Annotated in this window: 48 protein-coding genes (1 of these 48 running past the window's edge); 24 read left to right on the forward strand and 24 right to left on the reverse strand. The window is 41.5% G+C overall.

Annotated features, from left to right (window positions below; all coding sequences use genetic code 11):
* Positions 1–313: 313 nt before the first annotated feature.
* A complete protein-coding gene (locus DW103_RS10735) occupies positions 314–1,720 on the reverse strand; it encodes an MFS transporter (RefSeq protein WP_122275961.1) in 1,407 nt (468 codons plus the stop codon).
* A gap of 222 nt (positions 1,721–1,942) precedes the next feature.
* Between DW103_RS10735 and DW103_RS10740 the strand changes: the two genes are divergently transcribed.
* Positions 1,943–2,563 carry a DUF4923 family protein gene (locus DW103_RS10740; protein WP_122275963.1) on the forward strand — a complete coding sequence of 207 codons (621 nt, stop codon included), beginning with the start codon at positions 1,943–1,945 and terminating at the stop codon, positions 2,561–2,563.
* Between the two features lie 6 nt (positions 2,564–2,569).
* Here DW103_RS10740 and DW103_RS10745 read toward each other — a convergent pair whose 3' ends face one another.
* Both DW103_RS10745 and DW103_RS10750 read right to left on the reverse strand, forming a co-directional pair.
* Positions 2,570–4,696: an HRDC domain-containing protein gene (locus tag DW103_RS10745; RefSeq protein WP_122275965.1), complete on the reverse strand. Its 2,127-nt coding sequence runs from the start codon at positions 4,694–4,696 to the stop codon at positions 2,570–2,572.
* A gap of 132 nt (positions 4,697–4,828) precedes the next feature.
* A complete protein-coding gene (locus DW103_RS10750; protein WP_122275967.1) occupies positions 4,829–6,427 on the reverse strand; it encodes an aspartate:alanine exchanger family transporter in 1,599 nt (532 codons plus the stop codon).
* Positions 6,428–6,554: 127 nt separating this feature from the next.
* Between DW103_RS10750 and truA the strand changes: the two genes are divergently transcribed.
* The 3 genes from truA (at position 6,555) to DW103_RS10765 (ending at position 8,915) form a co-directional block, all read left to right on the forward strand.
* Positions 6,555–7,307 (forward strand): tRNA pseudouridine(38-40) synthase TruA, encoded by a 753-nt coding sequence (gene truA / locus DW103_RS10755; protein ID WP_122275969.1) that lies wholly within the window; start codon positions 6,555–6,557, stop codon positions 7,305–7,307.
* A 68-nt stretch (positions 7,308–7,375) separates the two neighbouring features.
* A complete protein-coding gene (locus DW103_RS10760) occupies positions 7,376–8,272 on the forward strand; it encodes a DMT family transporter (protein ID WP_122275971.1) in 897 nt (298 codons plus the stop codon).
* Positions 8,273–8,282: 10 nt separating this feature from the next.
* On the forward strand, positions 8,283–8,915 hold the full coding sequence (locus DW103_RS10765; protein ID WP_122275973.1) for a DUF3256 family protein: 633 nt from the start codon (positions 8,283–8,285) through the stop codon (positions 8,913–8,915).
* A 32-nt stretch (positions 8,916–8,947) separates the two neighbouring features.
* On the opposite strand, the gene DW103_RS10770 is transcribed toward DW103_RS10765, so the two are convergent.
* Positions 8,948–9,403 (reverse strand): PepSY-like domain-containing protein, encoded by a 456-nt coding sequence (locus DW103_RS10770; RefSeq protein ID WP_122275975.1) that lies wholly within the window; start codon positions 9,401–9,403, stop codon positions 8,948–8,950.
* A gap of 281 nt (positions 9,404–9,684) precedes the next feature.
* Between DW103_RS10770 and DW103_RS10775 the strand changes: the two genes are divergently transcribed.
* The 4 genes from DW103_RS10775 to DW103_RS10790 all read left to right on the forward strand — a co-directional run bounded on the left by DW103_RS10775 (position 9,685) and on the right by DW103_RS10790 (position 15,131).
* Entirely contained in the window at positions 9,685–11,709 is a 2,025-nt protein-coding gene (locus DW103_RS10775) for a tetratricopeptide repeat protein (protein ID WP_122275977.1), read from the forward strand.
* Positions 11,706–12,467, forward strand: a complete 762-nt coding sequence (locus tag DW103_RS10780) for a LytTR family DNA-binding domain-containing protein (protein WP_122275979.1) — start codon at positions 11,706–11,708, stop codon at positions 12,465–12,467. Before DW103_RS10775 ends, DW103_RS10780 begins: the two co-directional genes overlap by 4 nt.
* Before the next feature lie 246 nt (positions 12,468–12,713).
* Positions 12,714–13,925, forward strand: coding sequence for an OmpA family protein (locus DW103_RS10785; protein ID WP_122275981.1), 1,212 nt, complete (start codon positions 12,714–12,716; stop codon positions 13,923–13,925).
* Between the two features lie 18 nt (positions 13,926–13,943).
* Positions 13,944–15,131 (forward strand): hypothetical protein, encoded by a 1,188-nt coding sequence (locus DW103_RS10790; RefSeq protein WP_122275983.1) that lies wholly within the window; start codon positions 13,944–13,946, stop codon positions 15,129–15,131.
* Positions 15,132–15,228: 97 nt separating this feature from the next.
* Here the strand turns inward: DW103_RS10790 and DW103_RS10795 are convergent, their stop codons facing one another.
* The 3 genes from DW103_RS10795 to DW103_RS10805 all read right to left on the reverse strand — a co-directional run bounded on the left by DW103_RS10795 (position 15,229) and on the right by DW103_RS10805 (position 18,206).
* Complete coding sequence (locus DW103_RS10795; RefSeq protein WP_122275985.1) at positions 15,229–16,152, reverse strand: PepSY-like domain-containing protein; 924 nt, start codon at positions 16,150–16,152, stop codon at positions 15,229–15,231.
* 102 nt (positions 16,153–16,254) lie between these two features.
* A complete protein-coding gene (locus tag DW103_RS10800; RefSeq protein WP_122275987.1) occupies positions 16,255–17,526 on the reverse strand; it encodes a HAMP domain-containing sensor histidine kinase in 1,272 nt (423 codons plus the stop codon).
* Entirely contained in the window at positions 17,523–18,206 is a 684-nt protein-coding gene (locus DW103_RS10805; RefSeq protein WP_122275989.1) for a response regulator transcription factor, read from the reverse strand. Before DW103_RS10805 ends, DW103_RS10800 begins: the two co-directional genes overlap by 4 nt.
* A gap of 86 nt (positions 18,207–18,292) precedes the next feature.
* On the opposite strand from DW103_RS10805, the gene DW103_RS10810 reads away from it, so the two are divergent.
* The 4 genes from DW103_RS10810 to DW103_RS10825 are packed head-to-tail and all read left to right on the forward strand — an operon-like array spanning position 18,293 to position 20,764.
* Positions 18,293–18,802 (forward strand): RNA polymerase sigma factor, encoded by a 510-nt coding sequence (locus tag DW103_RS10810; RefSeq protein ID WP_122275991.1) that lies wholly within the window; start codon positions 18,293–18,295, stop codon positions 18,800–18,802.
* Complete coding sequence (locus DW103_RS10815; protein ID WP_122275994.1) at positions 18,799–19,350, forward strand: hypothetical protein; 552 nt, start codon at positions 18,799–18,801, stop codon at positions 19,348–19,350. The genes DW103_RS10810 and DW103_RS10815 overlap by 4 nt, the downstream gene beginning before the upstream one ends.
* Before the next feature lie 12 nt (positions 19,351–19,362).
* Positions 19,363–19,830, forward strand: coding sequence for a DUF4252 domain-containing protein (locus DW103_RS10820; protein WP_122275996.1), 468 nt, complete (start codon positions 19,363–19,365; stop codon positions 19,828–19,830).
* Positions 19,831–19,852: 22 nt separating this feature from the next.
* Positions 19,853–20,764 (forward strand): outer membrane beta-barrel protein, encoded by a 912-nt coding sequence (locus DW103_RS10825; RefSeq protein WP_122276097.1) that lies wholly within the window; start codon positions 19,853–19,855, stop codon positions 20,762–20,764.
* Positions 20,765–21,011: 247 nt separating this feature from the next.
* On the opposite strand, the gene DW103_RS10830 is transcribed toward DW103_RS10825, so the two are convergent.
* On the reverse strand, positions 21,012–21,923 hold the full coding sequence (locus tag DW103_RS10830; protein ID WP_233545669.1) for an AraC family transcriptional regulator: 912 nt from the start codon (positions 21,921–21,923) through the stop codon (positions 21,012–21,014).
* A gap of 252 nt (positions 21,924–22,175) precedes the next feature.
* Between DW103_RS10830 and DW103_RS10835 the strand changes: the two genes are divergently transcribed.
* The 3 genes from DW103_RS10835 to DW103_RS10845 are packed head-to-tail and all read left to right on the forward strand — an operon-like array spanning position 22,176 to position 27,888.
* A complete protein-coding gene (locus DW103_RS10835) occupies positions 22,176–23,291 on the forward strand; it encodes an efflux RND transporter periplasmic adaptor subunit (protein WP_122275998.1) in 1,116 nt (371 codons plus the stop codon).
* A gap of 12 nt (positions 23,292–23,303) precedes the next feature.
* Positions 23,304–26,516, forward strand: a complete 3,213-nt coding sequence (locus DW103_RS10840; protein ID WP_122276000.1) for an efflux RND transporter permease subunit — start codon at positions 23,304–23,306, stop codon at positions 26,514–26,516.
* Between the two features lie 4 nt (positions 26,517–26,520).
* Complete coding sequence (locus tag DW103_RS10845; protein WP_122276002.1) at positions 26,521–27,888, forward strand: TolC family protein; 1,368 nt, start codon at positions 26,521–26,523, stop codon at positions 27,886–27,888.
* An 18-nt stretch (positions 27,889–27,906) separates the two neighbouring features.
* Here DW103_RS10845 and DW103_RS10850 read toward each other — a convergent pair whose 3' ends face one another.
* From DW103_RS10850 to DW103_RS10860, 3 genes are all read right to left on the reverse strand, one after another.
* Positions 27,907–29,208, reverse strand: a complete 1,302-nt coding sequence (locus tag DW103_RS10850; RefSeq protein WP_122276004.1) for a PAS domain-containing sensor histidine kinase — start codon at positions 29,206–29,208, stop codon at positions 27,907–27,909.
* Positions 29,209–29,219: 11 nt separating this feature from the next.
* The gene (locus DW103_RS10855; protein WP_122276006.1) at positions 29,220–30,587 is read right to left on the reverse strand and encodes a sigma-54 dependent transcriptional regulator; all 1,368 of its coding nucleotides are present in this window, start codon (positions 30,585–30,587) and stop codon (positions 29,220–29,222) included.
* A gap of 91 nt (positions 30,588–30,678) precedes the next feature.
* A complete protein-coding gene (locus DW103_RS10860) occupies positions 30,679–32,160 on the reverse strand; it encodes a TolC family protein (protein ID WP_122276008.1) in 1,482 nt (493 codons plus the stop codon).
* Between the two features lie 179 nt (positions 32,161–32,339).
* On the opposite strand from DW103_RS10860, the gene DW103_RS10865 reads away from it, so the two are divergent.
* From DW103_RS10865 to DW103_RS10875, 3 genes are all read left to right on the forward strand, one after another.
* Positions 32,340–32,729: a diacylglycerol kinase family protein gene (locus DW103_RS10865; RefSeq protein ID WP_122276010.1), complete on the forward strand. Its 390-nt coding sequence runs from the start codon at positions 32,340–32,342 to the stop codon at positions 32,727–32,729.
* 84 nt (positions 32,730–32,813) lie between these two features.
* Positions 32,814–33,029, forward strand: a complete 216-nt coding sequence (locus DW103_RS10870; protein WP_122276012.1) for a hypothetical protein — start codon at positions 32,814–32,816, stop codon at positions 33,027–33,029.
* Between the two features lie 20 nt (positions 33,030–33,049).
* Positions 33,050–33,607 (forward strand): phosphatase PAP2 family protein, encoded by a 558-nt coding sequence (locus DW103_RS10875; RefSeq protein WP_122276014.1) that lies wholly within the window; start codon positions 33,050–33,052, stop codon positions 33,605–33,607.
* Between the two features lie 143 nt (positions 33,608–33,750).
* Here DW103_RS10875 and DW103_RS10880 read toward each other — a convergent pair whose 3' ends face one another.
* From DW103_RS10880 to DW103_RS10895, 4 genes are read right to left on the reverse strand one after another with little or no spacing between them, the layout of a single operon-like run.
* On the reverse strand, positions 33,751–35,046 hold the full coding sequence (locus DW103_RS10880; RefSeq protein ID WP_122276016.1) for an FtsX-like permease family protein: 1,296 nt from the start codon (positions 35,044–35,046) through the stop codon (positions 33,751–33,753).
* An 8-nt stretch (positions 35,047–35,054) separates the two neighbouring features.
* Complete coding sequence (locus tag DW103_RS10885) at positions 35,055–36,356, reverse strand: ABC transporter permease (RefSeq protein ID WP_122276018.1); 1,302 nt, start codon at positions 36,354–36,356, stop codon at positions 35,055–35,057.
* A 32-nt stretch (positions 36,357–36,388) separates the two neighbouring features.
* Complete coding sequence (locus DW103_RS10890) at positions 36,389–37,054, reverse strand: ABC transporter ATP-binding protein (protein ID WP_122276020.1); 666 nt, start codon at positions 37,052–37,054, stop codon at positions 36,389–36,391.
* Between the two features lie 11 nt (positions 37,055–37,065).
* Positions 37,066–38,313 (reverse strand): efflux RND transporter periplasmic adaptor subunit, encoded by a 1,248-nt coding sequence (locus DW103_RS10895; protein WP_122276022.1) that lies wholly within the window; start codon positions 38,311–38,313, stop codon positions 37,066–37,068.
* A gap of 174 nt (positions 38,314–38,487) precedes the next feature.
* On the opposite strand from DW103_RS10895, the gene DW103_RS10905 reads away from it, so the two are divergent.
* On the forward strand, positions 38,488–39,339 hold the full coding sequence (locus DW103_RS10905; protein ID WP_122276026.1) for a PepSY-like domain-containing protein: 852 nt from the start codon (positions 38,488–38,490) through the stop codon (positions 39,337–39,339).
* 70 nt (positions 39,340–39,409) lie between these two features.
* On the opposite strand, the gene galB is transcribed toward DW103_RS10905, so the two are convergent.
* Entirely contained in the window at positions 39,410–41,914 is a 2,505-nt protein-coding gene (gene galB, locus DW103_RS10910; RefSeq protein ID WP_122276028.1) for a beta-galactosidase GalB, read from the reverse strand.
* An 86-nt stretch (positions 41,915–42,000) separates the two neighbouring features.
* Between galB and DW103_RS10915 the strand changes: the two genes are divergently transcribed.
* From DW103_RS10915 to DW103_RS10935, 5 genes are all read left to right on the forward strand, one after another.
* Positions 42,001–43,311: an anaerobic C4-dicarboxylate transporter family protein gene (locus tag DW103_RS10915; protein WP_122276030.1), complete on the forward strand. Its 1,311-nt coding sequence runs from the start codon at positions 42,001–42,003 to the stop codon at positions 43,309–43,311.
* Between the two features lie 331 nt (positions 43,312–43,642).
* Entirely contained in the window at positions 43,643–44,005 is a 363-nt protein-coding gene (locus DW103_RS10920; protein ID WP_122276032.1) for a LytTR family transcriptional regulator DNA-binding domain-containing protein, read from the forward strand.
* Positions 44,002–44,853, forward strand: a complete 852-nt coding sequence (locus DW103_RS10925; protein WP_122276034.1) for a hypothetical protein — start codon at positions 44,002–44,004, stop codon at positions 44,851–44,853. Before DW103_RS10920 ends, DW103_RS10925 begins: the two co-directional genes overlap by 4 nt.
* Before the next feature lie 100 nt (positions 44,854–44,953).
* Positions 44,954–46,039 (forward strand): hypothetical protein, encoded by a 1,086-nt coding sequence (locus tag DW103_RS10930; protein WP_122276036.1) that lies wholly within the window; start codon positions 44,954–44,956, stop codon positions 46,037–46,039.
* Positions 46,008–48,167: a tol-pal system YbgF family protein gene (locus DW103_RS10935; protein ID WP_147381203.1), complete on the forward strand. Its 2,160-nt coding sequence runs from the start codon at positions 46,008–46,010 to the stop codon at positions 48,165–48,167. The genes DW103_RS10930 and DW103_RS10935 overlap by 32 nt, the downstream gene beginning before the upstream one ends.
* Before the next feature lie 88 nt (positions 48,168–48,255).
* On the opposite strand, the gene DW103_RS10940 is transcribed toward DW103_RS10935, so the two are convergent.
* The 8 genes from DW103_RS10940 to DW103_RS10975 all read right to left on the reverse strand — a co-directional run.
* Positions 48,256–49,971 carry an ATP-binding protein gene (locus tag DW103_RS10940; protein WP_199653008.1) on the reverse strand — a complete coding sequence of 572 codons (1,716 nt, stop codon included), beginning with the start codon at positions 49,969–49,971 and terminating at the stop codon, positions 48,256–48,258.
* Positions 49,972–49,986: 15 nt separating this feature from the next.
* Positions 49,987–51,108: a sensor protein KdpD gene (locus tag DW103_RS10945; RefSeq protein ID WP_122276042.1), complete on the reverse strand. Its 1,122-nt coding sequence runs from the start codon at positions 51,106–51,108 to the stop codon at positions 49,987–49,989.
* A gap of 18 nt (positions 51,109–51,126) precedes the next feature.
* Positions 51,127–51,519: a hypothetical protein gene (locus DW103_RS10950; RefSeq protein ID WP_122276099.1), complete on the reverse strand. Its 393-nt coding sequence runs from the start codon at positions 51,517–51,519 to the stop codon at positions 51,127–51,129.
* 2 nt (positions 51,520–51,521) lie between these two features.
* Entirely contained in the window at positions 51,522–52,115 is a 594-nt protein-coding gene (locus tag DW103_RS10955) for a K(+)-transporting ATPase subunit C (protein ID WP_370453478.1), read from the reverse strand.
* 41 nt (positions 52,116–52,156) lie between these two features.
* The gene (gene kdpB / locus DW103_RS10960; protein WP_122276044.1) at positions 52,157–54,199 is read right to left on the reverse strand and encodes a potassium-transporting ATPase subunit KdpB; all 2,043 of its coding nucleotides are present in this window, start codon (positions 54,197–54,199) and stop codon (positions 52,157–52,159) included.
* Positions 54,200–54,224: 25 nt separating this feature from the next.
* Positions 54,225–55,934, reverse strand: a complete 1,710-nt coding sequence (gene kdpA / locus DW103_RS10965; protein WP_122276046.1) for a potassium-transporting ATPase subunit KdpA — start codon at positions 55,932–55,934, stop codon at positions 54,225–54,227.
* Positions 55,935–55,956: 22 nt separating this feature from the next.
* Positions 55,957–56,037 (reverse strand): potassium-transporting ATPase subunit F, encoded by an 81-nt coding sequence (locus DW103_RS18630; RefSeq protein WP_122276048.1) that lies wholly within the window; start codon positions 56,035–56,037, stop codon positions 55,957–55,959.
* A gap of 289 nt (positions 56,038–56,326) precedes the next feature.
* Positions 56,327–57,671: the 3' portion of a sigma-54 dependent transcriptional regulator gene (locus DW103_RS10975; RefSeq protein ID WP_122276050.1), read on the reverse strand. The gene runs 14 nt beyond the window's last position; the window shows 1,345 of its 1,359 coding nt (coding positions 15–1,359); its start codon lies beyond the right edge, outside the window — the gene reads right to left on this strand; its stop codon occupies positions 56,327–56,329.

Raw genomic sequence — 57,671 nt, forward strand, 5'->3', positions numbered from 1 at the left:
AAGTCAGTGGGCAAATATAAGAATATATATTGTAATAGATAGCATAAAATTAAAATACACAGTATATAATTATCAAGGACTATCATATCCCGACCAAGTGACAAAATATTCTTCTTTTTAGTATTTTATAATCGAAACGATATATTAAAAAGAGTTACATGTGCGGGTAATTCATTTTACCCGCCATACTAATCTGATTTAGTTGCCATAGTAGTGACATTTTGATAATCGGGAAAAGGTATCACGCCGGCATTTATAAATCACTTTTCAGGATTGCTTTGACTATTTTGTCAGGAACAGTGGAGTTTTTACCCTATCCTTCTCTTTTTAACGGTTCCGGCTGAGAAATACGGAAACAGCTAACCACACCGGCGATAATAGCAAACATGCCTCCCAGATATAGGCAGGCCTGTGTGCTATGGTTCGGAACCAGATTGAACAACATCGCGACCAGTGTTGCGCCAAGCGTCTGCCCCAACAAGCGGGCAGTTCCCAACATACCGCTGGCCCCTCCACTACGATTGGTGGGAGCGGAAGAAATAATCGTACTGTTATTGGGAGTCTGGAATAGTCCGAACCCTGCCCCGCAGACAAACAAACGCCAAATGATTTCCATATCTGTCGGATTAGACGGAAGCGTCGCAAGCAAGAACAATCCCACAGCAAACAGGCTCATCCCGATACCTCCCAATATACCCGGATGTATCTTCTCTACCAAACGGCCGGCCAGAGGAGCCATAATCATCGTAGCCAACGGCCAGGGAGTAAGCAGCAGACCGGTAGCCACATCGCTGCGTCCTAATGTGTTTTGAAGGAAAAAAGGCAATGATATCATAGCCAGCATCTGCCCGGCAAACGAACAAATGGAAGTTCCTATCGACAAAGAAAAGATTGGAATACGCAACAAATCCACCGGTAGCAGCGGGAAACGTTGCCTCAACTGCCGACGGACAAAGAAAAAGCCGATAATACCCAATGCCAATACACCGGCAACAACAAGAACTGCGCTTTTTTTATGTGCAATTCCTTCCAACGAAAATATCAATAAACCGAATGTCAAAGCATTCATCAGGCAACTGACTTTATCGAAACGTCTGCCATAGACTTTTACCGGATTCTGAGGCAAATGTGCCAGTCCGATGACCAAAGCTGCTATACCGAACGGGACATTGACGGCAAATAGCCAATGCCAGGAGCCCATCGAAAGAATAGCCGATGCTATAGTAGGGCCTGCCGCGATGGAAACAGCTACAACCAGGGCATTTAATCCCATCCCACGTCCGAGAAATTTTTTCGGATAAATAATACGTAATAAAGCGGTATTCACACTGGTAATAGCTGCCGCACCAAATCCTTGCAAGATACGAGCTACCGTCAGCGTCCAGAACGAACCGGACAATGCACATATCAAAGACGTAATACTGAATAGTCCTATACCCGACAGATAAATACGACGGTATCCATATATATCGCCAAGTGAAGAAAAAGAAAGTAACGAAATCGTAATAGCCAACTGATAAGCATTGACAACCCAGATAGTGACAGAAGGTGCTGTTCCCAAATCGCGAGCAATCGTCGGTAAAGCGACATTGGCTATAGTACCGTCTATAACGGACATCCCCACACCCAAAGCTGTTGCTAAGATGGCCCAATAACGCTTGGGCAACGGCAGTCCGTCCGTTTCATTCACTGTCGTCACAGCACGATTTTGTAATACCATTTTTCTATTCCTATTTTAATACCTCACGGACAGTTTCCAATATCAGCCGTATAGTTCACCTTCGTTTTACCACACAAGTTCCGGTTCAAAAACAAAACTATGCCTTAGGAAACAATGGCTGTTCTTTTTTTGTTCAGCATAAATGTGTCATAATTTGTAAGCCAAATGTAGGAATAATATTTGTATCTTTGTGCGTTGTTTAATCGAAGTAAAAAAAGAAAAATGAAGAAAAACCGGATTTTACCGATAGTAATAGTTGCATTGCTATCCTTTTCAAACGCTACGTATTGTCAATCATTAAAAGACATATTGAACTCTTCTGCCGTAAAAGAGGCCGTCACCTCCGTCACGGGCGGTAAAAAACTGACAGTCGAAAACCTGTCCGGAAGCTGGACATATACCAATCCTGCCATACAACTGGAAGGCGATAACGCACTCAAAAATGTAGCCGGCAGTGTTGCTTCTGCCGAAATGGAAAAGAAATTGAAGGAATACTGCGCCAAAGCCGGTATTGTGGAGGGAGCATTCAAGTATACATTTAATAATGACAGCACTTTTACCAATGTTCTGAAAGGACGGACACTGCAAGGGACTTATTCCTTCAATGCCGACGAGAAAACGATAGAACTGCATTATGGAAAAAGCGGAAAATTTAAAATGACTACACTTACGGCACATGTCGTCCTGAGCAACGACGAACTGTCATTATTGTTCAACGCCGATAAGCTATTGGATTTCATAACCAAGGCTTCCGCCGTTTCCCAAAATACGACTTTGCAGGCCATCAACAAACTGGCAAGCCAATATGAAGGCATGTTAATGGGATTTGAACTAAAGAAATAAGACGACCTATTCGGACATTTGTCGATATTCTTCTACAAGTTCCAATAATTTTTTCCCGTGGCTTTCGACAATCTTCTTTCCTATACCGGGAATGGTAAGCAGTTCACGGTTATTGGCAGGTAGTGTATTCACGATTCCTAACAACGCTTTCTGCTGTAAAATGGTATAGGGAGGAAGGTTTCTTTCTGTAGCCAAGTCGTAACGCCACTTCTTAATCGAGGCATACAGTTCCGGATGCTTAATATCCGTCGATATTTCCTGCTTGGCAGGTTGCTGCGATTTCTCGGAACGTTTACGGCTACGAGTGGCAGGTTGTTCAATATTAGCTTTAGCTTTTTCGGAAAGATACTCGGCAATGGAAAAACCGGCTTCACTGCCTTTCAAGACTAATAGTTTGATGCGCAAATCATCATGCAGTTTATCCAAAGCACCGGCAACGGTCTTTCGGCTTTCTTTATTATCGATTTCTATCTCCTGGGCCGTTGGCAGTGAAGAACATAAACGGTCTATTTGTTCAAGGAAATAGGCAGCTCCTTTCCTTACACGTTCCTGGATTTTCTCATCATGCAGGTATTCCGGATTACCCGAAACCATTCGTTTGAGTTGCAGGATAAAACGCTCGCCGACTTCGGTAACGGTAGAACGAAATACATCCCGGGTATTTGAAAACTGAACACTCAATTCCGGATACAATTTCTGAAGATGATTATAGACAATAAATGCAGCATACTGCATACGCTGCTGCAAAGGTTCAAAGTCAAACAGTTCGCAAACCAATTCCGTAAAATAACTCTGTTGAGCAATCTCTATCTGCTCTTTCCCTGGATAAAGCTCACCTACCGACGAAGTAAACGTTTGTATCCGTTCATCCTTAATCATGGCATTACGGGTAATAAGGCTACTCAACACTAAGCCTTCCAATGTTTTGCAACGGCTAAGGGCCACATAAACCTGCCCATGTGAAAAGGCGGCCGAAGCATCGATTATGGCATGTTCGAAAGTCAACCCCTGGCTTTTGTGAATCGTGATGGCCCAAGCTGTCTTGAGCGGATACTGACTGAAGGTTCCGGAAACAGTTTCCGTTATTTCCTTTGTCTCTTCATCTATGGTATATTTTACGTTGTCCCAGGTTTCTTTTTCAACGACAATTTCATTCCCTTCCTCATCTACCACCGTGATTTTATTCGGATTAATAAAAACTATCTTCCCTATTTTCCCGTTATAGTAACGCTTTTCCGGAGAAGAATCGTTTTTTACAAACATGACCTGTGCCCCGCATTTCAACGTCAACTTCTCGTCCGTAGGGTAAGAATATTCCGGGAACTCATTATTGATTTCGGCATCGAAAGTATAAGCCCGGCCGGGCAGTTCCGCCAATTTCCGGCTATTTATCTGTTGCGCCTGATAATTATGTGTGGTAAGCGTGATATAACCTTGCTTATCATCCGGCCGGAAATCCGGGATATAACGTTGGTTCAACAACTGCAAAGTCTGATTGTCGAAACGATTTTCGCGTATATTATTCAGTAAACTAATAAAATTCGTATCACTCTGCCGATAAACCTGCGTCAGTTCGATACAGAAATAATTGCTTTCGGAAAGAGCTTTACTGTCGAAAAAATAGGTGGAAGGATAATGTTCTTTCAGCAAATTCCACTCCTCATCCTTAGCGACAGGAGCCAATTGCTGCAAGTCGCCAATCAATAAAAGCTGGACACCTCCGAATGGCTTGTTGGAATCTTTATAACGGCGTAAAACATCGCTGACTGCATCCAGCAAGTCCGCACGAACCATACTGACCTCGTCTATCACCAACAAGTCCATACTACGGATAATATTTATCTTATCCTTCCTGAATTGATTCTTGAAATCTTTCTTTTGATTCTGAAACTCCGGCCTCGAAGGTAAATAAGGGCCAAACGGAAGTTGAAAGAATGAATGAATCGTAACGCCGCCGGCATTAATGGCTGCAACTCCCGTCGGTGCTACAACTATCATACGTTTAGGCGAAATTTCTTTTAGTTTTTTCAAAAAAGTTGTTTTGCCCGTACCGGCTTTACCCGTCAGAAAAAGATTAGTTCCGGTATTCTGCAATAAATTGAAGGCGAGGTCAAATTGTTGGTTTGTTTGCATGTCCCTTTTTTATATGGTTAAGAGTTACAAATATAAACAACAATCATCTGAAAAACAAACCTCGGGAGCTTGTTTTTAAACACTTACGGTTTTTCCCAAAGGAATAATGAAATATCCGGCAAATCTATCCATTCAGACGCACCATATTGCTATCAGTTGTATAAACAGGATAAGGAATACCATGGCAATCGGATAAACGGTAGCATAAGCCACACTTGGGGCGGAACTGTCGCTCATGGAGTCGGCAGCCGCCAAACCGGGCGTACTGGTCATACCACCGGCAATCGTACCGATTAAATCCAAAATATTTATTTTAAAGATAAAATACCCGAAAACAACAGCTACAATCATTGGAACCAGTGTTATGGCGAAACCGATACCGAATAGTGTCCATCCGCTTTCCTGAAAGGTCGACACCAGATTCACGCCGGCCGAAGTTCCCACTTCTGCCAGAAAAAGCAATAACCCTATCTGGCGAAGCAATTGGTTGGCCGAACCGGACATAGACCAAATGATAGGCCCAGTCTTCCCTATCGCGCTCAATACAAGGGCAACAATCAGGATTCCTCCGGTAAGGCCGGGAGAGAAAGAAAAAGAATCCGAGAAAGAAAGATTCAATTTCCCAACCAATACCCCCAATACAATACCGGCTGCTATAGGGAAGAAATCCGTATCCGAAAGTCGCTTCTCGTCATTACCGAACACCTGGCTCAATTCCTTAAGGTCTTCTTTCTCGCCTGCCACCATGATTTTATCGCCAAACTTCAGCAATAAATCTGGTTCGGGAGGCAAATCAATACCGCTTCGGCGTATTCGGGTGACAGTACAACTAAAAGTACTTTGCAGGTTAAGATAACCCAAACTTTTATTGATTATGTTTTTGTTTGTCACCAACAAGGATTGTAATTCCTGTGTGCGTCCGAAAGGAAGGTCATTATCCACACGTTCGCCGACCAGGATAGCCAATTGCTCCAACGACTTATTATTACCGACGGCTTTTATCATATCGCCCTCGTAAAGTATCGTTTCCGCGGTCGGGATACTCGTTTTATCATCATGTTTGATACGCGAGACAACAGCTCCCGTCATCGAACGTAATTGCAACTGAGCCAGACTTTTCCCACATATATTTACGTTTGAAATGCAAAATGTAGCCGTATGAAGCGGAGGAAATTTGCTTTTCCTCCTGGCTTCCAATGCTTTTGCTTCGGCAACCAAGTCCAGGCGCAACAGTTTAGGCAACAATTTTATAAAAAGAATAACACCGATGACACCGAAAGGATAAGCAATACCATAGGCTATAGAGGCGGCCGACGAATGCGTACTGTCTATTGCCACAGCCAGACCGGGCGTACTGGTTAATCCTCCAGCTATCAATCCTACCAAATCAGGAGTTTCAATACCTACTACATATTTCAGTATCAATCCTGTAAGACTGGCAGAACCGACAATCAACAAGGTCAGCAGAATCAAAGTTTTCCCTTTCGACCGGAAAGAATCAAAAAATCCGGGACCGGCCTGGATACCTATAGTAAAGATAAACAACACCAATCCGAAATTACCAAGTTCTTTCGGAATAATCACTCCAAAATGCCCGAATAATAAAGCCACAAAAATAACAGCGGAGACATCCAGTGAAAGCCCTTTTATCTGTATCCTGCCCAGCATAAACCCTAAAGCTATTATCAGGAACAAAGCAAAATAAGACGATTGAAGCAATGTTTCAAACATGACAAATAGTTTTATTATAAAATATTTTGTGTGCAAAAGTACACTTTTATACCCGTACAGGCAATCCTACGGCAAGAAAACTGTTACCTTTGCATCGTTAAATGAAAAGAATTAGAGAAATCCGAAGGTGAACAGATACTTTATATATTTAGGTTATAACGGAAAAAATTATTGCGGCTGGCAGATACAGCCCAATGGAATCACGATACAGCAATGTATTGAAGAAGCTTTGGCTACCCTCCTTCGCCGGCCAGTTCCCATCACGGGAGCCGGACGTACGGACGCAGGTGTCCATGCCCGGCTGATGGTTGCTCATTTCGATTGGGAAGAAGCGATTGAGGATTTGCCGTTTCTGGCCGAAAAATTAAACCGTTTATTACCGAAAGATATTGCAATCTATCGAATCGTTCCGGTACGCGAAGACGCGCATGCACGGTTTGATGCCACCTCGCGTACCTATAAATATTATGTTACATTGCGGAAAGACCCTTTCAATTACGATTTCGTTTATCGCATGCACGGGAAGATTGATTTTGAAGCCATGAACAAAGCTTGTCCGATATTGTCCGATTACTTGGATTTTACCAGCTTCAGCAAACTACATACAGACGTGAAAACAAATAATTGCCGTATCAGCCGTGCCGGTTGGGAACGTGAAGGGGATGTGTGGGTGTTTACCATACAAGCAGACCGTTTCTTGCGGAATATGGTGCGTGCCATTGTGGGAACTTTGCTGGAAGTAGGACGAGGAAAACTGACTGTCGAAGGTTTCCGAAACGTAATAGAAGCAAAAGACAGGGGCCGGGCCGGGACATCAGCACCCGGACATGCGCTGTATTTAACGGAAGTGACTTATCCGGATGAGCTATTTATCGGATAATCATCTTTTGTATCAGGATAGAGCTTTGCCCTACCCTATACTTTTTAATTTATTTAGATAGTAATTATATGTGGATAGCATTAGCCTTTCTTTCAGCCTTTCTTTTGGGTTGTTATGAAGTGAATAAAAAGATTTCATTAAACGGGAACGCCGTTATACCGGTTTTGTTTTTCAACACGTTAATTAGCAGTCTTATTTTCCTGCCGTTTATCATTCTTTCTTCCTGCACGGAGCTGTTGGACGGTTCGATATTATATGTTCCCCATGTTTCGTTCGAGACACATATAGCAGTATTCATCAAGGCCGTGATTGTACTCTCATCCTGGATATTCGGTTATTTTGCATTGAAGCATTTGCCCCTCACAATTACAGGGCCTATCAAGGCGACACAGCCGGTCCTGACGTTGGTTGGTGCACTGATTATTTTCGGCGAACGACTGAATTTATTCCAATGGATAGGCGTTATTCTATCTATCGCCTCTTTCTACCTGCTCTCTTCATCCGGGAAAAAGGAAGGGATACGGTTTGCCCATAACAAATGGATATTCTTTACCGTAATGTCCATCCTGACAGGGGCTGCAAGCGGACTGTACGACAAGCATCTGATGGGAAGCCTGGATGTTATGACCGTACAAGTCTGGTTCAATATTTACCAATGTGCCATGATGCTTCCGATTCTGCTGTTTCTTTGGTATCCGCGCCGGAAAAATACGACTCCGTTTGTCTGGCATTGGAACATCGTATTTATATCCTTATTCCTCTGTTTAGCAGACTGGATTTATTTTTATGCGCTTACTTATCCTGATTCTATGATATCGATTGTTTCGATGGTACGCCGGAGCAGTGTCCTTGTAACCTTCGCTGCCGGAGCTATTTTCTTCCATGAAAAAAACTTAAAGAGCAAGGCTATCGACCTCTTTTTGGTATTATTAGGAATGATATTCTTATATTTGGGGACAAAATAGAAAACTTTATATGAAACATTTCATCCTTACCATATTACTTTGCATCTGTGCATTCGCAGTAAAAGCACAAGATGCAGATGCTATATTTGTAGCCATGCCCGACCAGTATATCCCTCAATTAGAGAACGCCTGGCGAAAAGATTTGATTGATTTATACAATTCGGGAAAAGAGGCAAAGCTGAAAAACACGATGAATGGTTTTTCAACTTTAAAAAAGTTAACCCCCGATTATTTATTATTGCAAGTAACGGAACGCAGTACAATTGAAATCAAATTGCTCCCGCTGGTAAATAATACCAATGTTGTTTGCATGGTCACAACTGTTTACGGTCCTGTCCCGGACAGCCAAATCGAATTTTTCACAACCGAATGGGAACCGTTGAATGCAGCCGATATGTACACCCCCGTCCCGGCTGAATGGTTTATTAAGGAAACGGCCGACAAGGATAAAGCTTCTTTCATCGAGGCAACATCCCGTTTAGACATCGACCTGCGTAAACTATCTCTCAGTCCGGACAATCTGACATTGACGATGGAATATACGACCCCGCAATATTTATCGGAAGAAGACCGTAGAAAAGTAACTTCTTTCCTAAAGGAAGAACCGAAAGTTTATACTTGGGAAAAATCCCATTTCAAATGAACGAATCCGGAATTATCTGATAAGGCTGGTCTTTATTGAACGGCTATTTGTGCCTTCGAATCAAAAACCAACCGGACCTCATTATCGTCTTGTTTTAATTCAAATTCGTAAAACATGCCATCTGGCTTTTCCACCGCTGTGATGTCTTCTACTTTATACATCGCATAAGCCGAATGTATCAACGCATCCGTAATAGCTACCGGAACATCCTGTTCGCGGACTTTCCATCGGGTCGATACCCATTTCTCGGACTTATCGAACCAGACTTCTTTATGAATATTCTTTTCCTGAATATCTATTTCCGTGCCGTTCTTTTTCCTATCTACTTCTAATATGGTAGCATTCGGATATTGTTTTGATAAAAGTTCTCGAATAGGTTTGGATATCGTCTCCGTCGTTGCTTTCGATTTATTCTGACCACGACTACAACTTGCCAACAAGGCAATGCTACATATGCAAAGTACAAATACGGATAATCTCGTTTTCATAGCTTATCTTTTTTAATATTGTTACTGAATGTCGACTTTTCGCACGACTCTTCCTGAGAACAAGCAATTCAACTGTAAAGTTCTTCTCAAAACAGATAAAAGTGGTTGTAACAGATAACTCCAACAAGCTTTGATTAAATAGCAGGACAGACGTTAAATATAACCGTATATCCACGTAAACTTTAGTTTATTTACTATTTCGTACAAGGGATGTTGCATGTTTTTCAGAAAAACACGTCCTTTAGACTATATTAATACAATAAGAGAACAGACTTATATATATGATGAACAAATTTATTGCGATGTTGTTATCATTATCACTTATCAGTTGCAGCAATCCGGCTGATAAAGATAAAACGATAGCAAACGAACAGGCTTTTGTAGATTCTTTATTGGCATTTTATCAGGATACTATTCCTGTCAACCCTTTGGTAGTCTCAACTGCATTAGAAAAAGCGCGTCAAACATTAAAAGATAACATCAGTTCCAATAAACTCCTCCTTTATATCGCCAAATGCAATTATTACTCTAACCAGTTAGAACAAGCCTTCCTGCAAAACAGACAAGTGCTTGACTTCTGCGAAAAAGAAACATTTTCTCCTCGTCTGCCAGAGTTACAGGGGGATGCTTACAGTAGTCGGGGAGTTTTTTTCAGTGAAACAGGACAGCGCGATTCGGCAATCTGGTGTTTGCATAAAGCAGTTGAAGCTCTATCTACAATTTCGAATCCGGAAATTCCGATTGTTTACATGAATTTGGCGGACTGTTACTCCCAGAACGGGAATTATTCGGAATGCGGATATTATTACCGTAAAGCTCTATGGGAAGCACAGTCTTTGGGTCCGGACAACATTTACATGTTTCCCATTTTTTCAGGATTAGCCAAGTTATACCTGGAACTGGACAATTTTGAGGAAGCAGACTATTACTTTAAAGAAGCGGAAAAGGTGAACGGAAAAGCAACGCTTTATGACCAATATTATTTTGCAATGGCCCGGGGAAATTACTACTACAACACAAAAGAATACGAACAGGCTTTAATATGGTTCCGAAAAGCAGATATAATTACAAGTTCTTTTCCTTATCCGATCTATAAAGCAATCGTGGAAGGGAACTTAGGAGAAATCTTTATTCTTTCCGAACAGGCCGATTCTGCACATTATTATTTGGATCGGTCAAAAGAATTGTTCGGCCAAGCTTACAACCAACCTTCATTCCGGTTTTATATGAATGGGCTATATGCCTCTCTTGCATTATTGGAAGGCAATCTAAAGGAAGCAGAAAAAATTCTATCCGAACCTTATGATACGGCAGAAATAAATCCTCAATATTTATATTATCACAATCGACGAATGCAAGACTTAAGCATGAAAAAACATGACTATAAGGAAGCTTATCTGTATCGTGACAAGGCTGATGCCTACAACGACTCGCTACGAAATGTAAAAATCAAAAATAGCCTGGCTGAAATAGATTTCCGCTACAGACAGGATACAACCCTGCTAAAAAAAGATATCCTGTTAGCTGGTGTTAAAAGCGAAGCCGGACGCTGGCGTATAGTTGCCGTTATGAGCATTTTAATCCTCTTACTGTCATTATCCGTATTGGCTTATATCATACTGTACAGGAGACGGAGAAGAGAAAAATTATATCAAAAGCAGATGTCGGTGATTACCGGCCTACGCATGGAAAATGTGAGAAACAGAATTTCTCCACACTATGTCTTTAATGTATTAAATGTTATATTACCTGCGTTTAAACAGTATAAAGAGTTGGAACAACCCATCTGGCAATTAATAAGGGTATTACGCGGAAACTTATTATCATCAGAAAAAATAGCAGTGCCTTTGGAGAAGGAAATCAGCCTTGTAAAAGATTACCTGCAATTACGTATGATGGGGACACCGGAACAAATTCAAATCAATTGGGATATTTCATCTGAAGTTGTATCTGATTTATTGATACCGGCCATGTGCATCCAAATACCTGTAGAAAATGCAGTCAAACATGCCTTTGAGCCTGATGAGCCTAATGCCTGTCTTACAATCCGAATAAAGAAAAAAGACAACACAGCCGTTATTTCAATAGAAGATAACGGTTCCGGCTTCAATCCTCGTCCCGGCGAGAATAATAGTAAAAGTACGGGAAACGGAATAAAAATCCTATATCAGACAATCGAGCTTTTAAACACAAACAATAAAAACAAAATGGACTTTAACATACAAGACCGTAGAACTCTTTCACCGGACAGTCATGGTACTTTAGTTTCTATTATTGTTCCATTTGAATATAATTTTAACATATGAACGGAGAAATAACAGTTGTAATAGTTGACGACGAGGCTGCTTCCATACGAAACCTCAGTAAAGATTTGGCGGCTTATCCGGAGATAAAAATTCTGGAAACAACAACATCGGCTGAAAAAGCCCGCAATATTATTATCAGACAACAACCGGATTTATTATTTCTGGACATAGAAATGCCTAAAATGTCGGGAATAGAATTGCTGCAAAACATACGAGCCCATATTCATGCCGACACGAGAGTTGTTTTTTATACAGCCTACGATAAATATTTATTAGAAGCATTACGTGCTTCTGCCTTCGATTATTTGTTGAAACCCTATTTACCGGAAGAACTGGATGCTATTATCGAACGTTTCCGGCTTGGTTTTTATCAAGGGAAAATGAATGTAGAGCAGTCTTTGCGCCGTTTGCTGGCCGACAACTGCAAATTTGCCATACAAACGGTCACCGGACTTATGCTCCTTAAACGCGAAGATGTGTTAATGTTTCGTTTCTCGGAAAACCTACGTTGCTGGCAAATGTTGCTTTCCGACCGTACAGAATATAAATTACGCATGAGCCTGACAGGTAAAGATTTGTTGAATATGAGCGTTTCGTTTGTCCAAATCAGTCAAAATTGTATTGTTAACATCGATCATCTCTGCTCGATTGAACATAAAACGCTCGAATGTAAATTATATCCTCCTTTTAACGACATAGAACTTTGTGCATCCCGCCGTTATTATAGCAAAATAAAAGAACTATTGGAAATAATTTAATGTCTGGACAAAAGGTTATTTCCATTCGGAAGAGATATAAGTTTCTTCCGAATGGAATATCCCTTTCTTTCGAATGAATTTTTATTCCATCCGAAACCATCTTTTTACTTTATTCGTTATTTTTCACCGCTTATAAGTGGAATACTTTCTCTATACTGGCTTTCGTTTCCGGGCTGTTGCCTGTTTTTTTAGACAATAGTACTTTTACCGCCAAATAACAGCTTATATGATTAATAAACAAAAATTATGATGAGAAAACAATTCCTGTTATTATTTATCTTACTGCATGGTATGGTTGCCATAGCACAATCTGAAGGAAATTCAGATCGCATCCATATCGGGGTAAAAGGGGGAATACACGGTTCTTTTACAAAGTATTCCGATTTGAAAAACCGAGATCCTAAAACTGTTTTAGGTGGTGTTGGTGGTGTGTTTGCAGAATTCGAGTTAGGAGAAAAACGTATATTCTCCCTCCGCCCGGAAGTGTTGTTCCTTAGGCGTGGAACAAAAATCAGCGATGACGAAATCGACTACAAACTCAAAGCGAAATATGTCGATATCCGTTTACCTTTTATTTGGAATATCGGTGAAGCATCCGGCGTGCGTCCTTATCTCTATGTTGCCCCGATAGCCGGATTTGTCAGAGGCGGAAATATCACTTTAAGCGATATGAACGGAAATTACAAAGTGGATGTTTCAAAAGCCAATATGGCATCGACGTATTTTGCCGGAGCTTTGGGAGCCGGAATAAAAATACCACTCCAAGTAGCTAATGGGAAATTTATTCGTATCGACGTGGATGCCAATTACCAATATGGTTTTACAGATACTTATGGCAGCAAGGAAAAAGATGGTATCGCCATAGCTGTCAATACCCCTGTGTACAATCTGAAAGGAACGCGCAAAATGCACGGTATGGAAATAACGGCTTCCGTATCCGTACCTCTGAGTATTTTCAAAAAAGCGCCTAAGAAAAAAGTAGCCCAGCCTGTTGTGATAGCTCCAGAACCTGTTCCGGAACCGGAACCAGAAGCGGAACCTGTAAAAGAAGAGGTTAAGCCCTGTTATTCGCTGGAAGAAATACTGGATTTGGCCGCTGCCGGAAAAACGATAGTCGGAAAAACAATCTGCGCAATCGATATGATTAATTTCGAATTCGACAAAAGCGTTATTAAAAAAGAATCTTACCCTTATATAGATAAAATAGCTGAATTAATGAAGAATACGGATGTCCATATCAAGATAAAAGGACATACGGATAATGTTGGAAATGCCGACTACAACATGAAACTTTCTAAAAAACGTGCAGAAGCTGTCTATCAATATTTGCTCGATAAAGGGGTAAATAAATCCCGTCTTTCTTATGAATACTTCGGTATGACCAAGCCTATTGCACCCAATGCGACCGAAGAGGGCAGATTGGCCAATCGCCGTGTAGAATTCGAAATTGTACAGTAATATTTAAAAAGGAGAAATATGAAAACATATATAAAAAGCATAAACCATATACAATGGTTACTAATCCTGCTAATGGGACTGATTGTTTCCAGCTGCAACAAGGATGGAGACGAAACGATTGTGATACAGGATGGTACACCCAGCGTATCGACTCTGGTCATAGGCAAATGGAAACCGACCAGAAAGCAAAAAGTAGATAAGAACAATCCGGAAAATGTAAAGGAAGAACCGGTAACCAACGATGATTCGGAATTGGAATTTTTTGAAGATGGAACAGGTTCTTCTTCAAACAATCCGAATGAACGTTACGAATGGAGTGCCGACGACGAAAACGGAACTATTTATTTTAATGGTTATCGTTGGTATATCACGACTTTAAGTAAAGGACTTCTTATCATTTACCGGATAGAAGGCGATTATCTCATTATTTATTACTATCTGCGTGAAGGTGCTTTTGAAGGCGATGACGACGAAGGAGGCAATTCCTCTTCGGGCGATTGCGTATATATTCCTTGGACGGATGGCCCCGTAATAACAAAGATTATCACGACCAATCAAAAAACAGGAAGTGTCGAAACGCGCACATTCGGATACGATGACAAAAAGCGTATCAGCAAATATTCTATCAAAAGGGATAATAGCGAAACTGTCTATACTTACTCATACGATAAGAACAGCGTAAATGTAAACGAAAACGGAAGGGCTCTTTATAAATGTACGTTAGGAGATAATGGTTATATAAAAGAACTTGGACTTTCCACATCAAATGCCTCAGTATGGTTTGACTATACAAAAGATTATCTGAGCAATGTCAAAATGATGAATAATAGCTTCAGTCCGACATTCTCTTATAACAATTTGACAAAGATGACCTCTTATCTGACCTCCGCTACGACTAACCAAATATATGAATACACAACAGAAGTAAATAACACGTCTGTCGATTTAAACGGTATTTATACAAGTTGCAATGTGTATGAAGCTTGGTTACCGGGAATTGGCAATCATCATTCCGTACTTGCTCCATTCGACTTTTGCGGAAAAAGGTCACAAAATCTTTCCGTCACAGAAGTTTACAATAGCCAGCACACTTATGTCTTCGATTTCGGCAAAGACGATTTTGGACGGATAATTAAAATAACAAGCAAAGACCTCGGCTCCATTAATAACCGAGGAACTGTCGTACACGATATTTACTATAAATAACCATCACTGAAACAGTTAGTTAATCTCAAAAGAGATGTTACAGTTCATTTGTAACATCTCTTTTTTTGTGGATTTTATAATTCATTTTTATAACTTTTTAATCGTCTAAATGAATATTACCGTCTTTGTCTATTTCCACTTCCAATTCTTTATCTCCGATTTCTATTTTTACTTCAAAATAACGGCCTTTGGTTGTATGGTCGATAACTTTCACTTCGGTATTTTTCAGGATTTCCGGATTGTTCAGGTCGATACCTGCTTGTTGTGCCAGTGATATCAGTTTGCTTAAGACAATAGGATCGATTAAAGTCATCGCTTCGCTCATATCAGTTTCGTATGATGTGCTAATCCAATTACCTGTATTATCAACTTTTATTTCGTAGTGCTGTTTATTATTCAGGATGTCGACTTCAGTTTCATCATCATCAGTCTCAATTTCGAGGATAATAAGTTCTTTACTATCAGGGAATAACTTTGCTAATAAGGCTTTGATTTCTTCCGGTACGATAACTGGTAAGATATCTTCATCACTGTCTATTACATCTTTCAACAAGTCGCCGGCAGGTGAGAAAGATAATTTTCTTTCTTCTTTTCCTTTTTCGATTTCAATGACATAAATCAGTCCCATGTCCAGACGGGAGACGATTTCTATATCATCAGTTTTCCAGTCGGCATACAATTTGCTTTGAATAAGTTCGAATGCTGTTTTTACAGGTACCGGTAATTGCGAAAATTCGATCTCCTGGTTAACTTGCTTTTCGCTACCTTTTTCATCAAACCAAACTGCAGTGGCATAGTTGGCATCCGATTTGGTCAACAACCCTAATTGGATGTGGGCTACATGATAAGTCTTCTTCTGCTCCCATTGAACTTCTTTAATACTGCCGTATTTGTTCTCAAAAGCTTTTAGTACGGCTTCCGGAACATTGCTGGGAACGTTGTTTTCTTTTTCGTCATCGCTGCAAGAGGCGAACAAGATTGCTAAACATGCCAAAGCATAAATAAAATTCTTTAGTTTCATAATCTCTCCGAATTTAGTGTTTTAAGTTATGGACACGTTTGGATGTCCTTCGATTTATTTGCAAAGAAAGAGGAGCATTTGGGAAAGATTTGGGAATCCGGATTAATTAAATATTAATCTGAACAGATGTAAACCATTAGAAAAGTTGTATTCCACCTTTATCATATAAAGGTTAGAGATGGATTTGACAATAGCCAGTCCCAAGCCTGTCGATTCTTTGTGCTTGCTTTGACGTTCATACCGGTTATACAGGGATACGGTTTGCAGACGTGGCGTATCGCTACTGTTTTGTATGGTTAAAGAATGAGATGCTATATTTATCTGGATGATTCCGTTTTTTATATTATGTATATAGGCATTTTTGATGAGATTGGTCAATAGTGTTGTGGCAAGCGACTCGTTCATGGTTGCAAACAATTGGGCATCTTCTTTATATTCGACTGTCAGGTTTTTATGTTCATACATCTCATTGCAATTATAAACGATGGTGTTTAACAGATTATTGATACAAAGCCTGGATGTCTCCAGAAATTGACGGTTTTCGATACGGGATAACAGCAAAAGAGACTTGTTCATTTTGATGATGCCTCTTAATGTCTGGTGCATACTGGCAATTTCTGAAAGTTGCTGTTCGCTGCAATCCGGATTCTCGCTCATCAGTTCCAGTTTGTTCATGCAGATGGCCAATGGTGTCTGCAATTCGTGGGACGCATTTTCGACAAATTGTTTTTGTTTGTTATAGATTTCGGTATTTTGTTTTCCTACCTCGTCGATAGCTTGTGCCAGAATGCGAAATTCTTCAATCTCCGTATTGTTGTTTAGTGGTTCGTAACTTTTTCCCAAGCGGAATTTTTTTAACCAATCAACCAACTTATACAATGGACGTAAACTTCTGCGGAAGACCAATTGGATAACCAGTAAAATACAAAAAACAAGAGAAAGGTATAAAATGGTAAGTCCGATGATAATAGCTTTCACCATGTCGTCTTTTTCAAGGGTGGAGGTCATGATTGTCAATTCATAGTACCTATTGTTACTAGCTTGGAAGTGAGTACGCAGACCACGTACAGGTAGAATCGGCATATCAGGTGCAGACTGGAAGGTTGAGTCGAAAAAAACACTTTTGTCTGGATTGGTTTCCTTTTGAGATATTTCCCGGATGTAATATTGAGTCATAATATCAACATGATCCTTCAGTAATGTACTGTCGGATTGTATGGTTTTAAATATAAGTGTTTTATAGTTAATCAAGCTCTCATTAGTTTCTTCGTCTATTTCGCTGATGATGGTAAAATAGAAAGCAAATGCCCATATTGTCAGGATAGCCAACAAGGGAACAGAAAGGTTGCGAAGTGTATATTGACGTAATCTCATATCTCTTCGCTTATCATTTTGTATCCGAAACCGTAGACTGCCTTAATCTCCGGTATAGCTCCGGCTGTCTTTAACTTTTTCCGAAGGTTTTTCACTTGGCTGTAAATGAAGTCAAAACTGTCCGCCTGATCGATATAATCCCCCCAGATAGATTCTGCCAAAGCGCTTTTGCTTATCAGGCGATTAGGATTAGTAATGAAATAGTACAGCAGGTCAAACTCTTTCCGGTTCAGCGCCAGTTCGATTCCCTTGATGTAGACGGTATGCTGGTCCGGATACATAATGAGGTTATCGACTATAATATTCATTTCCCCATCTTGTTGTTTACGGCGTAAAATACATTTAATACGGGCATTCAGTTCGGCAAGGTGAAAAGGCTTTGTCAGGTAATCGTCTGCTCCGAGGTCAAGACCTTGCACTTTATCTTCCAATGAATCTTTGGCGGAAACGATGATTACGCTATCTTTCCTTTTTCTGTCTTTTAATGCCTGAAGCAAAGAGAGACCGTTTCCTCCCGGCAACATGATATCCAGAATGATACAATCATAATCGTAACTACCTATTTTGTCCATTGCTTCTTGGTAACTGGCAGCACTTTCTACTACGTAACGTTCTTTTTCAAGCGAACAAACCATTATGTCGAGTAGGGAAATTTCGTCTTCAACGACCAGTATTTTCATATATTTGTGTTTTTGCAAACAAATGTATTGAATTTTTCTCATTATTCATGTTATGTTTTCTTTCCTTTGTCGTCATATAAGTAGAAATGGAACTCGAAACATTTAAAATAACCGTCTTGCCTCTTCGGGAAAAACTATTTAATATCTCCCGAAAACTGACCGAAGACAAAGCTGATGCCGAAGATATCGTGCAGGAAGCTTTTCTGAAGTTGTGGTCTATCCGCGAAAAGCTGGACGGCTATCAGAGTGTCGAAGCGCTAGCCATACAGGTGACGAAAAACCTGACGATTGACAAGTTGAGAGTTCGCCGACCCGAAGGACCTGACATCGAGACATTGGCACTCGATTCCGGAAACCGCAGCCCGGCCGAAGAGCTGGAACAACAAGATGCCGTAACCCGTATCCGGCAACTGATAGAGAAACTGCCTTCGCTTCAACAGACTATTATCAGGATGAAAGATGTGGAAGGCTACGAACTGACAGAAATAGCGGAAATAACCGGTACACAAGTGGAAGCTGTCCGGGTAAATCTATCGAGAGCCAGAAAGAAAATACGGGAACAATTTTTACAATTAAATAAACAGATGCAACGATGAATATAGACGAATTACTGGAACGATATTTCGAAGGCGAAACTTCGGCTGAGGAAGAACAGCAGCTCCGCACTTTTTTCAATTCGGGGAAAGTGCCCGGACATCTGGCTGCTTATATCCCTTTGTTCGCCTATTTCGATACGGAAATTACCCGCAAAAAATCTCATCCGGAATCACAGGATGAAATCTTTGCCACTTTGCTTGCCCCTCGGGAAAACCGGCTTTCACCGGCTAAACGCAAAGGATGGTCTGCCCGGCGCTCCACTTTGTACATCCTGTCCGGAGTAGCCGCGTGCGTACTGGCTTTATTAGGTATCAGCCGCCTGATTATTCCGACAGAGCCGTGCTTCTGTTCCGATAATTATGTAGTGATAAACGGTCGCTGCTATACCGACATCCATAAAGTCCGTTCACTGGCAATGGAAGCTTTGCAGGAGGTAGCCACTCCGGCAAACAACTATTTCCCGGAAGCGGACAAGGATGAAGCCGACCGTGTAATTATAGATAATCAATTAAAGGAACTCGGTTCCATTTTCAGTGATGACGAATAAAAACTTGTAGAGATGAAACAGTTTAAACATACACTAGTAATACTGCTGGCCGCCCTTCTGATTTTGCCCGCAGGCGCCGGAGCAGTCGAGGCACAAAAAGATTTGAAGATACAGGATGTCTTCATCCGTTACGGGAAAAAGAAGAATGTAACGATGGTCGAACTTTCCAATGAAATGCTGGAGACGTATGGTATGACACGTTATAAAAGCATCACCATCAAAAATGATCCGGAGGCATTGCGTTTTATCCGGCAATGCCTGGAAGCCGACCAAAAAGGAGCAAAGAAGATTAAGGAGGTAACGGACGACGGAGGCGTCGTTTCAGCTTATTATCAACTTCCCGGCAAGGAAAAAGACTTGAACCGCTTTATTCTTTTCAAAGTCAATTCCAAGGGAGTCATCACTCTGGTCTATATAGAAGGTGATTTGGATAGTGATGATTTGATTACAATCCTGTTTACCAACAAAAAAGATTTATAAATACATTAAAAAGGATATGAAGATGAAAAAATTAGTACTAATCATGATTGCCTGTATCCCGACATTGGGATTACTGGCCGCAGAAGTAGAACCGATGCCTGCCGATACAATCGTAAAATTTAACAACAAAAGCATCGAAGTGAGTGAAAATGGAGACCGCATGAAGGTAAAAGTGTATGAGTACACAGATGAGGATGGTGCTGTCGAAAACGAATTGGTATTCGAAGGACATTACCGCAACGGGCAAAGCTACGAACGCCGCAAACACTTCAAATCCCTGAGCATTACAATCCCTTCCTGGGATAATAAGTTCGACCCGCATTGGGCCGGCTTTGGTATGGGATTTGCCAACTTCTCCGGACAAAATGGAGTAAATGATGTAGACGGCGTCTCACTCCGCAGCAGCAGTTCATTGGAATACAACCTGAATTTTATGGAATTTGCTTATCCCTTTTCCCAATACCGTTGGGCCGTTGTAACCGGAGTCGGCTTGCGTTGGAGCCGTTACCGGCTGGATATGGATGCCCATTTTCAGGAAATAAACGGGATAACAGTACTGGTTCCGGCGCCTGAAGGTATTTCATACAAAACCAGCAAATTAAATATCACAAGCTTGACAGTTCCGGTTCTGTTGGAATGGCAATCTACCCGTCATCGTCGTAAAACACCCCGTTTATTCGTATCAGGAGGAGTTGAAGCAGTTGTTAAGACCATCTCTTCTTCCAAGATTATCTATTACGACCTCGATGGTAGAAAACGGAAAGATAAAATGGACCGCGGCATGAATATCCGACCTGTCACAATGGACTTCCTGCTCCAGTTTGGCGTAGGTTGTATCGGCGTTTATGCAAAATATTCCCCTATGGGTTTGTTTGAAAAAGACAAAGGGCCTAAAGTCCACCCGGTTTCGTTAGGATTCCATTTGCATATTTAACAAGCTTGCAAACAAAAAAAGCAAGCTTGCAAACCTTGAATAGAAGCCTATCTTTTTGTAAAAACAATACGAGCTATTTACTGGCCGATAATTATCAGCCAGTTGGCTGACGATTATGAGCCAGCTGGCCGACGGTTATCAGCCAATTGGCTGATAACCGTCAACATATAATTAGCAAGGCAGATAATTTGAAAAAGCTCGGTAGTAAATCAGGCCGACCACGTAACAAAAATAAAATCGACTTACCTCATTTTCCCTGTACGCTCATCCGGTACCGTATCGGGGACATTCCTTTATTCTTCTTAAAAAACTTTCCGAAAGAGGACTGGTCGGAAAAGTTCAGCATGTCCGAGACCTCGTTGACCGTAAAATCAGGATTGCGCAAACCGATTTCCGCTTCACGCATCAATGCCTCACTTATCCATTGGTTGACAGTCTTTCCGCTAAAACCTTTCATTATACGGGACAAGTATTCGGGAGTGATACATAACTCCTTAGCATAGAAAGAGACGGAATGCTCCCGACGGCAATGCTTGTCGAGCAGCTGGATAAACAAAAACAACAATACATCCTTATTGGGGGGATTCGGACTGATATGTCCCCGGTTTGCCTGATAAACAATATTATTCATTTCCAACAAAAAGCCCCGGAGCTCATTCAAAACAATATCACGTTGCCAAGCATGGTCGCTCCGTTCCATATTGCGTTCGATACGATACAGGCAATGTTCCAGCAAATCAGCCTCTTCTTTCGTCAATTTCTGTATCGGTCGACTGTGCCGGCTAGCAATATAAGCGGCAGGCATACGGCGACTGTTCAATAAGATTTCGGCAAACAAATTGCGCTCGATAATCAAATGATATCCTCTGAAGTCCGAAGAAAGACGTATATCTTTTATGGCATGCATATCCATGATATCCAACAAGACATTATCCGCCAAAGAGTATGTCGAATCGTCTATGGTAATGTCGATTTTCCCTTGCACGACCAGGAAAACGGACAAGGCATCCAGCTGGATTGACATACCGGACTTAAACTCCGGCTTTTTATCCGTAGAATTGTCCATCTTGACTATAATCAATTTATCCTGGAATGAGCGGGCATTCAAATTATAACTGAGAAGCTCTCCTATGCTGAGAAGCAATACCGATTGTTTCATTTATTTCTTTTTTACAAAGAACAAAGATAAACTTTTCCGGAAAATAAAAAGAGCAGGTCAAATTTGGAACAACAATACTCAATTTGTAACCACATCCCATTAGAGTTATTGTCCGACCTTTGCGGCGGTTATTAGTTAAGGCAGTAAAAATCAAGGTGTAGCAGATGACACTCACAGGAGTATCCACCCTTCGATGTTTAAATTTTGGAACAATCCAACTGCCGGGATTATAAATAAAATAATAGCGAAAAGATGAAAAAAGATTTAATTGCCAGATGCCTGAGTGGCATCGGGGTAGGGATTTTTTGCCTTGTTGCCAACTCATGTAAAGAACAACCGGCTACGATGGCGGACAATACCTACAAAGTTCTGAAAGTTTCCACTTCCGACAAAACAATCAGCAGTTCCTATTCCGCGACCATACGAGGCCGGCAGGACATCGACATTTATCCGCAAGTATCAGGTTTTATCACCAAACTATGCGTAGAAGAAGGACAAGCTGTCAGGAAAGGACAACTCCTGTTTATCATAGACCAAGTTCCCTACCAAGCCGCCTTACAGACGGCAACAGCCAATGTTGAAGCCGCCCAAGCTGCTTTAAGTACGGCAAAACTTACATACGACAGCAAAAAAGAGTTGCATGCCCAAAATGTAGTTTCAGCTTTCGACCTGCAAACAGCCGAAAATGCCTGGCTAAGTGCCAAGGCGCAGTTAGCCCAGATGAAGGCATTGGAGCTGAATGCACGCAATAACCTTTCATACACGGAGGTAAAAAGTCCATCCAACGGTGTGGTAGGAACACTCCCCTACCGCGTCGGAGCCTTGGTCAGCGCCAGTCTTCCCAAGCCGCTGACCACCGTCTCCGACAATTCGGATATGTACGTTTACTTTTCCATGACGGAAAACCAACTATTGGCTCTGACACGTCAATATGGTTCCAAAGAAAAAGCGTTGGCTACGATGCCTGAAGTAGAATTGCAACTGAACGACAAATCACTTTATCAGGAAAAAGGCAAGATTGAAACAATCAGCGGAGTGATTGACCGCAGTACCGGAACCGTAAGTTTGCGGGCAGTATTCCCCAATAAAGATGGAATACTTTACAGCGGAAACTCCGGCAATATTATTCTGTCGATGGAAAAGAGCGACTGTATCGTCATTCCACAGTCTGCGACGTTCGAGGTGCAGGATAAAGTATATATATATAAGGTAATAGACAATAAGGCACAATCTTTCCCTGTAACGGTTGCCCGTGTAAACGGCGGACAGGAATATGTTGTCAGCGAAGGACTGAATGCAGGCGACGTAATTGTTGCCGAAGGTGTTGGCCTGCTGCGGGAAGGAACTCCGATTCAAGAAAAACAATAACAAAAACGGATTATGAAATTAAGAACCTTTATAGAACGTCCCGTACTATCAGCAGTTATTTCTATCGTGATAGTATTTATGGGGATTATCGGGCTTACCAGCCTGCCTGTCGAACAATATCCGGATATTGCTCCGCCTACCGTTATGGTAATGACCAATTACTTCGGTGCCAGCGCGGAAACTTTGCAGAAAAGTGTGATTGCCCCATTGGAGGAATCCATCAATGGCGTCGAAAACATGACTTATATGACCTCTACGGCAACTAACGCAGGAACTGTTTCCATCATGGTTTATTTTAAACAAGGTACAGACCCTGATATGGCTGCTGTAAATGTCCAGAATCGTGTATCCAAAGCGACGGGGCAGTTACCCGCAGAAGTAAACCAGGTCGGTGTGACTACGATTAAACGCCAGACCAGTATGTTACAAATTTTCTCCATCTACAGTCCGGACAATTCGTATGGCGAGAGCTTCCTTTCCAACTATTTAAGCATCAACCTGAAGCCGGAAATACTCCGTATCTCAGGTGTAGGGGAATTGGTTGTAATGGGGGGAGACTATAGTATGCGTGTCTGGATGAAACCGGATGTGATGGCTCAATATAATCTTATACCTTCGGATGTAACAGCCGTTCTGTCCGAACAAAATATAGAATCGGCTACCGGTTCGTTCGGGGAGAACTCGACGGAAACATACCAGTATACCATGAAATATAAAGGGCGCCTGTTGAAACCGGAAGAATTCGGTGAAATTGTAATTCGCTCGACAGACAATGGCGAAGTATTGAAGTTGAAAGATATTGCCGAAATCGAATTAGGACAAGAGAATTACGCTTATATCGGAGAAACGAGCGGCCACCCCGGTGTCTCCTGTCTCGTTTTCCAAACGGCCGGTTCCAATGCCACGGAAGTAAACGAACAAATAGACGCTTTCTTGGAAGAGGCCAGAAAAGACTTGCCGAAAGGAGTGGAAATCGTACAGATGATGAGCTCGAACGATTTCTTGTATGCCTCTATTCACGAAGTAGTCAAGACATTGATTGAAGCAATTCTACTGGTTATCCTTGTCGTATACCTGTTCCTGCAAGACGTTCGTTCCACTTTGATTCCTTTGGTGGGTATTGTGGTGTCGTTGATAGGAACGTTTGCTTTTATGTCGATAGCCGGATTCAGTATTAACCTGATTACTTTGTTTGCACTGGTATTGGTGATAGGTACGGTTGTGGACGATGCCATTGTGGTGGTAGAGGCGGTTCAGGCCCGGTTCGATGTCGGGTATAAATCATCTTACATGGCAAGCATGGATGCAATGAACGGCATCAGTGCAGCCATTATTTCCTCTTCATTAGTTTTTATGGCCGTATTTATTCCGGTATCATTCATGAGTGGAACATCCGGTACGTTTTATACGCAATTCGGTTTAACAATGGCTGTAGCTGTCGGCATTTCGGCCATTAACGCATTGACACTGAGCCCGGCACTCTGCGCACTGCTATTAAAGCCTTATATTAATGAAGACGGCACGCAGAAAGATAATTTTGCCGCTCGTTTCCGTAAAGCATTTAATACGGCATTCGATGTCATCATAGGCAAATACAAAAAAGGCGTTCTCTTTTTCATCAAACGTAAATGGTTGACATGGTCACTGTTGGCAGGTTCAATCGTATTGTTGGTAATACTGATGAATACAACCAAAACCAGTCTGGTTCCGGATGAAGACCAAGGTGTGCTTTTCGTTAACGTGACTACGGCTGCCGGAAACTCACTGGCTACTACCGGTCAGATTATGACAAGGATAGAAGAACGCATCAAAGACCTCCCCCAACTAGAAGAATACTCTAAGGTTTCAGGCTACGGCTTGATTGCCGGTCAGGGAAACTCGTTCGGCATGTTCATCCTGAAACTAAAGCCGTGGAACGAACGAACGAAAAAAGAAGAACATGTACAAGCTGTCATCAATCAGGTATATGGCCGGACAGCTGACATAAAAGACGCGACAATCTTTGCCATGGCGCCCGGTATGATTCCGGGATACGGAATGGGGAATGCCCTGGAAATGTATATGCAAGATAAAAAAGGTGGCGACTTAACCGAATTCTTCAATACAACCCAGCAATACCTCGGAGTGTTGCGGGAACGTCCGGAAATAGCAACGGCCTATTCCACTTTTTCTATCAGTTATCCGCAATGGGAAGTGGAAGTGGATGCCTCCAAATGCAAACGTGCCGGTATCACTCCCGATGCCGTATTAAGTACGCTGTCAGGTTATTACGGAGGACAATATGTTTCTAATTTCAACCGTTTCTCAAAAGTGTACAAAGTCATGATTCAGGCCTCTCCACTCTACCGTTTGGACAAATCATCTCTCGATAACACGTTCGTACGCATGTCCAACGGAGAAATGGCTCCTATCAGCCAGTTTGTGACATTGACAAAAGTATATGGGGCAGAGTCGTTAAGCCGCTTCAACATGTACAATTCCATCGCCGTAAACGCCATGCCGGCAGAAGGTTACAGTTCCGGAGATGCTATCAATGCCGTAAAGGAAACGGCCGCCACCATGTTACCTAAAGGATATGGTTACGATTTTGCCGGCATCACACGTGAAGAGAATCAGCAGAGTGATACGACTATTGTCATCTTCATTATCTGTATTCTGATGATATACTTGATATTAAGCGCACTTTACGAAAGTTTCCTTATCCCTTTTGCTGTTATTCTGAGCGTACCATTCGGATTGATGGGCAGTTTCTTGTTTGCTAAATTCATGGGATTGGAAAACAATATTTACTTACAAACCGGATTGATTATGTTGATTGGTTTGCTGTCCAAAACAGCCATTTTATTAACAGAATATGCAGCGGACCGTCGTGCTGCAGGAATGAGCCTGACCTCTGCAGCGCTATCTGCCGCAAAAGTCCGCCTGCGTCCTATTTTGATGACGGCCCTGACGATGGTATTCGGTCTATTCCCTCTCATGGTAGCAACAGGAGTCGGTGCAAACGGGAACAGCTCATTAGGAACCGGTGCGGTCGGTGGTATGATTATCGGAACTTTGGCTCTTTTATTTATTGTCCCTTCCCTGTTCATCATATTCCAATATTTACAGGAAAAGATACGTCCCATACAGTTCGAGCCGACACATGATTGGCAAATACAAGAAGAAGTAGAAGAAGTAACAGCCGAGAGAAAACAATATCTCGATAGCAAAAAGAAAGATAAATAAGAAAATGAAAAAAAATATTCCATTATTAATTGTCGCAGCCCTCACTTTACTGAGTGGCTGCGGCCTCTACAAATCATATCGCCCTGCGACCTCTGTTCCCGACAATCTGTACCGGGATGAGCATACAGGCACGGATACATCCAGCATTGGGCATCTCGACTGGCAGGAACTCTTCACTGATTCCCAGCTGCAAATATTGATAAACGAAGGACTGGAAAACAATACAGATTTGCGTACAGCCCATTTGCGTGTGAAAGAGGCGGAAGCAACCCTGCTGTCCTCACGTCTGTCCTATTTGCCGGCCCTTATGTTGAATCCGCAAGGTACGTTAAGTAGCTTCGATGGAGCAAAACCTGCAAAAAGTTATCAATTGGCTGCATCTGCCAGTTGGGAACTCGATATTTTCGGTAAACAGACAAATACAAAAAGAGGCGCAGAAGCAGCTCTCGAACAAAGCAAATCCTATAAGCAAGCCGTCCGGACACAGCTAATAGCCACAATAGCCAATTCCTATTACACATTATTACTACTTGACAAACAACTTGCCATTAGTGAACGGACGGCTGCTATTTGGAAAGAGAATGTAAATGCTATGCGTGCCCTGAAAAAAGCCGGACTCAGAGACGAAGCGGCCGTTTCTCAAGCTGAAGCAAATTATCTTTCGGTAGAAGCTTCTCTCCTGACTCTCCGCCAACAAATCAATGCAACGGAAAACAGTTTGTCTACCCTTTTGGGAAAAGTGCCCCAAACCATCAATCGCAGTAATCTGGACAAACAAGTATTTCCGCAAAAAATTTCGACAGGCATACCATTGGAACTACTTAAAAACCGACCGGACGTACAACAAGCCGAATATTCGTTGGCACAAGCATTCTACTCTGTCAATGAAGCTCGTAGTGCATTTTATCCCAATATTACACTTAGCGGTTCTGCCGGATGGACAAATAGCGGAGGCGGTTTTATTACTAATCCGGGAGCCTTATTGCTCCAGGCTATCGGCTCATTGACACAGCCCCTTTTTAATAAAGGTACGAACATAGCTCGTTTGAAAATAACCAAAGCACAGCAGGAAGAAGCAGCTCTTGCCTTCCGGCAAAGTCTACTGAATGCCGGCAGTGAAGTAAATAACGCGCTCACTCAATGGCAAACGGCACGGGAACGTATTCTATTGGGTAACAAACAAATAAAATCTCTTGAAACCGCTCTTAAAAGTACTCGCTTACTGATGGAACACGGAGATTTCACTTATTTGGAGGTGTTAACAGCCCAGCAATCGTTGTTACAGGCGGAACTGACGGTTGTATCTGATCGTTTCGATGAAATACAGGGAGTTATCAATCTGTACCATTCGTTAGGAGGAGGTATTGAATAATCAGAATGCCTCATTTTATTATTCAAATACAATCCTGAACCTCGTCAATCCGTCTGCATAGGTTCGCAAGGAAAAGGTACAGTTTTGCTTTTGAAGGACTTCACGGATGAAGATTAGGCCGATACCCTGTCCGTTAGGCTTGGTAGAGAAGAAAGGGCTAAATAGCCGGTCTTCCGTCTCCTTATCGAGACCTTTTCCTGTGTCCGCAATCTCCAGACAAACAGGGTTATGAGAAGTTCGAATATAAATTTTGCCGTCGCAGTCGATAGACTCGGCGGCATTTTTAATGATGTTAACAAGAACCTGTTCGAACAAAGTGCTATCTAAAAATACGAAAGGAGAAACTTCGGCCAGTTCCATCACAATTTCAATATTCCGGTTCCGGCAAATTATTTCCATAAAACGTTTACAGGAAGTAACCACAGCATTTAACGCCTGCAAACGAGGTTGCGGCTCAGGAATACGGACTACATCGGTAAATCTTGTAATAAAACGGCTCATGCTGTAACAACGGTCTGTTGAAACACGCAAGACCTCACAGACATCCTCCATATTTTCCATTTCGCTAAAAGCAGACTCTAAAGCATCCAAAGCAGATGTTATACCGGCAGTCGTATTATTCACCTCATGGGCAATCATGCGAATCACCTTTTCATAAGCTTTCTTTTCAGCCTTGAAAACTTCTTGTGTCAATATTTCCACCAAATAAAACGAATGATGAAATCCCCTGTCAATAAATGATGAATGCGTACATTTATATATATTAGCATCGTTCAGACGAACGGTCTGCGAACCATATAGAGGAATTAAAACCAACTCTGCCGCCAGCGGAGAGTCTATTTCAGATAATCGTTTCCCTATAATTGCAGGAAGTTCGGAAACTCCGAACATTTTATAAGCAACCGGATTAACAGACAAAACCTCCTTATCCAAATTTAAAATAACAACACCCATCGGTGAAGCATTGATAAGCAAATCAAGAAAATGATTCTGCTCACGCAAATACAACCGCTCGTTTTTAAGCTGTTCCATCATCTTATTAAAAATATCAACGATACGGTCCGCTTCCGGCTGCCCTACCCGACTCAGACGGGAGCTAAAATCCTGCTCTTTCAATAAATCCATACCATTACCGATAATATGGAGAGGTTTAATGATACGGCGATAGAAAACAAGCAAATAAAAAGCCGTTACTATTACCAACCCTTCAATAATAAAGAATAAGGCTGTTGAAAACGCATAAAAGACATAATAAGTCATTATCGCCAAAATAGACAATAACAAAACAGTTAACAACCAGAATAGTCCCTTAATCCTCATCAGCCTTTTAATTATTTATCGACAGGAATACCATATTTTTCAAGACGCCTGTATAACGCGGCACGACTTATACCCAATGCGGTAGCCACATGAGAAAGATTACCCGCATGAGCAGTAAGAGCCTGCAAAATCGTTTGCTTTTCCAATTCGTCCAATGTCATACCATTAAAAGAAGATGCAGCTTGTATCTTTAAATCTGAAGATAAATATTGACTTTCAAAATCCGGTACATCAAGTACGGATTTTCCGGATACCAACATTGTACGCTCTACCAAATTCTTCAATTCACGTATATTACCCGGATAAGGAAGCTGTTGCAAAAAGACAAGTGCCTCGGAGGTAAAACGGACTTTGGGTAAGCCATTTATCATTGATTGCTTATCGGCAAAATAACCGGCCAACAAGGGTATGTCATCTTTCCGCTCCCGGAGGGCCGGCAAGTGAATTGTTATCAAATTAACCCGATAAAACAAATCCTCCCGGAATGTACGTGTCTTGACCATTTCCCTCAAATTACGGTTGGTCGCACTAACCACACGTATATCCACTTTACGCGGGCGACTGTCCCCTAAAACTTCAAATGTCTGATCTTGTAAAACACGCAACAATTTTACCTGACACGACAACTCCAATTCTCCTATCTCATCCAAGAATATCGTTCCTTTATTCGCCATCTCGAAACGCCCCATACGATCTATATAAGCATCCGTAAAAGCCCCCTTCTTATGACCAAACATCTCGCTTTCAAAAAGGCTTTGAGAAAGACCACCCAAATTCACTTTGACAAACGGTTCTTTCATACGGGAACTATTGGCATGAATAGCCTCGGCAATCAGTTCTTTACCAGTACCACTTTCCCCCGTAATCAGCACAGACGCATTAGTAGGAGCAATACGAGAAACAGTACCTAATACATCCAGCAAAGGAACACTTTGGCCGATTATTTTATCAAAATGAAATTTCCTGTCGGCATCCGTCCGGTTAAGAGGTGTTTTTTGCTCTTTCTTTTGTTCGCTTAAATCAAGAGCTGTCCGGATAGATTTTAGAAGGATCAGGTTATTCCACGGTTTCGTAATAAAATCGAAAGCACCGGCCTGCATCCCTTGTACGGCCAGAGAAATAGACCCCCAAGCTGTCATCAGAATAACCGGAACGTCCGGTTGTAATATCTTGACTTGCCTGAGCAACTGTATACCTTCTTCACCGGTTGTAGTCAACGTAAAGTTCATATCCATCAAGATTAGTTGAGGAGTGGTCGTACGCACTACCACCAAAGCGTCTTCCGGTCCCGGAACGGCCTCCGGTTCGAAGCCGGCTCTCTTCAAAAGAAAAGTCAGTGAAGACCGGACAGCTGCATCATCATCTACTATTAATATCATAGGGATCATTTTTCTGTTTACAAAAATAAGTATAATTTGCCAATGAGATAATATGTCGATACGCTAATAAAAAAACAAATCGATGCATTGTTTATTTTCTGACAATTTCTTCAAACTCCGCATCCAATGTCCTATCATGCTGGAAATCGAAAAGAGTCAAGCTCCTGATATTATAATAATAATTCCAGTAATAATATAACTCCTCGATATGTTTTTGACGGGCATCATCTTTGGATTGCTGCGCGTCATTCAAATCCAAAATATTTATTTTTCCAATCATAAATGTTTCGATGGACGTTTTATAACGTTGCTGAGCAATCAAATCGGCTTCCTCTGCAATCTGTAATTGAGCCGACTGATTATTAAAGTTTTCAACCAACAAGAAAATATTCTGGTTAAAATTGAGTTGCTCTTGACGGATTTTTGATAAAACGACCTCCCGATTAGACTCTGCGACTTTTACATTCCCCTTACGTTTACCCCAATCCAGAAGTGGAATCGAAAAGCCAACTTCCACTAAATTGCTATTATTCAGGTTTTGATACGCAGTACCTATTGTATGATCTTTACCGGAATAACCGACAGAAGCAAACAAATTTATACTTCGGCGATTTCCTTTGGCTGTTGCAACACCATAATCGGCTTCCAACTGACGACGTAATATATTTTTAGCAAACGAATTATTTTCCTGAGCCTTTTCCAATACAATCGGATAATTCATTCGTAAAGAGGGAACTGCTTCAGGCACAATCGGTTCAATTATATCCAGTTCACCCAGCCCCAAAAAAGCTCGAAGTTGGAACATATTTGCATTCAGATTTGATTGTTCTTCCGTTACTTTACCTTTCGCCTGTAAAGCAGATAATTTCAATTGCATCAGTTCGCTTTCGGATATCTGTCCGATTTTACGTTTAGCAATAGCTATTTCGAATAGTTTATCAGCATTCCACAAATTTTGTCGAGCCGTAGATAAGCGGGATTTTGCTAATAATAGATTAAAGAAATACCGGATAGTTGTAATCGTTACCTCTTCCACACTCTCCACATAAGCAGCTTTTGCTTCTTGGTAGCGGACAGGTTCAATTTTACGTTTCCACTTCTGATTATTTACACCGAAAATAGGTTGTGTCAAAGTCAAACCGACAGGGAAACTTAAAAACTCACTAAAAGCCTCATTACCCAGTTGACGTGTAAATTCGAGTGAAGTATTCAACGATATTTTGCCCCCCGTTAATGCAATATTCTGGTCAATAGACAAATCACCTTTTATCCCTAATGAGTTATCACGAACGAAAGTATAAACACCATCTCCATTTAAATAACGGGAATATTGACGGCTGTAAGAAGGAAGCGTACCGGTAAAATTTACTTCCGGCAACTGCTCTGCTATATGTGTACGATATTGCCAATAAGCCGTTTTCAATTCATTCAGTGCCACGGCGGCATCTACCGACTGTAATTGAGCCAATTCTATCGCATCTTTCAGTGTAAGTTTAACGGTATCCTGTTCCTGAGCCTGCAACATGATATTTGCTAACAACAGACATGTAATCGCTATATAGATTTTTCTCATTGCAAAATATATTTTATCTTTCTGTTGGCAAAAGCCATGCCAAAAACATATACTACTGATTTCCTGTAAGGTAGGACAAACAACACTGTCCGAAAATGAACACAGTGTCCGTTTTTGAAATGAAACCGGTGATGCAAGCAAATATTTGTATATTTGCAATATAAATAAAAAGTCAACAAATGAAAAATAGAGGATTTACCTTCCGCAAACGATTAGCAAGTTTCCGATATGCATTCAACGGTATTCGGCTACTAATAAAAAACGAGTACAATGCATGGATTCATTCTTTTGCAGCTATATGCGTGATAATTGCAGGCTTTTTTTTCAGCTTATCCTCTACAGAATGGATTGCAGTTATTATTGCTATAGGGACTGTCTTTTCAGCCGAAGCTATCAATTCTGCAATCGAAGCAATATCCGACCTTGTTTCACCCGAGTACAATGAAGCAATAAAAAAGGCTAAAGATCTTGCAGCCGGTGCGGTTTTAATAACGGCAATAGCGGCGGCGGCGGTCGGGTTTATTATATTTTTGCCCAAATTGACTTATTTCATAGAAAATCTGAAATAAAAAAGCATTTCTATTGTTTTACAAATCTCTTATTTATATATTTGCGACATTATATTACTAATTATAAAATTAAAACAGGAGATTATGGCACGTACAGTAAATTTTTTAAAAAGAGCAGACAAAATCAAAGAACAAGTTGATGATTTAGTAAAAGAAATGAGTGAAGCAAGAACAATTCATGTTCCGGCTAGAACTAAACTTAAACTTATCGATATTGATTTCGAAGAAATCGACACTGTTACTTTAATGCAGATTCAAGCGCGTTTGAGCAAAATTATTCTTGATAAAAGTAAAAGGTAAGCAGGAATAAAAACCTATAGATGAAATATATCCTTACTCTATTCCTCTCCTTATTCATTTGTTTTTCGGGGAAAGCGCAAGAGATTGAAATTAGTGGAAGCCGCAAAGCCATACGTACATCCGGTGATGTATTGGTATTTATAACTCCTGTTGCAAGTTTAGCGACTGTTTTAGCACTACAAGACTGGCAGGGATTAAAACAAGGGGCTTTTGCCGGTGTATCTACTATAGGTATGACTTACGCATTAAAGTATCTCATAAAGAAAGAACGTCCGGACGGTAGTGATAATCATTCTTTTCCCTCTATGCATACATCGGTATCATTTGCGGGAGCAGCATTTATTCAACGACGTTACGGATGGAAATGGGGTATTCCCGCATATGCAGTTGCGACTTACGTAGGATGGAGTCGTACATATGCAAAAAAGCATGATTGGTGGGATGTGGTAGCAGGAGCCGCAATAGGCGCAGGAAGTGCTTACATTTTTACTCGCCCGTTTGCTAATAAGTATAATGTATCTATCAGTCCGGTGGCTGGTGATAAACATTTCGGGATATATGCGTCTATGACATTTTAAAGAACAACAGGCCCGGTTTCACATTGCTGTGAGATCGGGCTTGTCTTTTGACCAAACTGACAGGATAAAGAAGTCTTGATGTTCCTGACAATCAAAAAAGAATCAAATATTGCCGAATCAGCTCAGTATTTTTAATTCTTCTCTTATTCATAATGCAAAGCTTCGGCTGGTGCCATCTTCGAAGCTTTATCGGCCGGAATCCAGATAGCTACAACTAAAGCGGCTCCCAACAACAACCAAGTTAAACAATTCGTAATAATAAATCGTAGGATTGTACGGTCAGGCAGGTAAGAAACGAATCCGTGATTTCCGTTATCTCCTAATGTATCAATCATACCCGCATAAACGAACTGCCCTTCGATAAACATGGCCGGAAGAACCACGACAGACAACAACGCAAAACCTTCCATAAACAAAAGTTTGCGAATATCGGCACGTGTAGAACCCATTGCCATACGTAGACCAATCTCTTCACGCCGTACCCGCAAACGATACCAAAATGTACCCATCACACATAACATTATATTGAAAAGGAAGAACAATAACATAGCCGTCCGAATACGAATTCCGCTCGTCATACCAAACTCAAAATCCGTATCAAGACTGATTTTCGAATATGATTGTATACCTTTCAAATAAAAATTGCCGATACGTAACTCACGTCCCATCGCTTCCTTGAAAGATTCCAAGAACTGAGTATCGGAAAGCGTTTCGCGGCTACGGACTGCTATTTCCATATTTCTTATATTATTACTATTGGCACGTTCAGCCTTATAAAAAGCAATTTGAAGACGCTCATAATCAAATCGTTTAATATCCCCGACAACACCTTTCACCACATAAATGCCGTCTTTAGACCAGCTGTTTTCTATTTCCATTCCTATTATCTGCCCATCCGGAGCCAATATAGTCTGTCCCCAAGCAGAGACGACCATACTTTTGGGCTCAGACCAGTCAAAATCTTGTGCGGAAACAGGCTTTCCATCTGAAGTAGTATAGTGGAATACTTTAAAAAAGTCCGTTCTCGGATCAAAAAACACCATCTGTCCATTGGCTTCGCGAGTAGTATCTTTTACGCTTCTGTAGCTACGTCCCCAGTAACTACCCCCACCTGGTGTACATGACCTGTTAACAACAGCAATCGCTTCCACCCCTTCATAATGGCGGATACGGTCAAGGATACGGTCGTAATTGGCATCAACAGCCTCCGGACTGCTCTCAGCCGGCTGATAGTCCGGATGCGCTTCCGGCAATATACCCATATCGACCTGCCAAGTATGACTAAGGTCACGACAGGTAGGAATACTTTTATTATACTCCAACACAAAGAAATAATCCGTTATATACCATAACAGACAAAATATCAACAACAACTCCACCACCACCCAAGCATTTGCCCGGCGCCGGTTCCATAACTGAATAAAAACCTGTCTTATCATAACTTTACTTATTTAGCATTTAATGAATAAATAATATGCCGATGCGCAGCTCTCCAAGCCGGTATCAAAGAGGAAAGCAGATTCAACAAAAAGCAAACTACAAGAGCGATGCAGAATACTTGCCAATTCATTAACATAGACGGCGTAAACACCACGTCGGTCCCTTCCGGTAATATATCTATAAATGAGGCCCCAATCTGTAGCACCCAACTACGTGTCACGTAAAGCAATAAATAAGAGAATAATAGCCCAAAGAGACCTCCAAGCAAAGTAAAAAGGAAATTTTCTGAAATAACTTGCCGCATCAATACTCCCACCGGAGCACCGAAAGCCCGACGTATTCCCATTTCCGCCAATCGTCTTTCCATCCTCGAGTCAGCCATACCGGAAAGGCTTACAGCCGGCACCAACAACAGGATAAGGAGTATCAAACTATATGTCAATAATAATTTCCCATATTCCGGAACATCGTTACTCCAATAACGGAAAATTGTTTGCCATTGTTTGTCGGGCTGGCCTAAGATAGAAAACTCCACTCCCTCTTCTAATGTTTGGCTATAACGACGCACATTGTTTTCCGCTTCTTCTTTAAGCACATCGAGATTGGTTCCGGGAGCGGCCAATATATAAGCCCTAAAACCGCCTAACGAACCTGTTGAATCATTTTTCTTATCCGGAGCATAATCATCTCTTGCCGTATACGGGATATAAAGAAGGGCATAGGTATCAGGGGTCACTAACGAAGCTTCCTGTACCACCCCACAAACCCGGTAAGGGACAAAATCCATCATGACATAACGCCCTACAGCATCGACAGTACCGAAAAGCCTGCGTGCCAAACTACCGGCTATAACAGCCGTACGCAACCCGGACTGATAATCGGCAACAGTAAAAGCCTGTCCGGAAAGAAAACGAAAATGAAATACTCGCCAAAAATCTGTATTCACAAACCGAGCCGTCACTGGTATCTGTTCAGGGCTACCCTCAGGTTGTACCTCTGCATCGGTGGGATAAGACTCCATAATGCCCAAAACTTCCATCCCTTTAAGAGAACCGAAACAGGTTTTAATAACATATTCGGAAAGGGAAGAACTAGTAGTGCTATCTCCCGACCTCACTATTCCACTCTTAGCAATCAGCATCCTATCCCGATTCGTTTCCGGATAAATGTTAGCTACCTTCATATAAAATACGATAGACAACACCATCACCATCGAAACCGACAGTCCCGTGCCAATAATGTAAATTATACTGAACAGTTTTTCCTGCCGTATCAGATTCCACGCTTGTTTGAAATATTGTTTATACATAACATTCTTTTATTTTGAGGTTAACTTTACACCTACATAACCTGTCTGCCGTCAAAGAAGCGTACCGTCCGATTCGTTTGCTGCGCTTGTGCTTCATTGTGGGTCACCATTACGATAGTACGGCCGTCTTCCTTGTTTAATTTATGTAATAAATCCATCACTTCAATACCCATTTTAGAGTCCAGATTACCGGTCGGTTCATCGGCAAGGATTATCTCCGGATTGCCGACAATGGCACGGGCAATAGCCACACGCTGACATTGTCCACCGGAAAGCTGAGTCGGGAAGTGGCGCATACGATGCGAAAGTCCGACCTTTTCAAGTACGGCAACAGCAGTGGCACGGCGTTCTTTGGCACTTACTTTGCGATAAAGAAGAGGAAGCTCCACATTATCCAATACATTCAAGGAATTTATCAGATGGAAAGATTGAAAGACAAAGCCCAATTTCTGATTGCGAAACATAGCAAGTTGCTTATCGTTCATATTAACAATGTTGGTTCCGTCAATCTCCACAGTGCCTGCCGTCGGAGCATCGAGCAGGCCGATAATATTCAAAAGAGTAGATTTTCCACAACCGGAAGGCCCCATAATACTCAGGAACTCACCTTTTCCGACAGTCAGATTCACGTTCTCCAATGCGACCGTTTCAATGTCTTTCATACGGTATACTTTTTCCAGATTTGTAAGTGTAATCATTTTAGTAAAGTTTATTCGTTCAAATTCAATTTGTTTTTATCTTTATAAATAGCCATATCGGAAACAACGACTTGGTCACCTTCAATCAAGCCATCGATTACTTCCACATATTCGAAGTTGCTATCTCCCAGCCGGACTTTCCGCTTGATGAGCTGGTTACCGTTCACGACAAAAAGCTCATATTCGCCTTTTCCCTGATAATAAGATGAATTGGCAATGCGAAGCACATCATCTTTTACGGCATTCATGACATAAACATCCGTTTTCAAGCCGGAACGAAGACGAAAGTGATTGTCCTCCCTGAGTTGCACTGTAAAGGAAATCACTCCGTTTCTGGACAAAGGAGTAACTTCGCTTACCACCCCTTCCAGCTTATCATTTCCTATCTTAACAACGGTTTTACTGCCTGTGGCAATACGGTCACCATAGGTATCGGCAATCTCACCCTCTATCTTGAAATGGGATAAGTCTGAAATGACGGCCACTTGCGTACCTTGTCCTGCCAAAGAACCTATTTCGTTGTTGATATAAGTCAGGATTGCCTTGCGCGGAGAACGGATTTGGGCATCTTCAAGAGTACGACGAGTCTCAGCCAAGCTTTTACGGAAAATGTTTAATTCCAGTTCCTTTACTTTCAGGTCGGCATCTACCAAAGCCTGTTCGTTTTCGTATTTTTGTTCGTCTTCCTTGAGTTTGAGAAGGCTCACATTATAATCGAGTTCCACTTGGCGTACCTTGTCTGTTGTGCCGGCTCCCAAACTATCAAGATAGCGTTCGTTACGGAGTTCGACGGCCTTACGGTCCAGTTCCATACGGGAAACCTTCAGGTTCATTTCCATTTCAGACAATTTATTATGATTAATGACGCGTTGTTGCTGGAGTTGGAGACTTTTCATCTGTTCCTCGTCGAGCTGTTTATTATATTCCGTCTCTGCACTTTGTAAATCGAGCTTAAGGATAGGAGTACCTACGTCCACAGAGTCCCCCCCTTTTTTATACACTTCCACAATACGGGAATTAATAGGTGAAGTTATAATTTCTTCGAAGGCGGGGACCACTTTTCCGGAAGCGTTGACCGAGACTTCAATCACTCCTTTATCGACAGTAGAAAAGGTCAAATCTTTCCGTTTCAGGCTGGTTTGAAGCATAGAAATCACCAAGACAACAACTGCAATGACACCTCCCGCCACCGCTCCAATCTTGAGAAATTGCTTTCGCTGTTCTTTCCTTTGTTGCTCTTTTGATATCTCTCTGTCCATATTTATTTTTATTTTGTGTTTTAGAGGCAAACTCCGTGCCAAAAATATAAACAGCTGATTCTGTGTAAACTTCCGGAAAATACAGTGTTCAATATCGGACACTGTGTTCGTTTTTGTACAAAACTTTTCTTGTCCGGCTCTTGTTTTCTCGTTACAACTAAAAAAAATAGACTTATGAACGCTAAAATTTCAGTCTTGACAAGCTTTGCCTGTTTTATCCTGCTTCTGGCAGGGTGTAGCAGAGATAATGAAAACATTCCCGGTGGCATCGAACCACCTAAAACGATTCTGGATGCTTTCAATCTGAAGTACCCGGAAGCGACCGATACGGAATGGACGGTCGATGACGATTATTATGTCATCGGATTTAAGAATAATCATCTCGATAATAAGGCTTGGTTCAGTCATACCGGTGTATGGGCTATGATTAAAACAGACCTGCCACTCAACCAACTGCCTGAAGCCATCTCCGCTTCTATCCGGCAAAGCAATTACGCCGATTGGCTAATAGAAGAAGTCGATACGATTGGACGTGCCGGTATGGGTACTATCTACAAGGTGGAAGTAGAAAAAGGGAAACAGGAAACAGACCTATATTATACGGTGTACGGCAATCTGATTAAAGCTATCGACGATGCAGTTAATCAGGAGGATATTCCTATTGTCGTTCCGGACAAGATTGCCAACCTGATGGAAGTCACTTTTGCCGGTGCGGAATTATTGGATATCGAAAAACAAACTTTCGACGTAAAGCTGGCAATATTAGATAAAACTGTTTTTAAAACCGTTCTATTGAATGAAGAATATTCTTGGCAAAGTACAACTTGGCAACTTTCGGAAAAGGAAGTACCGGCTACCATCTTAGAAAGTTTTAATGCTTCAGAATATAGCCATGATAAAATAACACATATATACATCTATACAGATGCCGACGGAGCTTTTTACAAATTCAGTGTCATCCATAACGGACAGGAGGTTACAGTAACATTCGATGTATTTGGAAATATCGTTTCAATGCCTTCCTAAAAGGACAAAAACACCATCGGTCAGGAGCACCAAACACATTGGAACAAGTGCCCCTAACCGATAACATTTATTATTCACTAATCAATTCTACCTCAGCACCTTTTACACCCGGTGCAGAGGCTTCAAGCACAATCACTCCCGGCCGTTCATCGGTCTGGACAATTGCTGTCAATTGACCTTTAAACAGAGACATTTGCGGAGCTTGGAACGATTCGAGGCAAGAAGGGTCACCATTTGCCGCTGCACGATACGAACCATTTCCACGGACATGGAATTTCACCTTCTGACTAGCTTCCGGACAGAGGTTACCTTCTTTATCGACCACCCGGACCAAAATAAAAGAAAGGTCCTTGCCATCCGCTTTTAAACGATTGCGGTCGGCAATCAGTTCGATGTGATGCGGTTTACCGGCAGTATGTACTTCTTCTTCGGCGACAGCATTCCCATCCTTGTCGTAAGCAACAACTTTCAGTGTACCAGGTTCATACCGGGTATCCATCCACATCAAGCGATAACGTTTCTGGCGTTCAAGACTTTTTTGAGCAGCTTCGGTATAACTGCTGTCAATATCGATAGACAAATCTTTCGTTCGTTTTCCCTGACTTTTTCCATTGATAAAGAGTTCGGCGGAAGGATAGTTCGTGTAAACAAAAACGGGAGTCACTTCACCTTCGCGTCCCGGCCATGTCCAGTGCGGGAGGATATGTAAAGTCCTCTCCGCCTTATTCCAATGACTGCGATACAAGTAATAACGGTCTTTTGGTATACCGGCAAGATCGATGATACCGAACAGGGAACTATGGCTTGGCCAATCAGTATAATAAGGAGTCGGTTCGCCCAGATAATCGAAGCCTGTCCATACAAATTCGCCAATACAATAAGGCAAGTCTTCATGCTGGATAAAATCATCTTCGGGCAAATTGGACCAACTACAATGTTCCACATCATAAGAAGAACTCTGATGATCATCGTATTTGGCCATCGCTTTCCGTTCTACCGGAAATTTATATACACCGCGGGAACTGACAGTCGAAGCAGTTTCACTCCCCAAGATAATCTGTTGCGGTAGCTTCCTGTAATTTTCTTGATATTTGAACGGACGATAGTTGAAACCCGCCACATCCATGACGGCAGCAAAGTTGTTATTGACAACGGCATCGGGAGCATCCATCCCTTGTGTAACAGGACGTGTCGGGTCTTCACGATGACAGATATCCTGCAACATTTTAGCAATCTTGCAATCACCCTCGTTCCATTGATTAGGTACTTCGTTTCCAATACACCACATCACCACACTGGGATTATTCCGGAAATTATGTATCAAGTTTGTCAAATCTTTTTCCGCCCATTCGTCGAACAGCAAATTGTAGCCGTTCTTACATTTCGCCACATTCCACTCGTCAAAGCTCTCGGCCATAATCATCATTCCCATTTCATCGCAAGCACGAACCAGCTCGGGAGCAGGCATATTGTGAGAGGTCCGGATAGCATTACATCCCATATCTTTCAGGATACGAATCTGGCGGCGGATGGCAGCATCATTTACGGCAGCACCCAACGGACCTAAATCGTGATGATTACAAACTCCTTTAAAAACCGTCTTCTCTCCATTCAGGAAAAAGCCTTTTCCCGGAACGATTTCAATGGAACGCACCCCAAATGGGGTCGTGTAAATATCTTTCAGCTCTTCGCCTTCATACAAACGGGTTTCAACACTATATAACACCGGAGAGGCAGGCGACCACAAGGAAGGCTGACGAAGCACAAAATCCTGGCTTGCCTGGTTATCACTGTATTGGATTTGTGAAAGTGGAGTACGCAAAGAGGTTAACCGCTGATGATTCGGATTCCAAATGCTGGTCTCCACACTATATTTATCAAGGTCTGCACCTTCCGGCAATACTACTTGTGTACGGACATTCACTTTTGCGAAGTCCTTATTCACGGTCGGAGTAGTCACATAAGTTCCCCACACCGGGATATGGGCCTCTTCTGTTACAATCACATGCACGTTCCGGTAGAGTCCGGCTCCGGGATACCAACGGGAAGACTCCGGCAGATTTTCGAGACGAACGGCCAAGGTATTCTTCTCCCCCGGCTTCAGATACTTCGTAATGTCAAAATGAAAGGAATTATATCCATAGGGCCAATAACCGACTTTCTGCCCGTTTACATAGACATTAGCATGGCTCATTGCCCCGTCAAACAGGATTGTAGCCCGTTTACCGGAAGCAAACTGTGGCACTTCAAATTCAGTACGATACCACCCCGTACCGACAAAAGGCAGACCACCGGTACGTCCGGCATGTTCCATCGCCTCTTTTTGTCCATCTTGCGAGATAGCCACTTCCTGTTTATCGTTTTGGGAGTTAAACGGGCCGTAAATGGCCCAATCGTGCGGGACAGTTACAGATTGCCACTTACTGTCATCGAAAGCCGGCTTTATAAACTCTTCACTGTCTTCGCGGGTAAATTTCCAGTTTTTTTCCAGCAGGAACTCGTTCCGAACCTGTGCCGTCAGAACCGACATCCAGCCAAACAAGCCTAATAATGCGATAAAATAGATTCTTTTCATTCGTATTTAGTGTTTTTGTAGTTTTTAGCAAGGCAAAAATAACTAAATTTGTAACCTTTACAAACTAAATCTACAGATTATAAAACATGTTGTTACAATTAGCATTCGTATTAATCGCAATTATCATCGGCGCTCGCCTGGGAGGTATCGGTCTAGGTGTATTGGGAGGCTTAGGACTGGCCGTGCTGACTTTCGTCTTCGGACTGGAGCCAACCTCTCCCCCTATCGATGTAATGCTAATGATTGTAGCGGTTATTGCAGCAGCCAGTTGTATGCAAGCAGCCGGTGGTTTGGACCTGATGGTGAAGTGGGCGGAAAAGCTGTTGCGTAAAAACCCTTCCAAGATTACGATACTAAGCCCTTTAGTCACTTATATCTTTACTTTTATAGCCGGAACCGGCCATGTAGCTTATTCTGTTCTTCCGGTCATTGCGGAAGTAGCGACAGAAACCAAAATACGTCCGGAACGCCCATTGGGAATCGCCGTGATTGCTTCCCAACAGGCCATTACCGCCAGCCCGATTTCAGCGGCTACCGTAGCTTTGTTGAGTATGCTGACCGGTAGTGGTTTCCAGGTTTCACTATTCAATATCCTGATGATTTCCGTTCCCTGTACATTAGCCGGTGTCCTGGCGGGAGCCTTCTATTCACTACGGGTCGGAAAAGAACTGAAAGACGATCCGGAATATCAAAGACGCTTGGCAAACGGAGAATTTACAGTCGAGAAGTTCCATTCGCAGGACGTCCGGAACCATCGGGCTGCCGGTTTATCGGTCGCGATTTTTATTCTGGCAACTATCGGGATTATCTTGTTTGGTTCCATTGAAAGTATTCGTCCGGTATTTAGCGGGAAGCCATTGTCGATGGCTGCTATTATTGAGATTTTAATGCTTTCGGCGGCAGCTATCATTCTGTTGGCAACACGTACGGATGGTATCAAAGCGGTACAAGGCTCTGTCTTCTCCGCCGGGATGCAAGCGGTAGTCGCCATTTTTGGGATTGCTTGGATGGGCGACACGTTTATCGGAGGAAATATGGCTGAGTTGAAAGGTTCTATCGAACAGGTCGTGACACAGATGCCTTGGCTGTTCGGAATTGCCCTTTTCCTGATGTCCATTTTACTATTCAGCCAAGCTGCTACTATCCGTGCATTACTCCCGTTGGGACTGGCTCTGGGCATTTCTCCTTATATGCTGATTGCTCTCTTCCCGGCCGTAAACGGCTATTTCTTCATTCCGAACTACCCGACTGTTGTAGCAGCCATCAACTTCGACCGTACAGGAACGACCCATATCGGGAAATACATCCTGAATCATTCGTTTATGATGCCGGGACTGATTGCAACCGGGGTTTCAGTGGGGCTGGGACTATTAGTGATACAATTGCTATCGTTTTAAAACGAAATATATATTTATCAATCTCGAAACAATCTGGTCAGGAGCCGATTACTTCCCTTCTCCTATCTCTACAGATTGACAAGATGTTCTCCATTTGAGTGCTTCACTGTCGTATTGATACGTTAAAAAGAGTTACATGTGCGGGTAATTTATTTTACCCGCCATATTAATCCTATTTAGTCGCTATACTAGTGACATTTTGATAATATAGCCAACCTGCCACTTCACACCCAATTACATACAGAAATCCGGTTATTTCATACACCGCTTCCTTAATCACTTGTCTCCTATTGCAATCTTCATTACTTTTGTTCTCATCAGATAATAAGCAATGAGAAAACACCTTGTCATATCAACAAATAACGATCTTGTACGTATCCTGCCGGAGCATGTACTTTACATCTCTTCGGATGGAAATTACTCGACATTGATACAAATAGACGGGGAAGTGAGATTGGTTACTTTTCAATTGGGACAAATCGAAAAAATAATTGCGGAACAATTGGGAAACGAAGGATGCGTTTTCATACGGATTGGAAAGTGCCTGATTATTAACAGGAGCTATATTTACTATATAAATATTTCCAAGCAACAACTGATTTTATCGGACAACAAAACGTCCAAACATTCCGTATCTGCTTCGAAGGAAGCATTAAAGAAATTAAAAGAGTTGATTGAAAAAGAAAATATATGAAACAGTATAAAGACATAAAAGAAGATGACATACGAGTAATCGGAAATGCAGAGACTGTTTCTTTCTATCAAAAATGGAAAGTGACCATTATTTGCTGCTGCCTACTGATTGCTGCCGGAATCGTTGGTTTCCTGTTTTTTATGCCCGCAAAAGAGGCTGTTTCCTACTTTGAAGAACCGGAAAAAACGGTCACTTATAAAACGCCGGATACCGTATCTGTTCAAACCTCAAAAGGATATATCGAAGTAAAAGAGGAAACAGTCAATGACGTTCCGATGTTTATCTATATACCGCACGAGGCGCAAGCAACACTGCAATTGGGGTTGCCCGTCCAAACAGACTCGACAGTCCTTTTTGTAGCCCAAGCCGCCGATATACGAAAAGATAATGAAGATATTGTAAGCGAATTTGTTTGCGCAGGAGAACAACTGGCACGGGGAACAGCCAAACCTGGTTTTTGTGCAATTATCCGGGATGAAATCACGATTGGAATGGCTAAGCAGACCCCACTCCTGCAACAAGCAATCGACCAAAAGGGATATTTCTTCCGCCAATATGCCTTGGTTCACAACGGAGAATTGATAGAAAACAAACCGAAGAATAAATCAATCCGACGGGCATTGGGCAAACAACGGGGAAAAATCGTAATGATAGAAAGCCGAAGTCCGGAGTCTTTCCATGATTTCTCACAAGCACTCATCGATATCGGGGTATCGGATGCCATTTACCTGGTTGGAAGCACCGCATACGGCTGGTATAGAAACAAAGATGGCAAACAAACGGAATTCGGCATATTCAATAATGCTTTACCGGCTACTGCGAGCTACATAGTCTGGAAAAGTAAATAATACCAGAATATATATTTTATAAGGAATGACGATAGAGTTTTTTATCGTCAAGGGAATTCCTACACTCTTTTTTAGCTATTAATCTTTTAATTATATACAGATGAAACAGTATTTACTTCCATTCCTACTCTTGTTTTACACAAGTTGCAGACCTGTTGCTTCCAGTCCGGAGGAGAATGTACAGCAGGACAGTACAGCCCTTGTACAAATCACGGATACCCTTCCGGCGCCCCAAGTCAAGTCCTCTTTATATTATTGGAAAACAATTTTCCAATTATCTGAAGCGGATAAGCAATTCATCCACGACCATCAGATAGGTCGGATATATGTTCGTTTTTTTGATGTGGATAATAACAGCGACCGTTTAGAGGACAAAGCACCCTCCCCTATCGCGACTGTTATTTTCAAAGAGAGGCCATTAGCTAATCTGGAAATAGTTCCTACCGTTTTTATCACGAACGAAGCAATGAAAGAGATGGGAAAAACAGACACAACAACCCAAATGTATGCACAAAAAATAGCGAAACGGGTGTTTACCATGGTTCAGACGAATGATATACAGAATGTACATGAAATACAAATTGATTGCGACTGGACCCAAACTTCCCAATCCGCTTTTTTCACACTGCTGAAAGAACTCCGGAAGATTGCGCATGAACATCAAATCAGATTATCCGCCACTATCCGGCTGCATCAGCTTACCCTGCCTGTACCACCGGTAGACAGAGGAGTTTTAATGTGTTATAATACCGGAAATTTTTCTGACAGAAACACAACAAACTCCATTATTGATTATCAGGATATTTTGCCTTATGGACCTTTCTTAAAAGACTATCTCCTCCCTATAGACATCGCATATCCGACTTATAGTTGGGGGTTATGGTTCAAAGACAAGCAGTTCAAAGGTATTTTAAAAGAAGTCGATTATGAAAACCGTACACTATACAAGCCCGTCGAGAAGAATCTTTTCCGGGTTCAAACCAATCACTACAAAGGTTCTTCTTTTCTTGAAGCCGGTGATATCATCCGGTATGAAATTTCTCCCGTTGCAGAAATAAACAAAGTCAAGAAATTATTGGAACCGGAAATTTCCAATAAAAACTATTCTGTGATTTTATACCATTTAGATATGAATAATCTTTTAAAATATAGCCATGATGAAATTAAAAGTTTTTACAACCGTTAGTCTCTTGTCTTTTTGCTCTTATATGCACTTGAATGCTTGTGGTCCTTACGTACCGGAAAGTCCGGCTACATTCCCCATGTACCGGGTATATGTTCCGGAAAACACGAATGACCCTGCAATTGACATAAACTGCATTGAATGGCAAAAATTAGTAGGTGCCCCCATTCCGATAAAAGATATTTATCAGGTCGTTTATAAATATTCTATTCCGGATATGGAACGAATCGATTCGCTGATATCGACTTCCTCCAAACAAAAAACGGTGTCCGGCAATCAATTTGCCGCTTGGCTTATTCAAAAAAAAGACAGGGAAATTGTCCGTTTCCTGCTATTGGCAAAAAGATGCGAACAAACCCGGCATATACTATTCTCCCCTTGGTATTATCCGGAAAAGGAAGACCCGGTAATCGGTGATTTGGCAGACATTCAGAGAGAGGCTTTATCATATAAAGGTTCACGTTTGCGGGAACGTTATCTTCTACAAGCGATACGAGCAACCTTCTCTTTAGGCAATTACGAACAATGTATCGAATTATGGCATAATCAATTAAAAAAATTGCCGAAATCATATATACGGGACAAAGCTGAAGCTTACATCGGAGGAGCTTATGAAAGATTAGGAAATAAAGAGGAGGCTTTATTCCATTATATCGAAAGCGAAAGTATCGAAAATTGCAGTTACGATTTGGAGACCGTTTATACTTATGCACCGGACTCCAAACGGCTGGCTTATTGTCTGCAACAGGAGTTAGGGAAAGTTACGAGACAAAGCTCCATTAACGAAGAACGGGTGCAGGAATTATTAAAACTATGCAAACAAGTAGTCCGGGAAAAGAAAACGCAGAATTTGGCCATGTGGCAATACACTGCAGCCTTCCTGATTGATTATGTAGGGTATCCGGAGATAGCTTCCGAGTATTTAAAGAAAGCTTACAAGATGCCTGGTAATCAAATAATAAAAGAAAGCATACAAGTTTTTCAACTCTACTTGGATGCAGTTAATAATACATTTTCGGCTGACGATGAAAAACGTATTTTATCCGGTTTAAAATGGTTGGATAAAAAGATGGAACAAACAATCCGGAAAGGAGAACCGGTTTCTACTTATAAAATCTTCTGGGGAACAAAGGAATATTTTACTGACATGATGCAACGTATCACAGTGTCGATATTAGCTCCTGCTTATATCAAACAAGGAAATGTTGCACGCGCTGCCGCTTTAGCTGATATAGCGAAAGAGCGATATTTGCAGTTGCATCAACAAGTTTATTTCTACGAACCTGATTCATACAAAGAATTAACGCAAGACATTAATCAACTTCGGTTAAGTACGACTATTGAGAATCCGATTGATTACAAATCTAATTCATTCATATTGCTGGATACGGTATCAGCTCAAGATGTCAAAAATTACCATACTCTATTATTCAGCACTTCCTTATCAGATTTCGACAGATTCTTAGTTGAACGTTGCTATAAAGATCCGGATTTCATCAACGATTTAGTCGGTACAAAGTTCATTCGGGAAGGGAAATACGAAGAAGCCATTCCTTATTTAACCCAGGTGAGCAAGCAATACCAGAAACGGTTGAATGTAACGAAAAACTTAGATTTGATAGATTCTATCGGTTATAGTCAACTGGATCCTTTCAACGAACCTTGGTTGAAGAGGGTTAAAATAAAGTCCAATCAAGAATACTACAAATTGGAATTTGCCCGAGAGATGTACGAACTTGAACAGACTATTCAACAGGAATGCAATCCGGAACAGAAGGCTATGGCCTTATACAAATATGCCACCGGCATGTATAACTCCGTTAGTTTCTGCTGGAATTTATCAGCCTACAAATATGGTTCTTATATAAGCAGTTGTGAATATAACTGGGATGATAAAACCCTCAAAGCCAAAAGTAAACATCTGATAGATGAAGCGTTATCTATCAGTACCAATAAAGATTTACAAGCGACTTATAACATCGCTATTCTCTATTTAGATAAAAACCTGAATAAAAACTCTTTCAATTGGCTTCTGCAACAATATTGGTATACAGCCACATTCCGGCATTATCTGAGAAGTTGCGATGCGCTGAAAGACTATGGCAAAAACACTCGTCTTTCAAAACTATAAAAGACGAAATCTTTATTTTATAGATGCGACATTTTTCATAACAAAAGCTCACTGCTAAACAGATGAAAGATGTTGCATCTATATAATATCAAACATTAAATGTAATAATAAACCGACTTCCTTTTCCCACTTCACTCTCGACACGAATAGTTCCACCGTGTGCCTCTACAAAATCTTTACTGATTGCCAACCCCAAACCGCTTCCTTGTACTTTTGTTCCGGGGACACGGAAATAACGGTCGAAGATACTTTGATGATAGCGGGGATCGATACCTTTACCAAAATCTTGTACAAAAAACTCCACTTGCTTGTCCAATTGACGGGCACCGACAACAATACGACCGTTTTCCGGAGTATAATGGATGGCATTTGACAACAAATTCGTCAATACCCAAGCTATTTTTTCACTATCGACAAATAATTTGGAAACCTTTTCCGGATATTCCACTTCAATATGACAACCAAAACGTTCTGCTTGTACCCGATTTGCCTTGATTGCATAATCTATCAGTTCAATAGGTTTGGTTATCTTCGGATTTAATTGAAGCTTACCAGTTTCCACCTGTGTCATTTTCAGTAATTCACCGGTTATTTCAAGTAAACGGTCGCTACTTTCCTTAATGCTCTCGGCTAGTGCTATCTGTTCATCGTTCATATCACCGACACGTTTATCCTCCAGCAGTTTCAAACTCATCATGATAGCAGAAATAGGAGTCTTCAGTTCATGGGAAATTGTAGAGATAAATGTTGTTTTTGCAGAATCCAATTCCTTAAACTCCGTTATATTTTTCAACAGAATCACATCACCGGCATACTGGTTCTCCTCCTCTCTGCCCATCACACGAATCGGAATATATTTAACCTGGAAATAGCTTTCCTTATCATCAGCATAAATCTTCAACGGTTCCTTATTTTCATCAAGTTGAATAAGTTCACGAACCAAACGACGCAACAAATCATTTTTCAAAGCCAGTTCAGCAGCTGATTTACCTATCACATTTTCCCTTTTCAAGTTCAGGATAGTCAAGGCTTCATCGTTAGCAAACAAAATAGAACGGTCACAGTCTAAACCGATTATAGGCTCCGTGATACTATTCACGATAGCTTCTACATATTTCTTAGTCTTGAGAATATCAGCCAGCGTACTTTTCCGGTATTCCGTCAAACATTCAGCCATGCGGTTAAAAGAATTTGCAACTTCCGAAAACTCTTGGTATTCACCCAGATTCAAACGTTTTTCATAATTATGATTGGCTATTTCCATAATACCGTCAGTCAGTTTACGAATAGGTGTCGTAATAGAGCTCGGCAAACGAATGAGGAAAACAAAAGCTATCAGGATACAAGCTACAGCAATGATACAAATCCATAATAATGCTTGGTCGGCTGTATGTTCTGCAATTTTGCTTTTCCGGTAAATAGTCGCCATATTCAGTGTCATAATATCATTCAATGCAACACGAACACGCTGAATAGTCGTATCATTCAAATTCTTTTGCATTGCTTCGTAGCGAGTGACAAGATGGGAAGTTGCCACATTTTCATCTATTTCCGTAATATTTTTCTTCTGTAAACTCAAGTTCTTTTCAAACTCGGAACGAGCCACCGAATCCGTTTTTATACGTTCGAGTGCATCTAACATCCTACGGGAATAAAGGAGCGAATTATAATTATCCGCTAGAATATTCTGCGTATCGGTCGACATATTGTCGATATTCTTTACAGCCAGCCCCCCCAATAATACAATCATGGCAAACAGCAAACCTATACCGGAGGTTAGTTTGGTTTTAATTTTCAGACTCATGGACCTATACATACACTATGCTATTATTATTAAGTCAATATTCAACTGCGACAAACTATTTAATAAAGTTCGGTATTGAAAAACCGATAAGAGAACAGAACGAAGGCTGAATGAAGGTTTACCAACACAAACGGTAGTTATTTGCTTTTCCTGGCAAACTTCAACTATGCTTCTCGGAATACTGTCTGATTGTACTTGTACCACTTCTCCACCCAGTTCTGTAGCCAACTTAAAATGATTCGACAAATATCGTTGATTTGCTAACGGTATCCGTTCCATACTCTCTCGTGGAGTTTGAACATAAAGGACAAAAAATTTTGAATTATAACGAGTCGCCAACCTAGCCGCTTTCCGTATAACTTTCCGTGGAGTTCTCTCATGACTACTGATACAAGCCAAAAAACGCTCATGACGGACACCCGTATTGACCGGGACTGAGTTCTCTACTTTTTTCTCCACCCGCAAAGCTACTTCTTTTAAAGCAAGTTCGCGAAGCTGAAGGATATTTTCTGCCTTAAAAAAATTATTCAGGGCAGTTTGCACTTTTTCCGGCTTGTATATTTTTCCGGCTTTCAACCGGGCTACAAGTTCATTAGCTGTTAAATCGATATTTACCACTTCATCCGCCTGCTCAAGTACACTATCCGGGATACGTTCCTTCACCTCGATACCGGCAATATCCTGAACTTCCTCATTCAGACCCTCCAAATGTTGGATATTAACCGCTGTTATCACACTTATTCCGGCATCCAGAATATCCATCACATCCTGCCAGCGCTTTTCATTTTTACTACCCTCCACATTGGAATGAGCCAGTTCATCAACGATAACAACTTCCGGATGAATACTCAAAATAGCCTGAAGGTCCATTTCTTCCACTTCTTTACCTTTATAAAAAGACCGACGGCGCACTATAAGGGGTAAACCTGCCACCAATGCCTCAGTCTCCGGTCTGCCATGTGTTTCAATATAACCAATCCGAATATCGATACCGCTTCGAAGCAACTCGTGGGCCTCGGACAACATACGGTACGTTTTACCTACACCGGCAATCATGCCGATGTAGATTTTAAAATTCCCCCGACGGGACTTTTTCAGCAAATCCAAAAAGTGTTGTACACTCTGTTCTCTGTCCATTTGTCTGAGTTTTCCGTTTCAAGGTCTCAATGTAAAGCCAAAAACCAAGTGAGCATCTTCCAGACGAGGATTCCAAATGGCTTGTGCAAATATAGGTAAAGAGAACGAATCTGTGAATTTAATAGCAGCCGTAATATCTATCTCCTTATTTGCCAATCCTTCGGAAGCCTGATTACCATCAAAATCCGTAGAGCCCCAAGCAGTCAGGGAAAAACCGGCAATGTTCAAGCCTAACGTCGGTTGAAAACTAACACCTGTCTGATAAACACCACGCCAAATATAAGAACTTACAAGGTCGCCCTGCACAGTAAAACTTAATTTTTTGTTTTCATCTTGTCCTTTTATCATTGAAAAAGATGCCATAGTCAATGTTATAATAACAATTGATATTTTTTTAATTGTTGAATTCATATTCATTTAATATTGTTTTTGTTTTTATCTGCTTTCTCTAATGCAATATTCAATTTCAGAACATTTACTTTCTTCGGACCAAAAACACCTAACAATGGACCTTCTATATTTGCTTTGACAATAGCTGTCACTTTATCTTTAGAAAGACCACGAGCCTCGGCAACACGTTGAACTTGTAAATAGGCTGCTTTCAGAGAAATATCAGGATCTAAACCGGAACCACTGGCTGTTACCATTTCCGCAGGAACTTCTTCCCGCTTCAGATAAGGATGATGCAAAAGAAAAGTATCGATACGAGCCTGAACTTCAGCCAGATATTCTTCATTGGAAGGACCTTTATTACTACCGGCCGAACTGGAAGCATCATAACCGGAACCGGCACAAGAAGGGCGTCCCCAGAAATAAATGTCTTTTGTAAAAGCCTGTCCTACATTTGCAGCCCCTACCACTTTTCCGTCTAATTCCAGCACAGCTGCATTTCCTTTATTGGGGCCTGCAACCTGCGCAAAAACCCATAATATAAAGATGTAGCAAACACTAAGCAACACACAAAAAGCTATCGTTAATTTGAATGATTTTAATAGAGTCGATATCATAATGTTTTTATATTTAATTTATTAATAATATTCTTGACTGATTACAGAAATAAACTGACAACCAAGTCTATTAGTTTTATTCCTATAAATGGAGCAATCACTCCCCCTACACCATAAATCAATAGGTTCCGGCGCAACAGAGCCGAAGCCCCTATCGGTTTATAAGTCACGCCACGTAAAGCCAACGGTATCAAGATAGGAATAATAATAGCATTAAAAATAACAGCCGACAGAATAGCACTTTCCGGACTATGTAGATGCATGATATTTAATGCGGCCAATTGTGGAATAGCCATCATAAAGAGTGCCGGAACAATGGCAAAATATTTAGCCACATCGTTCGCTATGCTGAATGTTGTTAATGTACCACGCGTCATCAGCAACTGTTTACCGATTTCCACAATTTCAATCAGCTTGGTCGGGTCGTTATCCAGATCCACCATATTACCGGCTTCTTTTGCAGCTTGAGTACCACTGTTCATAGCCACACCGACATTTGCCTGTGCCAAAGCAGGAGCATCATTTGTTCCATCCCCCATCATAGCGACCAGTTTACCGGCTTCCTGTTCACGTTTGATATAATTCATCTTATCTTCCGGTTTTGCTTCAGCGATGAAATCATCCACCCCGGCTTTTTCTGCAATATATTTAGCCGTCAACGGATTATCACCGGTTACCATCACCGTTTTAACCCCCATTTTACGAAGACGTTCAAAACGTTCCTGAATACCTGGTTTGATAATATCCTGCAATTCTATAACACCGATAATATAATCATCCTGTGAAACAACTAGTGGAGTCCCTCCGTTGCCGGTAATTTTTTCTACCAGATTACCTACTTCCCCCGGATATTTACTCCCGGCAGCTTCGCTCATACGGCGGATAGCATCAAACGCACCTTTGCGAATACGAGTTCCGTCTTTTAAATCTACTCCCGAACACTTGGTTTCAGCCGTGAACTTTATCATACGGGAACCGGATGTACTCAAATCGCGGATACGAATACCCTTTTCACGTCCCAGTTCTACAATAGATTTTCCTTCAGGAGTTTCATCAGAAAGGGAAGCCATCAAACAAGCCTGTACAAAAGAATGTTCATCTATCCCCCCAACAGGATAAAACTGAGTTGCTTTACGATTACCGATAGTAATTGTTCCCGTTTTATCCAGTAATAAAGTATCTATATCACCAGCCGTTTCAACAGCTTTACCTGATTTGGTAATTACATTGGCACGAAGCGCACGGTCCATACCGGCAATCCCGATAGCAGAAAGTAAACCACCGATAGTAGTCGGTATCAGACAAACAAACAGAGAGATAAAGGCTGCAATTGTAATCTGCGTTCCGGAATAATCAGCCAACGGTTTCAAGGTCCCGCAAACCACAACAAACACGAGTGTAAAACCAGCCAACAAAATTGTTAAAGCTATTTCATTCGGAGTTTTCTTACGGGAAGCCCCTTCCACCAAAGCAATCATTTTGTCCAGGAAACTTTCGCCCGACTGTGTGGTAACCTTTACTTTTATCTGGTCGGACAACACTTTTGTACCGCCGGTAACCGAACTTTTATCACCACCGGCTTCACGAATAACCGGTGCAGACTCACCTGTAATGGCACTTTCATCGATAGAAGCCAATCCTTCGATGATTTCACCGTCGGAAGGAATGGTATCACCGGCCTCACAAATAAAAATATCACCTTTTTTCAACTGTGAACTACGAACTGTAGAAACAACACCATTAGCTGCTACCAATTTAGCGGGTGTCTCTTCACGAGTTTTACGCAAACTGTCAGCTTGGGCTTTACCTCGTGCCTCTGCTATTGCTTCAGCAAAATTGGCAAAAAGCAAGGTAAAAAGCAGTACTATGAAAACCAATAAATTATATCCGAACGCCCCCTGTTCATGATTGCCTGAAACGGCAGTCCAGATAGTAACAAACAACATGACAAATGTCACTACCTCAACAAGAAACATAATCGGGTTTCGGAACATCGTCCGCGGATTCAGTTTCGCAAACGATTGCTTGATACTTTCTATAACTAGCTCCTTTGGAAACAAAGAAGCGGATGTATTATTTTTCATCTTACAATATTCTAATTACAATTAATCAGTAGATACTAAAATACTCTGCAATCGGCCCTAATGTTAATGCAGGGAAGAAAGACAATGCAGCCACTATAAAAATTACAGAAAATGTCATCACGGCAAAGGTAGCTGTATCCGTCTTCAGAGTCCCCGCACTTTCCGGTACATACTTTTTCCGGGCCAGCAGGCCAGCTATAGCTACCTGCCCGACAATCGGAAGATAACGGCTAATAATCAAAGCTAAACCGGTTGTAAAATTCCAGAAATAAGTATTATCTCCCAAGCCTTCAAAACCAGAGCCATTATTGGCCGATGCCGAAGTATATTCATAAAGCATCTCGCTTAAGCCATGGAAGCTTGGATTATTCAGCCATCCACCTTCATTTTCAACAAATCCGGGATGATAAACATAAAAATAGCAAGCTACGGCTGTTCCCAACAAAATAACGAACGGGTGAGCCAAGGCAACAATCGTTGCTATTTTCATCTCGCGTGACTCTACTTTTTTACCCAGAAATTCAGGCGTGCGTCCTACCATCAAGCCACTGATAAATACAGCAATAATCAGAAAAGCGTAATAGTTCATAAAACCGACACCCACACCACCGAACCACGTGTTTATCTGCATATTCAGCATTTCCATCATTCCGCTGAGCGGCATAGTACTATCATGCATACCGTTGACAGAGCCATTAGATGTAACGGTTGTAGTACAGCTCCAGAGCGCCGTAGCTGCCGGACCGAGACGGGTTTCTTTCCCCTCCATTGCTCCGTTAACCTGGTCGATACCCATCGCCTCAATCTTCGGATTTCCGTTCATCTCATAATAGGTATTAATGCCCACACTTAGCAAATAAGCAAACAACATCACACCAAAAATCGAATAGGCCAGTTTCTTACGTTTCAAATAGAACCCCAAGGCAAATACCATCGCCATCGGAAGAATAAGAATAGACCAACATTCTACCATATTGGTCAAATAAGTCGGATTTTCGAGTGGATGTGAGGAGTTGACGCCAAAATAACCACCACCGTTAGTACCCAACTGTTTGATAGGGATAATAGCTGCAGCCGGCCCCTGAGAAACCGATTGTTCATTACCTTCGAGCGTTACTAGTTGCATTTTCCCATCGAATCCCATCGGAGTTCCTTCTATAATCAAAATAAAACCGACAATCAATGATAAGGGCAACAAAATACGGGTACAACTTTTCATCAACAAGCTCCAGAAATTTCCGATTGTCTGAGTCGTCTTCGCCGCCATTGCTTTGAAAATACCAGCCAAGGCAGCCATACCGGTTGCTGCAGTAATAAACTGGAATAACATGATGACAAACAACTGAGTGAAATAAGTCAGGCCACTTTCACCGCTATAATGTTGCAAGTTACAGTTCACCATGAAACTGATACAAGTATTAAACGATAAATGGGACGATTGTCCGGCGTTGCCATCCGGGTTCAACGGTAAATACTGCTGCGTATAGAGCAATATCATTCCCCAGAAAAACCAGAATAAATTAATCGTTAGAAGTGCTTTCAAAAAGCTCTTCCAATTCATCTCCAGATTCGGGTCGATACCACAAATTTTAAAAATCCATCTTTCAAGAGGAGCCATAAAATCCAAGCAAGTTTTCTCCCCTTTATAAACTTTCGCAATGTACTTCCCTAGTGGATAAGCCAATACGACCATTAGTACAATCTGCGCAATACTACCTAGCAATTCTGTATTCATCTTTTCTCCTTAACTTATTTGTTTAAAACTTTTCGGGTTTAATCAATACATACATCAAATACCCGAAGATTACGAGACAGAGTATAAAAAGTGCTGTAAACATACGTCTTCTCCTTTCTTAAATTTTTTCAAACCAATCTACACATTTAAAGAAAAACCAGTAGCAGGCCAAACCGACCATGCACATCAATCCAAAAGATAACAATTCATTCATACGTCATTTTTTTATGTTAATACAGTTTCGGTTATACCAAAGATGTGCCGAAAAACAAACTTTCGACATCAAACCCTAACTTTCAGCACATTAACAATCCAAATAAACATAAAAAAAGAAAGACCAACCCTTCCAAAATGGAAAGGTTAGTCTTTCAAAATGAAAAAAAAGGATTATTTTATAACAAATCGGAAGCAGTAAGTCCGTACTCTTCTATCTTCCGGTAAAGAGTAGTCAATCCGATACCAAGCAAGCGGGAAGTCTCGGTTTTATTACCGTTCGTATATTTCAGTACTTTCAGGATGTGCATTTTTTCAACTCCGCTGAGGTCGAAGCCGGAATAAGTAACGTCCGAATTTGTTGCTGAATTTTGCATATAAGGAGGTAGAGAGTCAGGAGTAAGTACGGTTCCATCTACAATAATCAAACTCCGTTCCACTACATTGCGAAGTTCGCGCACATTCCCTTTCCAAGGATATTGTTTTAAAATCCGGATATATTCCGGAGCAATTCCATCAATTGTTTTACCCATTTTTACAGACAAAGAGCTTACAAAAGTTTCAATATACAAAGGGATATCGTCTACCCGTTCACGTAAAGGAGGCAGATGAATCTGAAAAACAGAAAGACGATAAAAAAGGTCTTCACGGAAATGTCCTTCACCGATTTCTTTCGTCAAGTCCCGGTTGGTTGCAGCAATGACGCGTACATTTACTTTAATAGGCTTTGTATCACCAATTTTCAGAAACTCTCCCGTCTCGAGAATACGGAGTAACTTGGCCTGCAAATCAAAAGCCATTTCACCTATTTCGTCAAGGAAAATAGTACCGTTGTCGGCTTCTTCAAATAATCCTTTGGTCTCCTTCATCGCACCGGTAAAAGCCCCGGCTTTGTGACCGAACATTTCACTTTCCAACAAATCACGGCTAAAAGAAGAACAGTTGATTGCAACAAATGCCTTATCACCGCGGGAACTGCGCTGGTGAATAGATTGGGCAAAGACCTCCTTGCCTGTTCCTGTTTCACCGGTCAATAATACCGGAACATCCGTCACAGCCACTTTCTTCGCCAAATCCACAGCTTGTTGAATAGCAGGTGATTTGCCTACTATCGTACCAAAAGAGTATTGTTTGCCGACAGCCGAAGATACTAACTTTTCTTGTTTATAAGCAGCAACAGATTTTTCCATCGCTTGAGCAATTAAAGGAAGGATTTTATTGTTATCGTTACCTTTGGTTATATAGTTGAATGCCCCGTTCTTGATAGCTTGTACTCCATCGGAGATATTACCATGAGCCGTCAACAGAATAACTTCAGAGAGAGGGCGTATCTTTTTCAACTCCTTCACCAGCTCCACCCCGCTTCCATCCGGGAGAAAAACATCACAGAGAATAACTTCCGGGCTTTGTTGTTCCAACTGTTTTAATCCGGCCTTACATGTCGCAGCCTGAAACACGTCATATCCTTCCAAGCTGACGATACGGGATAATAATCCCAAAATCTGCTTCTCATCATCGATAATC

Source organism: Parabacteroides sp. AM08-6, from assembly GCF_003473295.1.
GTDB lineage: Bacteria > Bacteroidota > Bacteroidia > Bacteroidales > Tannerellaceae > Parabacteroides.

Excerpts from the sequence above, each read along its gene's own strand:
- DW103_RS10735 (WP_122275961.1), bottom strand. The coding sequence starts at position 1,720 with ATGGTATTACAAAATCGTGCTGTGACGACAGTGAATGAAACGGACGGA.
- DW103_RS10740 (WP_122275963.1), top strand. The coding sequence starts at position 1,943 with ATGAAGAAAAACCGGATTTTACCGATAGTAATAGTTGCATTGCTATCC.
- DW103_RS10745 (WP_122275965.1), bottom strand. The coding sequence starts at position 4,696 with ATGCAAACAAACCAACAATTTGACCTCGCCTTCAATTTATTGCAGAAT.
- DW103_RS10750 (WP_122275967.1), bottom strand. The coding sequence starts at position 6,427 with ATGTTTGAAACATTGCTTCAATCGTCTTATTTTGCTTTGTTCCTGATA.
- DW103_RS10760 (WP_122275971.1), top strand. The coding sequence starts at position 7,376 with ATGTGGATAGCATTAGCCTTTCTTTCAGCCTTTCTTTTGGGTTGTTAT.
- DW103_RS10765 (WP_122275973.1), top strand. The coding sequence starts at position 8,283 with ATGAAACATTTCATCCTTACCATATTACTTTGCATCTGTGCATTCGCA.
- DW103_RS10770 (WP_122275975.1), bottom strand. The coding sequence starts at position 9,403 with ATGAAAACGAGATTATCCGTATTTGTACTTTGCATATGTAGCATTGCC.
- DW103_RS10775 (WP_122275977.1), top strand. The coding sequence starts at position 9,685 with ATGATGAACAAATTTATTGCGATGTTGTTATCATTATCACTTATCAGT.
- DW103_RS10780 (WP_122275979.1), top strand. The coding sequence starts at position 11,706 with ATGAACGGAGAAATAACAGTTGTAATAGTTGACGACGAGGCTGCTTCC.
- DW103_RS10785 (WP_122275981.1), top strand. The coding sequence starts at position 12,714 with ATGATGAGAAAACAATTCCTGTTATTATTTATCTTACTGCATGGTATG.
- DW103_RS10790 (WP_122275983.1), top strand. The coding sequence starts at position 13,944 with ATGAAAACATATATAAAAAGCATAAACCATATACAATGGTTACTAATC.
- DW103_RS10795 (WP_122275985.1), bottom strand. The coding sequence starts at position 16,152 with ATGAAACTAAAGAATTTTATTTATGCTTTGGCATGTTTAGCAATCTTG.
- DW103_RS10800 (WP_122275987.1), bottom strand. The coding sequence starts at position 17,526 with ATGAGATTACGTCAATATACACTTCGCAACCTTTCTGTTCCCTTGTTG.
- DW103_RS10805 (WP_122275989.1), bottom strand. The coding sequence starts at position 18,206 with ATGAAAATACTGGTCGTTGAAGACGAAATTTCCCTACTCGACATAATG.
- DW103_RS10810 (WP_122275991.1), top strand. The coding sequence starts at position 18,293 with ATGGAACTCGAAACATTTAAAATAACCGTCTTGCCTCTTCGGGAAAAA.
- DW103_RS10815 (WP_122275994.1), top strand. The coding sequence starts at position 18,799 with ATGAATATAGACGAATTACTGGAACGATATTTCGAAGGCGAAACTTCG.
- DW103_RS10820 (WP_122275996.1), top strand. The coding sequence starts at position 19,363 with ATGAAACAGTTTAAACATACACTAGTAATACTGCTGGCCGCCCTTCTG.
- DW103_RS10825 (WP_122276097.1), top strand. The coding sequence starts at position 19,853 with ATGAAAAAATTAGTACTAATCATGATTGCCTGTATCCCGACATTGGGA.
- DW103_RS10830 (WP_233545669.1), bottom strand. The coding sequence starts at position 21,923 with ATGAAACAATCGGTATTGCTTCTCAGCATAGGAGAGCTTCTCAGTTAT.
- DW103_RS10835 (WP_122275998.1), top strand. The coding sequence starts at position 22,176 with ATGAAAAAAGATTTAATTGCCAGATGCCTGAGTGGCATCGGGGTAGGG.
- DW103_RS10840 (WP_122276000.1), top strand. The coding sequence starts at position 23,304 with ATGAAATTAAGAACCTTTATAGAACGTCCCGTACTATCAGCAGTTATT.
- DW103_RS10845 (WP_122276002.1), top strand. The coding sequence starts at position 26,521 with ATGAAAAAAAATATTCCATTATTAATTGTCGCAGCCCTCACTTTACTG.
- DW103_RS10850 (WP_122276004.1), bottom strand. The coding sequence starts at position 29,208 with ATGAGGATTAAGGGACTATTCTGGTTGTTAACTGTTTTGTTATTGTCT.
- DW103_RS10855 (WP_122276006.1), bottom strand. The coding sequence starts at position 30,587 with ATGATATTAATAGTAGATGATGATGCAGCTGTCCGGTCTTCACTGACT.
- DW103_RS10860 (WP_122276008.1), bottom strand. The coding sequence starts at position 32,160 with ATGAGAAAAATCTATATAGCGATTACATGTCTGTTGTTAGCAAATATC.
- DW103_RS10865 (WP_122276010.1), top strand. The coding sequence starts at position 32,340 with ATGAAAAATAGAGGATTTACCTTCCGCAAACGATTAGCAAGTTTCCGA.
- DW103_RS10870 (WP_122276012.1), top strand. The coding sequence starts at position 32,814 with ATGGCACGTACAGTAAATTTTTTAAAAAGAGCAGACAAAATCAAAGAA.
- DW103_RS10875 (WP_122276014.1), top strand. The coding sequence starts at position 33,050 with ATGAAATATATCCTTACTCTATTCCTCTCCTTATTCATTTGTTTTTCG.
- DW103_RS10880 (WP_122276016.1), bottom strand. The coding sequence starts at position 35,046 with ATGATAAGACAGGTTTTTATTCAGTTATGGAACCGGCGCCGGGCAAAT.
- DW103_RS10885 (WP_122276018.1), bottom strand. The coding sequence starts at position 36,356 with ATGTATAAACAATATTTCAAACAAGCGTGGAATCTGATACGGCAGGAA.
- DW103_RS10890 (WP_122276020.1), bottom strand. The coding sequence starts at position 37,054 with ATGATTACACTTACAAATCTGGAAAAAGTATACCGTATGAAAGACATT.
- DW103_RS10895 (WP_122276022.1), bottom strand. The coding sequence starts at position 38,313 with ATGGACAGAGAGATATCAAAAGAGCAACAAAGGAAAGAACAGCGAAAG.
- DW103_RS10905 (WP_122276026.1), top strand. The coding sequence starts at position 38,488 with ATGAACGCTAAAATTTCAGTCTTGACAAGCTTTGCCTGTTTTATCCTG.
- galB (WP_122276028.1), bottom strand. The coding sequence starts at position 41,914 with ATGAAAAGAATCTATTTTATCGCATTATTAGGCTTGTTTGGCTGGATG.
- DW103_RS10915 (WP_122276030.1), top strand. The coding sequence starts at position 42,001 with ATGTTGTTACAATTAGCATTCGTATTAATCGCAATTATCATCGGCGCT.
- DW103_RS10920 (WP_122276032.1), top strand. The coding sequence starts at position 43,643 with ATGAGAAAACACCTTGTCATATCAACAAATAACGATCTTGTACGTATC.
- DW103_RS10925 (WP_122276034.1), top strand. The coding sequence starts at position 44,002 with ATGAAACAGTATAAAGACATAAAAGAAGATGACATACGAGTAATCGGA.
- DW103_RS10930 (WP_122276036.1), top strand. The coding sequence starts at position 44,954 with ATGAAACAGTATTTACTTCCATTCCTACTCTTGTTTTACACAAGTTGC.
- DW103_RS10935 (WP_147381203.1), top strand. The coding sequence starts at position 46,008 with ATGATGAAATTAAAAGTTTTTACAACCGTTAGTCTCTTGTCTTTTTGC.
- DW103_RS10940 (WP_199653008.1), bottom strand. The coding sequence starts at position 49,971 with ATGAGTCTGAAAATTAAAACCAAACTAACCTCCGGTATAGGTTTGCTG.
- DW103_RS10945 (WP_122276042.1), bottom strand. The coding sequence starts at position 51,108 with ATGGACAGAGAACAGAGTGTACAACACTTTTTGGATTTGCTGAAAAAG.
- DW103_RS10950 (WP_122276099.1), bottom strand. The coding sequence starts at position 51,519 with ATGAATTCAACAATTAAAAAAATATCAATTGTTATTATAACATTGACT.
- DW103_RS10955 (WP_370453478.1), bottom strand. The coding sequence starts at position 52,115 with ATGATATCGACTCTATTAAAATCATTCAAATTAACGATAGCTTTTTGT.
- kdpB (WP_122276044.1), bottom strand. The coding sequence starts at position 54,199 with ATGAAAAATAATACATCCGCTTCTTTGTTTCCAAAGGAGCTAGTTATA.
- kdpA (WP_122276046.1), bottom strand. The coding sequence starts at position 55,934 with ATGAATACAGAATTGCTAGGTAGTATTGCGCAGATTGTACTAATGGTC.
- DW103_RS18630 (WP_122276048.1), bottom strand. The coding sequence starts at position 56,037 with ATGTTTACAGCACTTTTTATACTCTGTCTCGTAATCTTCGGGTATTTG.